The following is a 51,124-nucleotide window of genomic DNA, read 5'->3' on the forward strand; positions in this document are numbered from 1 at the left end:
GGAAAGAACTCGACCGAACAAAAAAGAGTTCGTCTTCCCACCCCCGCACAGTTGATTAGGACAGATTTGGAGTGTAAAACACGAACAAATCTGCCAATCAACCACTGCGCTGAGATGTTGACACGAACTCTGAGAAGTGGCGCTGAGCTTTTTGCTCAGCCTTTTTGTTTGCTTTCCATATTGGGAAGATTGATTTTGTATTTAATTACCAATAGTCGAATGATTAAAGAAATGGTAAAAATAGTGATGAAGGTTGGAATTTGTGGTAATTTCCAATTTACAACGCAAAGATGATAGAGGACTCCTGAGAAAAATGCAAGGACAGCATAGACATCTTCTTTAAGAACAATAGGTGTTTCATTGACGAGTAAATCACGGGCGATTCCGCCTCCGACACCTGTCAAAGCTGCCAGAATACCACTGGTTAGAGCGTTTAGCTGGAGAGAGATGCCAGTACTGGCTCCAATGAGGGCGAAGATGGCTAGACCGATTGCATCAAAGATAAGGTTTGTCTGGGAAAGGAAATGAATCATCTTCTTATCAAGTGGTTTGTCCTGCTTTAGATTGATAACAATCAAGTACATGCTAATCGCTACTCCGAGAGATAAATAGATGGCTGTAGGATCAGTCAAGGCAGTAGGAATGCGATTGGCCATCGTATCTCGAATAATTCCCCCACCAACGGCGGTAATGATGCCGAGCAAGCTAATTCCAAAAATATCTAACTTTTTCTTAAATCCTTTTACGGCCCCCGAAATAGCAAATGCGATAGTGCCTATGTAGTTACAAATCATAAGAAATAAATCGAATTCCATAAGAACCTCCGTACCTATATTAACAGAAAGAAAGACGGCGTGCAAGCTTATTTTAAAGTTTGTGAAAAAAGGTTCAAACAAGTAAAGTGAATCTTTTGAGGATTTGTGAAAAAACGCACTAAATCAAGGTTTTCACGAAAATTTCTGTAAAAAGAAAACGGTTCAATTACTTGCCATTTGTGAAATATTGGTCTATCATAGTACAGAAAGAGAAAAACCTTTGGAGGAAATTATGGTATCTATCACAAAAGAACAACATTTGGACATGTTCTTGAAAATGCAACAAATCCGTGATGTTGATATGAAATTAAACAAATTAGTGCGTCGCGGTTTCGTACAAGGTATGACTCACTTCTCAGTCGGTGAAGAAGCTGCGGCTGTTGGCCCAATCGCTGGTTTGACAGAGCAGGACATCATCTTCTCACACCACCGTGGTCACGGTCACGTTATTGCAAAAGGTATTGACATCAATGGCATGATGGCTGAGCTTGCTGGTAAGGCAACAGGTACATCTAAAGGCCGTGGTGGTTCTATGCACTTGGCTAACGTTGAAAAAGGGAACTTTGGTTCAAACGGTATCGTAGGTGGTGGTTATGCCCTTGCGGTGGGTGCGGCCCTTACGCAACAATACCTTGGTACAGATAATATCGTTATTGCTTTCTCAGGTGATTCAGCTACTAACGAAGGTTCCTTCCATGAGTCAATGAACTTGGCAGCTGTTTGGAACTTGCCAGTTATCTTCTTCATTACAAACAACCGTTACGGTATTTCAACAGATATTTCTTATTCTACAAAGATTCCTCACCTCTACCAACGTGCTGCTGCATACGGTATGCCAGGTCACTATGTTGAAGATGGAAACGACGTGATTGCCGTTTATGAGAAAATGCAAGAAGTTATCGAGTACGTTCGTGCAGGTAACGGTCCAGCTATGGTCGAAGTTGAATCATACCGCTGGTTTGGTCACTCAACTGCCGATGCAGGTGTTTACCGTACAAAAGAAGAAGTAAACGAGTGGAAAGCAAAAGACCCACTTAAGAAATACCGCAAATACTTGACAGAGAACAAGATTGCGACTGACGAAGAATTGGACGCTATTGAAGCACAAGTTGCAGAACAAGTAGAAGCATCTGTGAAATTCGCACAAGAAAGCCCAGATCCAGACATCTCAGTAGCTTATGAGGATGTGTTTGTAGATTAAGTAACGAGAACGTTAAAAGGACACAGCGAAAATAGGAAATCAGCCAAGGAAATTGGGATTTCCTGCTGATTTATCTTTTTCGCACAGTCCTTAGTTCGAGTACAATTCTAAGTTGTGAGGACGTTAAAGAGGCACAGAAAAATTAGGGAGTCAGCTAGTGATGCGGACATCACTAATGGCTCATCTATTTTTCCAAGCCTCTAGTCCGAACCCAACTATTAACGTAAGAAGTTTGACTAAGCTCTAAAGAAGCAAGTCAAACTAGGGTAGTTCGAGTAGCTATGACGCTTGATTACAATGAAGTAATTGATTAGTTTTCTACATTTTACTTGTTACAGTAAAGATAAATTGATATAAATTAGGAGTAAAAAATGGCTGAAACAAAAGTAATGGCCTTGCGTGAAGCGATTAACTTGGCTCAAAGCGAAGAAATGCGTAAGGATGAAAAAGTATTTTTGATGGGTGAAGACGTCGGTATCTACGGCGGTGACTTCGGTACATCTATTGGTATGTTGGACGAGTTTGGTCCAAAACGCGTTCGCGACACGCCTATCTCTGAGGCTGCAATCGCTGGTTCTGCAGTTGGTGCGGCTCAAACAGGTCTTCGTCCAATCGTTGACTTGACTTTCATGGACTTCATCACAATTGCCCTTGATGCGATTGTTAACCAGGCTGCCAAAACCAACTACATGTTTGGTGGTGGCTTGAAAACACCTGTAACCTTCCGTGTGGCATCTGGATCAGGTATCGGTTCAGCGGCACAGCACTCACAATCTCTTGAGGCATGGTTGACTCATATCCCAGGTATCAAGGTGGTTGCACCAGGTACTGCTAACGATGCAAAAGGCCTTTTGAAATCATCTATCCTTGATAACAACCCAGTTATCTTCTTGGAGCCAAAAGCACTTTATGGTAAAAAAGAAGAAGTCAACTTGGATCCAGATTTCTACATTCCACTTGGTAAGGGTGAAATCAAACGTGAAGGTACAGATGTAACCATCATTTCATACGGTCGCATGTTGGAACGTGCCTTGAAGGCTGCTGAAGAAGTGGCTGCTGAAGGCATCAGCGTAGAAGTGGTAGATCCACGTACCCTTATCCCATTGGATAAAGAATTGATCATCGAATCTGTGAAGAAAACTGGTAAGGTTATCTTGGTCAACGATGCTTACAAAACAGGTGGTTTCATCGGTGAAATCGCATCGATCATCACAGAAAGCGATGCCTTTGACTATTTGGATGCACCAATTATCCGTATCGCTTCAGACGATGTACCAGTTCCTTACGCAAACATTCTTGAAAACGCAGTGTTGCCAAACGTAGAGAAAATCAAAGCGGCAATCTACAAGCAAGTAAACAAGGGTTAATCTTATCGTCATCCGCTTATCTTTTCTGGCTGTGTTGATTTGGCTTGCCTAACGTCAGTTATGCCTGCACTAAATCGCCTTGTCAGAAAAGCAATCGGAAAGACGATAACCCTAATATGCTAGAAATAAAATGTTCTAGCATGACTAAGAATGCTTGGAAAAGAATTAAGCCACTTCGATTATCGAAGTCTGGTTTGGTTCTTGACAAGGTAAGAGACTGAAAGAAAGGAATTGAACCCGTCCGGAAAACTCGGAAAAAAGATAAATCGTTACGAAAATCAGGATTTTCGACGATTTCCTAGATTCAGTCGTTTTCTGTTCGGACTTGGTATCTTAATAATGGCTATTGAAATCATTATGCCTAAGCTCGGTGTGGACATGCAAGAAGGTGAAATCATCGAGTGGAAAAAACAAGAGGGCGATTTTGTCAACGAAGGCGACGTCATCTTGGAAATGATGTCTGACAAGACTAGCATGGAGCTGGAAGCAGAAGAGTCAGGCGTCCTATTAAAAATTGTTCACGGAAACGGTGCTACCGTTCCTGTAACAGAAGTCATTGCCTACATCGGTGCAGAAGGTGAGACGGTTGAAGCCGGCGCTTCATCTGCTCCTGCTGTTGAACCAGCAGCGGCTATTGAAGAAGTGCCAGCAGGTCGTACGCCAGTAATCGTTGCTCCTGCAACTGCTGCCAAACCACAAGGTGGTGGCAAGGTTCGTGCGACTCCAGCAGCACGTAAATTGGCGCGTGAGCTTGGAATTGACTTAGGTCTTGTTCCAGGAACAGGTGCTAACGGTCGTGTCCACAAGGTTGACGTCGAAGACTTCAAGGGAGCAGCTCCAAAAGCAACTCCGCTTGCAGCCCGTATTGCAGCAGACCAAGGTGTTGACTTGTCAACCCTTACAGGTTCAGGTGTCAACGGTAAGATTGTCAAGAACGACGTTCTTGCAGTACTTGCTCCTGCAGCTGTAGAAATTGTTGCGCCAGCACCAAAAGCTGAAGAAAAACCAGCTAAAGAATTGCCAGAAGGCGTTGAAATCATCAAGATGAGCCCAATGCGTAAGGCGATTTCAAAAGGTATGGTCAACTCTTACTTGACAGCTCCAACCTTTACGCTTAACTACGATATCGATATGACCAACCTCATGGCACTTCGTAAGCAAGTCCTTGAGCCAATCATGAACAAGACTGGTTTGAAAGTGACCTTTACAGACTTGATTGGTCTAGCGGTAACGCGTACCTTGATGAAAGAAGAACACCGTTACCTCAATGCGTCATTGATTAATGATGCACAGGAAATCGAGTTGCACAAGTTTGTCAACCTTGGTATCGCAGTAGGTTTGGATGAAGGCTTGGTGGTGCCAGTTGTTCATGGTGCAGATAAGATGAGCTTGTCCGACTTCGTGGTAGCTTCAAAAGATGTCATCAAGAAAGCTCAATCTGGTAAGTTGAAGGGTGCTGAAATGTCAGGTTCCACCTTCTCTATCACCAACTTGGGTATGTTTGGTACTAAAACCTTTAACCCAATCATCAACCAACCAAACTCAGCAATCCTTGGTGTAGCAACAACTGTTCAAACTCCAGTAGTTATTGATGGTGAAATCAAAATCCGTCCAATTATGGCACTATGCTTGACCATTGACCACCGTATCGTTGACGGTATGAATGGTGCTAAGTTCATGGTTGACTTGAAGAACTTGCTGGAAAACCCATTGGAATTGTTGATTTAAGATAAGATGCAAAAGGCGTTAAGAAAACCGTATGAAAATAGGAAATCAACGATGTGCCTTGAGGCACGAGGCGATTTATCTTTTTCAATAGGTTTTTAGCCTGTGCTCAATTTGGTAAAGAGAAAAATAAAGAAAGGATGTAGAACGAGTTCGTGACATTTGAACACGAACTAAATGCTTCGGAATTTAGATAGTCCGCCTTGGATGCAAGCATCCTACGTTGGACTCCTAAAATTCTGTCGCATTTGACGTTCTTTGTATCATAACTATGGCAATTGAAATTATTATGCCGAAACTTGGTGTAGATATGCAAGAAGGCGAAATCATCGAGTGGAAAAAACAAGAAGGTGATTTTGTCAACGAAGGTGATGTTATCTTGGAGATGATGTCAGACAAGACAAGCATGGAATTGGAAGCAGAAGAATCAGGTGTTCTTTTGAAAATCGTTCATGGTAACGGTGCAACGGTTCCTGTAACAGAAGTCATTGCTTACCTTGGTGCAGAAGGTGAAAAAGTTGAAGTTGATAGCGCACCTGCTCCAGCTGAGGTTGCACAAGCAACTGCTGACTTGAAAGCAGCTGGTTTGGAAGTACCTGCAGCTCCTGCAGTAGCTCCACAAGCTCCTAAGGCTGAATTGGCAGCGGACGAGTATGACATGGTTGTTGTCGGTGGTGGTCCTGCTGGTTACTATGCTGCTATCCGTGGTGCTCAATTAGGCGGTAAAATCGCGATCGTTGAGAAATCAGAATTTGGCGGTACCTGCTTGAACAAGGGCTGTATCCCAACTAAGACCTACCTTAAAAACGCTGAAATCCTTGACGGTTTGAAGATTGCGGCTGAGCGTGGTATCAACCTTGCTTCAACAAACTATACCGTTGATATGGACAAGACAGTTGACTTCAAGAACAAGGTTGTGAAGACCTTGACAGGTGGTGTAGCCGGACTCTTGAAAGCAAACAAGGTAACAATCTTCAACGGTCTTGGTCAAGTAAACCCTGACAAGACTGTTGTCATCGGCGACAAGGTCATCAAAGGTCGCAGCATCGTTCTTGCAACAGGTTCGAAAGTATCGCGCATCAACATCCCAGGTATTGATTCTAAGTTGGTATTGACTTCTGATGATATCCTTGACTTGCGTGAAATTCCTAAGTCACTCACTGTTATGGGTGGCGGCGTAGTCGGTGTGGAACTTGGTTTGGTTTATGCATCATACGGCACAGAAGTAACAGTTGTTGAGATGGCAGACCGTATCATTCCAGGTATGGACCGCGAAGTGTCTGTTGAATTGCAAAAAGTCCTTTCTAAGAAAGGTATGAAATTCTTGACATCTGTTGGTGTATCTGAAATCGTTGAAGCCAACAACCAGTTGACCATCAAATTGAACGACGGCTCAGAAATCGTTTCTGAAAAAGCCCTTCTTTCAATCGGTCGTGTACCACAATTGGCTGGTCTCGAAAATCTTAACCTTGAATTGGACCGCGGTCGTATCAAGGTAAACGAATATCAAGAAACATCAATCCCAGGTATCTACGCACCAGGTGATGTCAACGGTACTAAGATGTTGGCCCACGCTGCTTACCGTATGGGTGAAGTGGCAGCTGAAAATGCTATTCACGGTAACCACCACAAAGCGAAGTTGGACTTCACACCAGCAGCGGTTTACACTCACCCAGAAATCGCTATGGTTGGTTTGACAGAAGACCAGGCTATCGAGAAATACGGTAAAGAAAACATCCTTATCGGTCGCAACAGCTTTACTGGTAACGGTCGTGCTATTGCTTCTAACGAAGCACACGGTTTCGTAAAAGTTATCGCTGATAAGAAATACCATGAAATCCTTGGTGTTCACATCATCGGTCCAGTTGCAGCTGAAATGATCAACGAAGCAGCAACCATCATGGAATCTGAGTTGACAGTTGATGACGTGGCAGCATCTATCCACGGTCACCCAACCTTCTCAGAAGTTATGTATGAAGCCTTCCTCGATGTGCTTGGTGTTGCAATCCACAACCCACCAAAACGTAAATAATAGCATTCAGTTTATCTTTTATTACTTCGTTAACTCGATATGCCGTACTCTGCAGAAGCGACTTGCCTCGCAAGTCCTATTTCCAACCTAGAACAGCCTTGAGGCTGTTCTAGCAACCTGCATCTTTTGATGCGAACGCAGTTCGCCTTATTTCCAACCTCCAACTATCTCCCAGATAATTGGAGCTAGTACTAAAAGCAAACTGAAATGCTAACATCTAAAAGAAAGTCCATGTGACTTTCTTTTTTGTATGTTCATAGTATAGTATTAGTCTGTCGCAGTTTTTGACTGTTATTTGATAGAAAAACAGACTATACTTGTAGTAGAAAAAGGCAAGGAGAATAAAGATGCGCAAGATTATATTTTTAGATGTAGACGGGACCTTGGTTGACTATCATAATCGGATTCCAGAATCTGCCATTCGTGCTATTCGGCAGGCTAGAGAAAATGGACACTTGGTTTATGTCTGTACAGGTCGAAGTCGGGCGGAAATGCAACCAGAACTATGGGAGATTGGTCTTGACGGAATGATTGGTGGCAACGGCTCTTATGTCGAGCATCAAGGTCAGGTGGTCATGCACCAAGTTATTTCAAAAGATGATAGTCGAGCGATTGTAGAATGGCTTCACGAACGTGGTTTGGAATTTTATCTGGAAAGCAACAACGGTCTCTTTGCAAGTGAGAATTTCCGTGAACGTGCTCGTGAAACCCTGCGGATCTATTCCATGAATAAAGGAAAAACAGCAGAAGAAGTGGCCGATCAGGAAGTAGAAGACGTTATACACGGCTTGATTTTTGATGGTCAACTCTACCGCAATGACCTCAACAAAGTCAGTTTTGTGCTCGATTCCTACCAGGACCACTTGGATTCCAAGCAAGCCTTTCCGCAACTGGTCGCAAACACCTGGGGAGGTCGCGGGGAGTCAGCTCTCTTTGGTGACTTGGGGGTGAGAGACATCGACAAGGCCCATGCAATTTCTGTATTGCTGGACCACTTAGGAGCTAGTCAGGCAGACTCTATCGCCTTTGGTGATGCTAAAATTGATATTTCCATGCTGGACTATTGTGCTGTTGGTGTTGCTATGGGAAATGGCGGAGCGGAAATCTTGGCTATGGCAGATATGATAACGGACGATGTAGAAGAAGACGGCCTCTACAATGCCTTTGAAAAGTTGGGACTACTTAAACAGTAGCCCTCAGAATAAATTATTGAACCACTTGCAAAACCGCTTACAATCTGATAAGATAAGAGTAGGATTGTTACTGATAAGCAGGCAAAACCTAAGCAGATAGTGAAGGGTCTGGCAACAGTCGTATTTGCTATATGCTTGGGTTCTTTTTTATCAGTCGAAAAAAGAGGCGGTAAAGTAGATGCAGATTGAAAAAGTTTATAACAACAATGTCATTCAAGCAATAGATCAGCAGGGCCGTGAGTTGATTGTCATGGGGAAAGGATTAGGTTTTCAGAAAAAAGCAGGGGAAGAATTAGACACCAGCAAAATCGAGAAAACCTTTGTGCTACAAAATGACTACCAACAATCAGATTTATCGAGTCTGTACCTGCAAATGGAGAGCAGTGAAGTCGAAGTAGTCAATGCCATTATCAATAGGGCAGAAGAAACTTTAGAAGTTCAGTTTGATTTGTCTTTGTATCTAGCCTTAGCAGACCATTTACATTTTGTATTTCAGCGATGCCGTGAAGGTATCTTTATTGAGAACCCGCTGTCTTGGGAAGTACGTAAGTTTTATCCGAAGGAATACCAAATTGGTTTAGAAGCCTTGCAGTTGGTGCAGGAGCGTTTAGGCTTGGAACTAGGAAAGGGAGAAGCCTCGTCTATCGCTCTCCATCTGGTAAATGCTCAGAAGAATGGTGCTTTTGGCAAGGAAACCCAAACCATTAGTAAAATCGTGACTCAGATTTTAGACATTGTCCGACTTCATTTTGGTAGTGTGACCTACGAGGAGGATACCAGCTATCATCGATTTGTAACACATATTCAGTATTTTGCTCAACGTGTGGCCAATGGTGTGGTCGAAGGGGTCAATGATGCATTTTTGTATGAACAGGTGATGGCTAACTATCCTGATTCATTTGCTTGTACGACTAAGATTCGTCAGCATATTGCGGAAGTTTACCATTTTGAAATGTCCAAAGATGAACAAGTCTATTTGACCATCCATATCCAGCGCTTAAAAACGAGTTAGAAAAAAATCAAAAAAAACTTTAGAAAACGCTTGCAAAACAATTTGCAATGTGTTATCATAAATTTATCAAAAGGATTGTTACTGGTAAGCAGGCAAAACCTAAATATATACAAGATACTCTTTTTGACGTAGTTCAAGGGGCAGTGTTTGGTATATGTTTAGGTTTTTCTGTTTTTCCAGAAAAGAAAGGAGCCGAAAAATGGCTAAGGATTATACAGATTTAGCTACAGATATTGTAGCCCATGTCGGAGGTAAAGAAAACATCAGCAGTCTCAAGCACTGTGTGACCCGTCTTCGCTTCGGTCTCAAGGACGAAAGCAAGGCTGATACAGACTACCTGAAAGCACGTGACGGTGTCGTTACTGTGGTACAAGCTGGTGGTCAATACCAAGTGGTTATCGGCAACCATGTCCCAGATGTTTATGCAGCGGTGCAAAAAGTTGCAGGTATTGCAGGAGATGGAAGTTTGGATATTGATGAAGGCGATGGTCCAAAAGGAAATCTCTTTGAACGCTTTATTGATTTGTTATCAGGTATCTTCCAAGCCTTTTTGGGTCCTTTGGCTGCTGCTGGTATCATTAAAGGTATTGTTGCCATTATGGCTTCGCGAGGATTGACGAGTGATAATAGTGCTATATATGCTATCTTAAATGCGGCGGGTGACGGTTTCTTCCAATACTTACCATTGTTAGTGGCTCTGACATCTGCTCGCAAGTTTAAGATGAATGAATTTACAGCCCTAGCAATCGGTATGGCCTTGATTTACCCAACCTTGCCAGGTTCGCTTGCAGCATTGAAAGAGGCAGGACTGGATAATGTATTTGGTATTCCATTTGTTTTACCAACAGCAGGTAGCTACTTGTCAACGGTTATCCCAGCTATTCTCGCAACGTGGGTGGCTTCAATTATTGAGAAAAACATCCGTAAAGTCACACCAGATGTTGTCAAACTCTTCGTTGTTCCATTTGTGACTATCTTGCTTGCTGTTCCATTGACCTTCTTAGTGGTTGGTCCTGTCGCAAACTTCATCTCTGATGTCTTGTCAAATGCATTTACTGCCATCATGAACTTTAGTCCATTGCTCTATGGTTTGATTCTTGGTGCGACTTGGCAAGTGTTGGTTATGTTTGGAATGCACTGGGCAGTTGTCCCATTGGCAATTATGCAAGTAGCATCAAATGGTATGTCTTCAATTCTTGTACCAGCCTTACTTCCAAACTTTACACAGACCGGGGTTCTTTTGGCAATCATGTTGAAGACCAAGGAGTCTAAGGTTAAAACAGTTTCTATGCCTGCATTGGTTTCATCTATTTTTGGTGTGACTGAGCCAGCTATCTACGGTGTGACCCTTCCAATGAAAACACCGTTCTTTATCTCATGTGCTGTTTCAGGTGTGATTGGTGCTGCCACTATGTTCTTCAATGTAACAGGTTACTCTGTAGGTGGTATGGGTGTCTTCTTGTATCCGTCTCTAGTTAATCCAGCAAACGGTGATATGTCAGGTATGATTGCTGCCATTATTTTGACAGTAGTTGCAATCGTCGCATCCTTCGCTATCCAAATGGCCCTTCCAGTTCCTTACTTATATGGAGAGCCAACTGAAAAAAAGTCCGTTGAAGAAACAAAGGAGTCTGTTCCAGAATTAAAAGAAATCAAGCAAGAGATCATTGCCAGTCCACTAATCGGTAAAGTAGTTAAATTAGAAGATGTTCCTGATGCAGTCTTTGCTTCAGGTGCTATGGGTAAAGGGATTGCTATCGATCCGCTAGATGGTATCCTTGTTTCTCCAGCTAAGGCTGAAATAACTCTTGTATTCCCAACCAAACATGCTATTGGTCTTCGGACGGAAAATGGGGCAGAGCTTCTCATCCATATCGGTATGGACACAGTCTCTCTAGCTGGTAAAGGCTTTGAATCCTTCGTCCAAGTAGGTGACCAAGTTGAAGCAGGACAAAAATTGCTGGAATTTGATCTCCACCAAATCAAAGCAGCTGACCTACCGGTCATCACTCCAATTATCGTGACCAATACAGCTGACTATGAGGACATCTTGGTAACCCAAGAAAGCCAAATCAACAGTGGTGATTACCTATTGACAACGGTGAAATAAGTTACAAAAAGTGACTGAGCCGAGTGGCCAGTCACTTTTTTGCTTTCTTCTTGGCTTTATCCCTCAGCATCTGCCAACCTTCATAGAGCATGACTAGGGCAGACAGGAGAATAGCAGCATAAGCAAGATAGAGGAAGTAGAGAGGATGAGAGAAGAAAAACATCCAAATACCCCAAAGAGAATAGGCAAAGACCAGCTTGCCCCAGAAAGTTAATTTTCGCTTGAGAAACCACTCTACAAATCCTTCCTGCAGAGAGAAGCGACTGTCACGGTAGTCTTGTCTTAGGTTTCGTATCCACTTCATCTCGCCTCCTTAAGGATGTGCTTGGTCAAGAAAGGCTTGATCATGGTCTGGAATTCCTGCCTCATCACTTTTATAGCGTTCAGCGGTAACAGTTAGCTGGTACTTACTTCGCAAGTCTAGGATTTCCTGCATCATTGGAGAGGCATGATGGATATCCAGAGCGGCTTGGTCTGTCCAGCTATCAACCAGTAAGATAGAATGGGGATCATCGAGAGGTGCAAAGTATTGATAACGTGTATTTCCAGCCTGCTGGCGAATGCGGTCGGCAATGCCACTAGCTTCCATTTCCTGAGCGAAGGCACGTGCATTGTCAGCTGGTCCAGTATAGTGGAGGTGCATGGTAATCATAGTTGTCTCCTTTTATTTGTTGAAATTGGTATAGGTCCTATTCTTCCGCAATTGTTTGCGGTAGCTGCTAGGGGTGGTATGGTAGTATTGTCTGAACTGGCGGTTGAAGTTGGACAGATTATTAAAGCCAACTTCGGTCGCAATTTCAAGCACAGGCTTGAGAGTGTTTGTCAGGAGCTCGGTAGCTGCCCGCAGTCGGACTTGGATGATAAATTCCATACAGGAAGTTCCTGTTTGTTGCTTGAAGATTGTCATAAAATGGTTTTTTGTATAGCCCATTTGCCCTGCTAGTTGCTCGATGGTGAGGTTTTCTGCATAATGTTGTTGGATGTATTCTATCAACAACCGCAGTTTTTCATTTTTCCGATACATATCATCGGTATTTTTCCGGACAATGTAGCGGTAGCGGTAGAGCAGGTAGAAGAAGTCAAAGAGTCGGCTCTTGAGAGGCAGTTCAAAGTACGGTGGCTGGTGTCTGACCAACTCAAAAATGGTGAGCAGGCATTGTCTAATCTCTGCGTAGCCAGGGTCTTGGGGCTGGATGCGTGGAATACACTTGAAAACATCTGTCTGTAAGGGTTGCAGGTAGAGCATACTGGTCTGATCTAGGTGAGATGCCCCCAGTATATCCAAGTGAAAGAGAAGGGTATCCGTTTCGTGCCCCCGTTGCTCAATCGGATGGATGGAATGCGCAGCATTGGGCCGTATGAGAATAATATCACCAGCCTGACTATTGAAATAATCATAGTCGATATGGTAACGGGCTGTCCCTCCGTATACATAGTTGATTTCAAATTCATTGTGCCAATGAAAGAGAATGTCAGGAATACCATCCATGACACAGGTATGGTAATACTTGTAGGGCAACAAACGACTATCGTAATCAATGGCGTGCTTAAACTGTTTATCCGTTAATGGCGGTTGCATACTTTTCTCCTTTTCGTAGGATAGTATCATTATAGCATATTATTTGAGAAGAAAAGGGTTTCAAATCTGTTTATACTATATTTGTTAGAAAAAATAAGGGAGAAGTAAGATGTCACGTTTTCCAAAAAATTTCCTCTGGGGAGGAGCTATCGCAGCCAACCAGGCAGAAGGTGCCTATAATGTGGACGGACGCGGTTTAGTCCAGACAGACGTTACAACAGGAGGATCTGTCAACAGCCCCCGCTATACAACCTACATTGATAAGGACGGAAAGCCAGGTAAATATGCTTCTATGGGGCATGCTGGTGGTCATCTGCCAGAAGGGGCGACCTATGCCGTCCTAGAAGACCACTATTATCCAAACCATAAGGCTGTGGACTTCTACCACCGCTATAAAGAAGATATCAAGCTCTTCGCAGAAATGGGTTACTCCGTTTTCCGCTTGTCGATTTCATGGGCACGGATTTTCCCAAATGGTGATGATGCAGAGCCAAACCAAGCAGGTCTTGATTTCTATCGTTCTGTCTTTGAAGAATGCCGCAAATATGGCATTGAGCCATTGGTTTCCATTTGGCACTTCGATACACCTTTGAGCTTGGAGCAACGCTATGGTGGTTGGACCAATCGTAAGTTGATTGATTTCTATGTCCGCTATGCTGAGACAATTTTTAATGAATATAAGGGGTTGGTGAAATATTGGATTACCTTCAACGAGATTAACAACACGATCATGTTTTTGGATATGTTTAGTGAACCAAAGGATTCTGATTACCAAGATGCCTACCAACACTTACATCACCAGTTTGTTGCCTCTGCCAAGGCTGTAAAATTAGGACATCAGATTGATCCGAGCTATCGATTCGGAAACATGATTTGTGGAATCACCTTCTACCCAGGAACCTGTGACCCTGCCGATATTTTAGAAAATCAACACAAATGGGAACAGAATATTTTCTATTGTAGTGATGCACAAGCCAAAGGTCGCTATGGATCCTATGCAAACAGATTGTGGAAGGAACACAATGTTGTATTGCAAATGGAAGAGGGAGACCTAGAAATCCTTGCTGAAGGCAAGGTGGATATGTATACCTTCTCTTATTACATGTCAACCGTTGTGACCACTCATAAAGTGGAAGACACGGTTTCTGGAAACTTCTCAATCGGTGCCAAGAACCCTTACTTGACCTATTCAGATTGGGGTTGGGCTCAGGATCCGACGGGGCTTCAATACTATCTTGAGAAAATCTACGACCGCTACGAAATTCCGATGATGATTGTAGAAAATGGTTTGGGGGCTTTGGATACAGTTGAAGAAGACGGCTCTATTCACGATGATTACCGTATCGACTACCATCGTGCCCATGTCAATGCGATGGCAGATGCCATTGCCAATGGTGTCGATTTGATTGGCTATACCACTTGGGGCTGTATTGACCTAGTATCAGCAGGAACAGGTGAAATGCGAAAACGCTACGGCTTTATCTACGTTGATATGGATGATGCTGGAAATGGGACACTTGCTAGAACACCAAAAGATTCATTCTACTGGTATAAGAAAGTCATTGCTAGCAATGGTGAGGATGTAGAATAAGGAAGACGGCGCTTTGCCGTTTTTCTCTTAGGGAAAGGTTTGAAAATGAAAATAGAACATGTAGCAATCTACACTCAGGATTTGGAAGGTATGCGTAATTTCTTTGAAAACTACTTCAATGCCACATCCAATCAGCTCTACTATAATCCAAAAACCAGTTTCAAGTCCTATTTTCTTACCTTTGAAGACGGGTCTCGTTTGGAAATTATGACCAGAGACGATGTGGTCGACAAACCAAGTCAACTCAATTATCTAGGACTCATTCATTTAGCCTTTAGTCTAGGGAGCAAAGAAGCGGTGGATAACTTAACTGCAAGACTTCAGCAGGATGGTTATCCCATTCTTAGTGGACCACGGGTAACTGGCGATGGCTACTACGAATCGTGTGTGTTAGGTTTTGATGATATACAAATAGAATTAACAGTGTAATGTTGGCAAGTAATACTGCTAGGTCAATGTTTAACGAATTAGCTTTCAAGTCTCATTCATCAGCTATTTCCTTACTGTTACGGAAAAAACTGCAGTGGTGATTATTGTAACCGTTTGCTAAACTAATAACTATAAAACATACAGGAGGCAATTATGTCTAAATTACCTAAGAATTTTTTATGGGGTGGCGCTGTAGCTGCTCACCAACTTGAAGGTGGCTGGCAAGAAGGTGGAAAAGGGATTTCTGTAGCAGATGTGATGACTGCTGGGAGACACGGGGTACCTAGAGAAATTACAGATGGTGTATTAGAAGGAAAATATTATCCGAATCATGAAGCGATTGATTTCTATCACCGCTATAAAGAAGATATTGCACTCTTTGCAGAGATGGGCTTCAAGTGTTTCCGTACCTCAATTGCGTGGACACGTATTTTTCCAAATGGTGATGAATTGGAGCCAAATGAAGCTGGCTTGCAGTTTTATGATGACTTATTTGATGAGTGTTTAAAATATGGGATTGAACCTGTTGTTACCCTATCACACTTTGAATTGCCTTACCATCTGGTAACTGAGTATGGTGGTTTTAGAAATCGTAAAACCATTGAGTTCTTTGTTCGTTTTGCAGAGACTTGCTTCCGTCGTTACAAAGACAAGGTCAAATACTGGATGACATTTAACGAGATTAATAACCAAGCAAATTATCAGGAAGATTTTGCACCTTTTACCAACTCAGGTATTGTTTATCAAGAGGGTGAAAACCGTGAAGCAGTTATGTATCAAGCGGCTCATTATGAATTGGTGGCTTCTGCACGTGCCGTTAAGATTGGGCATGAGATTAACCCTGATTTCCAGATTGGCTGTATGATTGCTATGTGTCCGATTTATCCTGCGACTTGCAAACCATCTGATATTTTGATGGCACAAAAGGCCATGCAAAAACGCTATTACTTCACAGATGTTCATGTGCATGGTTTCTACCCCGAGCATATCTTGCGCTACTGGGAGAGAAAAGGTATTAGCGTTGATTTCACAGAGGAAGATCGCGAAGATTTGCTAGAAGGAACAGTTGATTACATTGGCTTCTCATACTATATGAGTTTTGCTATTGATTCTCACCGCGAGAATAATCCTCATTACGATTATCTTGAGACAGAGGACTTGGTAAAAAATACCTATGTCAAGGCTTCTGATTGGGAATGGCAAATTGACCCGGAGGGCTTGCGCTATGCATTAAACTGGTTTACAGATATGTATCATCTGCCACTTTTTATCGTAGAGAATGGCTTTGGTGCGATTGACCAAGTCGAAGAAGATGGAATGGTGCATGATGACTACCGTATTGATTATCTTGGAGCACATATCAAGGAGTTTATCAAGGCAGTTGATGAGGATGGGGTTGATTTGATGGGATATACTCCATGGGGTTGTATTGACCTGGTGTCAGCAGGGACAGGTGAAATGCGCAAACGTTATGGCTTTATCTATGTTGATAAAGATGATGAAGGCAATGGAAGCTATGCCCGTTCTCCTAAACGCTCATTCGCATGGTATAAAAATGTTATCGCAACAAATGGTGAGGAAGTTTAATGAGAAGACCTCTGTAGCGTAATAGCTACATGGGTCTTCATTTATGTTTTTTAGTATTGGTATGTTAAAGGAGAAAATTATATGGTTGGTATTATCGCAGCTTGCTTAACTACCTTTGGATTTGTACCTCAGGTTATCAAGGTAGTTAAGACAAAGGATACAGAGTCGATTTCGTTAGGAATGTATATGATGTCTGTGACAGGGATGTCCTTATGGTTGTTCCATGGTATTATTCAAGGAGATACGGCCCTCATTATTGCTAATAGCCTATCTGTAACATTAGCAGGTATTATTTTGGTCTATAAATTAGTCTACAAATAATGCACAATTCCATCGATAAAAGAATTTTTAGCAACAGTGAAAAACATTGAAAACGCTTGACTTTTTTTGCAAAAGGAATATAATGATGACAAATAAATATTGGAAGTGTGATTGCTATGTTATTTGTTCCACTTTTTTTAAGGTTTAACCTTTTTAAACCACCAAGATAAGTGTTTTTCTAGTTGTTTGTAAGTGTATCGTATCTTGGAAAAGAGGTTTATTATGGAATCTATAGTTGGAATAATTGTTATTGTAGTTGTTATGGCTGTTCTGGTTTATTTATTGATTAATATGTGGAAAATCAGAGCGACTTCAGCTGGTCAGGCGGATGACACTACGCTATACTTTGTAAGATTTAAGGGGGTAAATCCGCCAGACTTAGCAAATAGTAGTGTCTTTAATCGGGTCGCCAAAATCCAACGCACTAAAGGGGATACCTATCAAATTAGTTCAAAAGTTAGTGATGCTAAACTGAAAGATTTGATTATGGATGAGTTTCAGCTTAAATCTTCTGAGGTTGTAGTTTACTATCCTCCTCGTCTTTTCTTTTATGCATCATAGTCGCAACTCTTCGGAGTTGCTATTTTTTTGTTTCTGGAGAGTAGCGGAAAAGCGGTTTATTTTAGTAGCGAAATTTCCGTAGTGGTAAGGAAATACTTCCTATGGAAAATGTAAGCGCGTTCATGTAAAATAAAATCATAACAAAAGTAAATAATAAAATAGTTGGAGGAAAATCCTATGGTAAAAGCTTTGATTATCTGTGCAGGAGGCATGTCTTCTTCACTTATTGCAAAAAAAACACAAACTCTTTTGGAAGAACAAGGGCATACAGTAGAAATGAATGCTGTCGGTGTTCCAGAAGGTGGTAAAAAAATAAATGCGGCAGAGTATGACTTGTACTTGATTAGCCCGCAGACAAAAATGCATTTTAAGCAATTTGAAGAAGCAGGTAAGAAGGTAGGGAAGCCAGTTGTCCAAATTCCACCTCAAGCCTATATTCCAATTCCGATGGGAATTGAAAAAATGGCTAAATTGGTCTTGGATAATATCTAGTTCTTTGCTATCATAGATGGTATATTGATTTGAAAAGAGGCTAGTTATGCTAAATACTAAGGAAAAAATGATATTACAGTATCTTTATCAGCACCAGAATGGTTTTTCAACCAGTAAAGTATTGGCAGAGCATCTTTCTTATACGGATCGTACCATCCGAACCTATATCAAAAAATTGATTTCCGAAATATCCGAGGAAGAAACAGGTTTTGCGATTTTATCCAAACAAGGTTATGGCTATCAGCTTCGAATTAGCGATGAGGAAAAATACCATCGTTTCTTATCTGAAAACCAACTAGTATTTGGGGTGGATTATAGTGATGCAGAAAATCGCCATAAACAAATCCTGAATAAATTGATATTTGAAGAAGAATGTATCTTATTTGATGATTTGGCGGACCAGCTGTTTGTCAGTAGATCAACCTTGTCTCATGATTTCAAGCACATTAGGGAGCATCTTGCTTCTTATGGTTTGAGCATCGAGAGCAAGCCCTATAAGGGAGTCTATGTGGTTGGTGAAGAACGTCAAAAACGTCACTTCATTATGGACTATTTCTTTAGTGAACATTTTTATCAGAATATCCATCATTTTTTATCCAATGATAAAAGTCTAGCCTTACCTCTATCTTTTGAAGAGCTAACAATTGTAGTCTTAGATGAGTGTCGTGATAGTCAGTTGAAACTATCTGATTATATTATCCAAAATTTAGTTATTCATTTAGGTTTAGCTATCCAACGCTATCAAAAAGGTTTTACAATTTCTCCTGTCACCATTGATAAGGAAAAGTATGCTGAAGAATTGGCAGTAGCTACAAAGATTGCTAGGCGATTATCCCATCGACTGGAACCTCAGAATAGGTTTCCTGAGGAAGAAGTGGTCTACATTGCTCTACACTTGATTTCAAAAACACAATTAGAGGTGGAGAAGTCATCGGACCGCCTCTTGTTGCGCCAAGAACTTTTTGAAGTTTTAGGGCGTTATGATGATGAATATGGTTATCAATTTTCACATGATTTTTCCTTGATAGAAGGTTTGCTAACACATCTGGAGGTTCTCATAGAACGACTCCGTCACAATCTCCATATTGATAACCCCCTACTTGATGATATTAAAACAACTTATCATGATATCTTCGATTTGACACAATCACTAATGGCTGAACTTTCAGTTTTTCACTCTTATAGCTTGTCCGAGTCAGAAATTGCCTATGTAGCTCTACACTTGATGGCTTCCTTGGAACGGCAAAAAGAAAAATACAAATTAAATGTTCTGGTTATCTGTGCAACAGGCTACGGTAGTGCTCAGATGCTGAAAAATAGGATTAAAAATGAACTTGGGCAACAGGTGTCCATATCAGATGTCATCGGTTACTATGATTTAGATAATCAAAAGTTGCAGGGGATAGATGTGATAATGTCAACCATCGACTTATCTGGTTTGGTGTTTAAGGTCCCTGTTATAACTGTCAGTGTCTTTTTAACAGATCAGGAAGTTAAGGAAGTTAAACAACGATTGGCGGACTTGAGACCTAGTCTCCAAAAACCACAGGTAGTGGAAAGAGAAAGTAACTTGGAGAAATACTTTGATCAGTACTTCTCAGAACAACGATTTTTAGTTGTTGAGTCAGCTGAAAAAGAAATGTTATTAAAGCAAATGATTTCACAGTTGGAGAGCGAAGGTCTTGGAAATCACCAGGAATTTTATAAATTAATTGAGGCGCGTGAAAGCTTGAGTACATTGGTATTTGATAAAGATATAGCTGTTCCTCACCCCCTAAAACCCATTAGCGAAAAGCACATGATTTCTGTTGCGGTTATAAAAAATGGTCTATATTGGGAAGAAGGCTATGGGCAGATTAGATTGGTTTTCTTAGTGAGTCCATCTATATATACAAATGAAGGTCTATCAACCATTACCAATCGATTGGTAGATTTGGTAGATTTACCAGAAGTCAAGAAAGACATAATAAACTCTCCTGATTTTGAAACATTCAAACACGTTTTTTTACAAAGAGAATAGAAGGTGACATATGAATACAGAAGAATTACAAATGGCTGCATTTGGGATCATCCTCAGTAGTGGCAATGCAAGAAGTGTTATCCACGAAGCTTTTGCTGCTATGAGAGAAGGTGATTATGATAAGGCAGAAGAGTTATTGGAAGCAGCCAATGCTGACATGCTTGAAGCCCACCATTCTCAAACGGGTCTCTTACAGGAATACGCAAGCGGTACTGAAGTGAAGGTAGAGATTATTATGGTTCATGCGCAAGATCATTTGATGACAACAATGACTTTACGTGAGGTAGCACTTGAAATGTTAGCTTTGTATCGTAAAGTTGGTTAGAAAGAGGATATGGGATGAGTAAGGGAATGGCAAGTAAAAAACTACAGAAAACACCAGAACAATTAAAACAAGAGTCTAAACGCAAAAGTCAGCTCTTTAATCGCTATATGCTGTTTCGTTATAGTTTAGCAGTGTTCTTCTTTGCAAATCTATACTGGCTTCTGGTTCAATTATTTCAACCAAGTTTGTATCTAATCCTGCCCTCGCTTATGCTGATTGCAATAATCATTGCGACGGCAGAACAATTTAAGTTGTATAGTGCTGAGGAGTCTCGATTGACAAAGACAGAATTTGTATTAAGGGCACAAGCAATCTTGCAAGGGTTAATTGTGGTTTTAGTGATTTTGGGTCATATCTCAACCCTCTTTCCAACTTTTTCAAACCATACATCTGCTAAACTCTTTGTTATTGGCTTGCAGTTGTTAGGTCTTGCTTTAGTTGTTCTCAATATAAAAAGGTTGGAGCAGGTAAAGCAAAATACCGATAAATACTACCTACGTTTTCAAATAATAAGAAAATATCTTTAAAATTTTAGGAGGTCTTCTCATGGAAGAACAAAAAGGGTTCTTTGGACTATTAGATAAATATCTGATGGGACCAATGGGTAAACTGGCATCTTACAAAGTTGTACGTGCCATCACAGCTGCAGGTATGGCTGCCGTACCATTTACGATTGTTGGTTCGATGTTCTTGGTTTTCAGTATCTTACCACAGGCATTTTCATTCTGGCCAGTTGTTGCAGATATTTTTGCGGCATCATTTGATAAATTTACCCCACTCTATATGGTTGCCAATACTGCTACTATGGGGGTGCTATCACTTTATTTTGCACTTGCTATTGGATATGAATTGACAAAAATTTACGCTGAGGAAGAAGATCTTAATTTGACTCCGCTTAATGGGGCGCTCTTATCCCTCTTTGCTTTCATCATGACCGTTCCTCAAATTATTTTTGAAGAAGGCGCGATGTCGGCAGTCAGCTCTCTTGAAGAAGGCGCAATAATTGTTGATGGTTGGGCAATGGGTGGTGGCGTAACACGCTTTGGTACAACGGGTATATTTACGGCAATCATCATGGCTGTTGCGGCAGTTCTGCTATATCGGATGTGCGTGAAAAATAATTGGGTTATCAAAATGCCCGATTCAGTACCAGAGGGTGTATCACGCGGCTTTACAGCTTTGATACCATCATTTGTAATAGCATTCTTCGTGATTTTCTTGAACGGCCTCTTAGTGGCGCTTGGAACAGACATTTTTAAAGTAATTGCTATTCCATTTGGATTTGTAGCAAACTTGACTAACTCATGGCTTGGTTTGGTCGTTATCTATCTTTTGACACAAGCATTGTGGATTGTGGGGATTCACGGAGCAAATATTATCTTTGCTTTTATCAATCCAATTGCTCTTGCAAATATGTCTCTCAATGTTGCTGGCGAACGAATGATTGTTGCAGGGGAGTTCTCAAATATGTTTGTCATTGCAGGTGGTTCTGGAGCAACTCTCGGTCTCTGTATCTGGCTTGCAACACGTGCTCGTTCAGAGCAGTTGAGCGCTATCGGGAAAGCTTCAATCGTTCCAGGTATTTTTAATATCAACGAACCACTGATTTTTGGTTTGCCAATCATCTATAATCCAGCACTTGCAATCCCATTCATGCTTGCTCCAATTGCATCTATGACGGTGTATTACTTCTCTATGAAGTTGAATCTTATCAATGCAGTTGTTGCTCAAGTACCATGGCCAACTCCAGTTGGTATCGGTGCCTTCCTTGGTACAGCTGACTGGCGTGCAATTGTTGTTTCAATTGTTTGTGCAGTTGTTGCCTTCCTTGTTTACTATCCATTCATTCGTGCATACGATAAACAGTTGCTAAAAGAAGAAGCGGCAAATGCTTAAACTAGAGAAACTCCTTGACTTCTTCTAAGTCCAAGGAGTTTTTTTATAAGAGAATATCAGGAGATATTGTTAGATAAACATAAGATAGTATCATATTTGCTTTCTTCTTTCTAAATCAGAGGAGTTGAGGTAGGGCAAGAGAAGAAGATTTTTTATAGCTGACTTGATGAAGCGACTATCAATACATATGGAGGTTTAAAATATCTCTACTACTTTTGCTAATACTGATCGAGAGAAAACCTCTCCCTTGTTCCAAGTTTTAATTGGGATATTATCTAATGTTTTAAGAATAGTGATAATTGGAAATAACATAGAATAGTATCAGTTTGGCATATTATCACGTAGGAATGAATGGAGTTCTTTTGCTATTATATAGCTAATAAAGTCAGAAGGAGTATTGTGCTATGACAAAACAATTTCCAAAAGGATTTCTTTGGGGCGGTGCGACAGCTGCCAACCAATATGAAGGTGGTTGGAATTTGGGAGGTCGTGGTCCAGCCACTTCCGATACCTATATAGCGGTCGATCCAGATAAGCGGAAGGATATGAGTCACTTTGGTAAGCCTGTCTCGCGGGCTGATGTGGAATTTGCTTTGGCAGATCAAGAAGGGCTCTACCCAAAACGTTGGGGTTCTGATTTCTATCATCGCTACAAGGAAGACATAGCCCTCTTTGCAGAAATGGGCTTCAAGACCTTCCGCTTGTCGATTGCCTGGTCTCGTATTTTTCCAAAAGGAGACGAGTTAGAACCGAATGAAGAAGGACTGGCCTTTTATGATGCGGTCTTCGATGAGCTGAATAAATATGGTATCGAGCCGCTGGTGACCCTATCCCACTATGAATTTCCTCTTCATCTTGCTCTGGAATACGGCGGCTGGAAAAACCGTAAGGTCATAGAGTTCTTTGTTCGCTATGCCGAGACAGTATTCAAACGCTATCAGGGTAAAGTTAAGTATTGGCTGACTTTTAATGAGATTAATATTTTGGGCATGGTTGGTTATCTATCAGGCGGTCTTCTCTTTGAAGACGGAAAGAATGACCTAGAAACCATGTACCAAGCAGTTCACCATCAGTTCATCGCCTCTAGTTTGGCAACAAAAGCAGCCCATGAGATTGACCCAGAAAACAAGGTTGGTTGCATGCTGGCACGGATGGAGAACTATGCAGCCACCTGCAATCCAGACGATGTCTTGGCGGCCTTGAAAAAAGACCAGGAAAATCTCTTCTATACAGATGTACAGGTTCGTGGAGCCTACCCAAGTTATATGAAACGCTTCTTCAAAGAAAACAATATCCAGGTCGTGTTCGAGGCGGGAGACGAAGCGATTTTGAAACAATATCCTGTTGATTTCATGAGTTTTTCTTACTATATGACATCCATCACCCGTGCTCTTCCAGACAAGGACAAGGCAACTGCAGGTAACTTGATCTTGGGAGAAGCAAATCCCTATTTAGAAGCTTCTGATTGGGGCTGGCAAATTGACCCAGTTGGGTTGCGTATCACCCTCAACAAGCTCTATGACCGTTACCAAGTTCCCCTCTTCATTGTGGAAAATGGTCTGGGAGCCTTGGATAAGGTGGAGGCAGACGGCAGTATCCAGGACGGCTACCGTATTTCCTATCTGGAAAAACACATCCAGCAAATGTATGAAGCCATTGAAGATGGCGTGGAACTCATGGGCTACACCCCTTGGGGTTGTATCGATCTAGTTTCTGCTTCAACAAGTGAAATGTCTAAACGCTATGGCTTTATCTATGTGGATGCGGACGATCAAGGCAACGGCAGTTTTGACCGATCACGGAAGGCATCATTCTACTGGTATAAAGATGTCATTGCCAGCAATGGAGCCAATATATTGACAGAAAAATAGGAGGTCTTATGACAAAAACGATTTATCTCATGCGTCATGGTGAAACCCTTTTTAATACGCAAAAACGAGTGCAGGGTTGGTCGGATTCTCCCTTAACAGAACGTGGTATTGCCCAAGCCCAAGCCGTTGGTCAGTATTTTAAGGAGCAGGGAATCGTCTTCACCAGTGCCTATTCTTCCACGCAAGAGAGGGCTACTGATACACTAAAATTAGTTACGGATGCGCCCTACCAACAGCTCAAGGGACTCAAGGAGATGAACTTCGGGATTTTTGAAGCTAGAGAGGAAGAATTACTTCCCAAGCCTCGTCCTGGAGCTCGTTCTTTCGAAGACCTCTTGGAGCCATTTGGAGGCGAGGACATTCGAGCAGTTGGAAGTCGTGTCAAAGAGGCGATTCTCTCTGTCGCGGAAAACGATCCAGCTGATCCAATCCTCATGGTCAGTCATGGTGCAGCTATTTGGGGATTGGTGCAGGTTTTGGAGGTCACCTTCCCACCGGGTGTCTTCCTGCCCAACTGTGCCATTTGCCAGCTGACTGTTGAAAATGGGGAAATAAGATTTGAAAAACTGATTGATTCCGCACATGATTTTAAGGTTTATGACTTTAAGTAGGGAGGTTTAGTATGAACTATCTTTACTTGATGCGACATGGACAGACACGGTTCAACCTCCAAGGGCGGATTCAAGGGGCTTGTGATTCTCCTCTGACAGAAGAAGGAAAAGAACAAGCACGGGCTGCTGGTCGGTATTTTCAAGAGCAGGCTATCTCTTTTGATAAGATTTATTCTTCTACTCAAGAACGGGCCTGTGATACGGCAGAATTGGCCACAGGAAGGACGGATTATGTTCGCTTAAAAGGATTGAAAGAACAGGATTTTGGAGCCTTCGAGGGTCAACAGGAATACCTCAATCCTCCCTTGCAGGGAGACATTGGCTACGGTGATTATTTTGTCACCTTTGGAGGCGAATCCTATCGAGATGTCCGAAAACGTATGGAAGAAACCATTGGAGGCATTATGGAAGAAGCGGACAATCAATCCGTTTTAGTAGTTAGCCATGGAGCCGCCATTGCCCAATTTTTCAGACAGGTATTGACAGATTTTCCGCGAGTGCGGATGCGGAATTGTGCCATACTGACTTTTACTTATGAAGACGGTCACTACGATTTGCAAAGCATTGTGGATCCCGTTAATAAAGAAACTCTCTATCAAAAAGAAGGAAAGGAGAAAAAATGACAGTAACAAAAGTATTTCCAAAAGGATTTTTATGGGGTGGTGCAACAGCAGCCAACCAATGTGAAGGAGCTTACGATGTAGACGGACGTGGTCTTGCCAACGTCGATGTTGTGCCGATTGGCGAAGACCGGGCTGCCATTATCACTGGTCGTAAGAAGATGTTTGACTTTGAGGACGGTTATTTCTATCCAGCCAAGGAGTCTATTGATATGTATCATCACTTCAAGGAGGATATTGCTCTCTTTGGTGAAATGGGCTTTAAGACCTATCGTCTTTCAATCGCCTGGTCCCGTATTTTCCCTAAGGGAGATGAATTGGAGCCTAATGAAAAAGGCTTGCAATTCTACGAGGACTTATTCAAGGAATGCCACAAGTATGGTATTGAACCCTTGGTGACCATTACCCACTTTGACTGCCCTATGCACTTGATTGAGGCTTACGGTGGCTGGCGAAATCGCAAAATGCTTGAATTTTACGAACGCCTTTGCCGTACCCTCTTCACACGCTACAAGGGATTGGTCAAATACTGGCTGACCTTTAACGAAATCAACATGATTCTTCATGCACCATTTATGGGGGCAGGTCTGTATTTTGAAGAAGGTGAAAATGTGGAACAGGTCAAATACCAGGCAGCCCACCACGAGCTTGTTGCTTCTGCCATTGCCACAAAATTGGCCCATGAAATCGATCCGGAAAACAAGGTCGGTTGTATGTTGGCTGCAGGTCAATACTACCCACACACCTGCCACCCACGTGATGTATGGGAAGCTCTGCAAGAAGACCGTGAGAACTATTTCTTCATCGATGTTCAGGCACGTGGCTACTATCCAAACTATGCCAAGAAGAAGTGGGAGCGTGCAGGTATCGAGATCGAAATGACAGACCAAGACCTAGCACTCTTGAAAGAGCACACCGTTGACTTCATTTCCTTCTCTTACTACTCTAGCCGTGTGGCTTCTGGAGATCCTGTAGAGAAGGAAAAAACAGCAGGCAATATCTTTGCCTCTATTAAAAACCCTTACCTAGACGCATCCGAATGGGGCTGGCAGATTGACCCACTCGGTTTCCGCATTACCATCAATTCCATATGGGATCGTTATCAAAAACCACTCTTTGTGGTTGAAAATGGTCTGGGAGCAGTCGACACGCCAGATGAAAACGGCTATGTGGAAGACGACTACCGTATCGACTACCTTCGCCAACATGTCCTAGCAATGAGAGATGCTATTGTAGAAGACGGCGTTGAACTCTTGGGATACACTACTTGGGGCTGTATTGACCTAGTGTCTGCCGGAACGGGCGAAATGAAAAAACGCTACGGCTTCATCTACGTTGACCGTGACAATGAAGGAAAAGGAACCCTCAAACGTTCCAAGAAAAAATCATTTGACTGGTATAAAAAAGTCATCGCTACAAATGGAGCGGATGTCGAATAAAGTAGAAAGACAAGTCTTGTGGCTTGTCTTTTGTTATCGTTTCCACTATAATAAAAATTAGTTAACAATAAAGGAGTTTCGCATGAAATACATCGTAAATAACAGCAATGACCCAGCTTATAACATTGCCCTCGAAGCCTACGCTTTCAAGGAATTAACAGATATTGACGAAATTTTTATTCTCTGGATCAATGAGCCTGCCATCATTATCGGTAAGCACCAGAATGCCATTGAAGAAATCAACAAGGAATTCACAGACGAAAAGGGCATCCATGTCGTTCGCCGTTTGTCCGGTGGTGGAGCGGTTTACCATGATTTAAACAATCTCAACTACACCATTATTTCAAATAAATCTGAAGAAGGTGCATTTGACTTCAAAACCTTCTCCAAGCCTGTCATTGATACCCTTGCCACACTAGGTGTAGAGGCTAATTTCACCGGCCGTAATGACCTGGAAATCGACGGAAAGAAAATCTGTGGTAATGCGCAAGCCTACGCAAAAGGTCGTATGATGCACCACGGTTGCCTACTCTTTGATGTGGATATGTCGGTCTTGGCAAGTGCCCTCAAGGTCAGCAAGGATAAGATTGAGTCTAAAGGCGTCAAGTCAGTCCGTGCCCGCGTGACCAATATCAATAACGAATTGCCAGAGAAGATGACAGTCTTGGAGTTCAAGGATGCCATTCTCAACCAAATGAAGCAAGAATATCCAGACATGGACGAGTATATCTTGTCAGAAGATGATTTGGCTCGTATCCAAGAAATCCGTGATAGCCAGTTTGCGACCTGGGATTGGACTTACGGTCAAACACCAGAATACACTGTGGAGCGCAGCGTTCGTTACCCGGCTGGTAAAATCACGACCTACATCAAGGCTGAAAAATCAGTTATCGAGTCCATCAAGATTTACGGAGACTTCTTCGGAATTGGTGATGTATCGGATATCGAAGACTTGTTGGTCGGTACTCGCTACGAGTATGCGGATGTTCTTGCCAAATTGCAAGAAATCGACACCACGCACTATTTCTCACGCATGACAACAGAAGAAGTAGCAAAAGCGATTGTAGCTTAATCCATAGGGCTGCCCTTTGTTTGGGCAGTCATTATTTTTTGTGAAAATGTTTTCGGCAAACTGTTTTCACTTGCACATTTTCTATATTATGGTATAATTATTTTCTGTGAGTATCCCTCACTTACTCGTGGCTAGACCATGAGTCATTAGACCAAAAGGAGGAACATATCAATGGCTAAATACGAAATTCTTTATATTATTCGTCCAAACATTGAAGAAGAAGCTAAAAACGCTTTGGTAGCACGCTTTGACTCTATCTTGACTGACAACGGTGCAACTATCGTTGAATCAAAAGCATGGGAAAAACGTCGCCTTGCATACGAAATCAAAGATTTCCGCGAAGGTTTGTACCACATCGTTAACGTTGAAGCTAACAACGATGAAGCTCTTAAAGAGTTTGACCGTTTGTCAAAAATCAACGGCGACATTCTTCGTCACATGATTGTCAAACTTGACGCGTAAGAAGGTAGTTTATGATTAATAATGTAGTATTGGTTGGTCGTATGACCCGTGATGCAGAACTTCGTTATACTCCGTCTAACCAAGCTGTTGCGACTTTTACTTTGGCGGTTAACCGCAATTTTAAAAATCAAAACGGTGAGCGTGAAGCGGACTTTATCAACGTAGTCATTTGGCGTCAACAAGCTGAGAATTTGGCGAATTGGGCTAAGAAAGGTGCTCTGATTGGTGTTACTGGTCGTATCCAGACTCGTAGCTATGACAATCAGCAAGGGCAACGTGTCTACGTTACTGAGGTAGTTGCAGAAAGTTTCCAACTCTTGGAAAGCCGTACTGCCCGTGAAGGTCAAGGTGGAGGCTATTCAGCTGGCAACTCGTTTGCTGGAGGAAATGACTATAACTCGCCTTATCAAGCGCCTGCACAATCTACACCAAACTTCGCTCGAGAAGAAAGTCCATTTGGAGCAAGTAATCCAATGGATATATCAGACGATGACCTACCATTCTAGGTCAAAAATTAATAATATAAAGGAGAACACACATGGCTCAACAACGTCGTGGCGGTTTCAAACGCCGTAAAAAAGTTGACTATATCGCAGCTAACAAAATTGAATATGTTGATTACAAAGATACTGAGCTTCTTAGCCGTTTCATTTCTGAACGTGGAAAAATTCTTCCACGCCGTGTAACTGGAACTTCAGCTAAAAACCAACGTAAAGTAACAACAGCTATCAAACGTGCTCGCGTTATGGCTCTTTTACCATTCGTAAACGAAGATTAAAAAAATGACCCCAACGGGTCATTTTTTCTTGCGCTCTAGAAATGCGAAAAGCGCAATAACAGTATGGACTGTTTTTTCACGAGCATGAAAATAAGAAAGCGAGTAATGGTCCAGTGGACCATTTTTGCATGAACTCGAAATTAAGAAAGCGAATTAAGCCCTTGAATGGACTATTTCAACCCGAGCCAAGAAGTTAGAAAGCGAGGCACAGTCTGGGGATAGACTGTTTCAGTCACTTACGCAGATGTGTAAAACTCCCAGGTGAACTGTATAGATAAACAAAAGCGACTGGAATATTCCAATCGCTTTGTTTTATTATTGAACTGGGGACATGGCATTGCGAATGTTATATTTCTTTTTCAAGAGGTAGCGTGCACCGAAAGCAGCAGCTCCGATAAGAATAGTAACAAGCGGAGGGAGAACTGGGTTAAAAGCGGCCGGAATCAGTGCTGCCAGAATGAAAACGACTGACCAAGCCAGAGTAGCAAGTCCGAGAAAAGCGATAGCTTTCAGCAATTTAGGACGTTGCCCAGTTTTAATTTGTTCTCTGTAAACAAAGTGATACATAAAGTACATACCAGCGCCGACACCAAAACCAATGACTAATAGTGTGAGCAAGCCATATTGGGCACCTTGACCAAAAAGATTCATCAAACCATTGATACCAGCAATAATTGCAAGCATGAAAAGACTAGAATCTAGCCACATCAACCATGGATTTTCATTGTATTCCACTTGGTCTTTCTTTTCCTGTTCAGAAACTGTCTTACTAGCAGCCCACTCACTTGGTGCTCCATAGAGATTGCGGGCAGTCACGCCAGTTTTTTGCTTTTCAATGATAGTTGGTAAAATTTCTTCCAAGAGTTCTTTGATTTCGCTATCAGACTTTCCATCTTTAATCAGTTGGTTGGTCGCAATATGGATAAATTCTTGGTTCTTTTTTGTTAATCCGTTGATTTCTGTAAATGACATGTTAATCTCCTTAGGTTAAAACCATCTCTTACGGATGAAGTAGAAGGTGAGTGATAGGCTGATTGCAAATGCGAAGAGGATAATCCACCAAAAAGCATAGGGAATATCGTTAAAAGGAATGATGTTGTCCTTAAAGTTCATACCGTATGCGGAGAAGACCATGGTTGGGATAGAGAGAACGATTGTCACTAATGCCAAGGTTTTCATGATGGTATTCTGGTTGTTAGAAATGATAGAAGCAAAGGCATGGGTCATAGAGTTCAGGATGGAACCATAGATGTCTGCCATCTCAATGGCCTGTTGGGTTTCAACCAGGGTGTCTTCCAACAAATCTTCGTCTTCTTCGTATTTTCGTAATAGGCGAGAAGAAGAAGCCAGTTTCTTGACCAACCGCTCGTTGGTTTTCAGGGAAGCCTTGAAATAGACAATGGTTTTTTCCAATTCCATGAGTACAATTAATTCTTCATTTCGAGTGGCCTCATGGAGTTGCTTCTCAATCTCTTCGCTCTTTCTGTCAATGGTCCGTAGGGCTGACAAGTAGAGTTGGGCATTGCGGTAGAGAATTTGGAAAACGAAACGAGACTTCATGAAAGTGAAGAAATTCCGTAGACGACGATGGATAAACTGCTCAAACAGTGGCAATGGTTCCAAACAAGTCGTGATAATCGCATCATCTGTTAGAATAATTCCCAAAGGAATAGTAATATAATATGTCTTGTTGTTTCGTTCTTCAAGAATTGGGACGTCGACCAGGATGAGCGTATAATCATCTTCGACGGTGATACGAGAGGATTCTTCCGCATCGAGCGGTGCTCGCAGGTCAGCGATGTCAATTTTATAGTGCTCAGCAACTTCCATAGACTCGCTCTGGGAGGGGTTGACCAAATTAATCCAAGCCCCTGGTTCAAAGGTTTGAATTTCTTCTAAATCAGTCATGGTTGATAGAAAAATTTGTTTCATATCTTTGCCCTCCTTTTATCTTTGTTGCGTTAACGCAACCTCTATTATACCAAAAAATGTGCAGTTTCGGAAAGGTTTTATATAGAAATGTGGTATAATATGTAGACATTTAAGCGAATAAGTTGTACGAACTTTTTCTAATCTCTCATGGTACAGCTAGATCCTCTTAAGAAAGGAATTGAATGCGGGCTAATGATGTTGGTGTAATGAGGAAAACTGCGTTTTCCCTATTTCCCGATTGTAACAGTCTCCCAGACTGTTACAACGCCCTCTGTATCTTTAGAAAGGATTTGAATGGTCGAGTTTTATAGGGTTTTCTTAACGTGAGATTTTCAAAACGATATTTTTTGAAAATCGAGCTAATACAAGATATAGAAATTGCCCATAGGCAGTTTCGTCTGGTGACGCGGAGTTCATCGACCGTCACCAGTTATCTTGTGAACGCACTTATATCTAGAAAGGAATTGAACACGCCCTAAACGCTGTGTGAAAAAAGTGATGCTTCTTCGTGTTCAAACATGGAGAACAGGCTTCTGCGTCGTAGACATCTGTGCTTTCTTCGGTTTTCGACCTGTGAAAGCACTAGTTGTCTTGACGGGGGTGCGTTTTCGAAATCACAGATTTCGGACTTACCGCCTATTTTCACCTTACGTTTTACGGGCTCTGTATCTTAGAAAGGATTTGAATGCGTGCTAAAAGCGTCGAGTTTTATAGGGTTTTCTTAACGTGAGATTTTCAAAACGATATTTTTTGAAAATCGAGCTAATACAAGATATAGAAATTGCCCATAGGCAGTTTCGTCTGGTGACGCGGAGTTAATCGACCGTCACCAGTTATCTTGTGAACGTACTTATATCTAGAAAGGAATTGAACATGGGCTAAATGCAGTGTCAAAAATTGCTGGTTTCTTCATGTTTAAGCATGTGGAACTGGCTTCTGCGTCGTAGACATCTGTGCTTTCTTTGGTTTTCAACCTGTGAAAGCACTAGTTGTCTTGACGGGGCTGCATCTTCGAAATCGCAGATTTCGGACTTACCGCCTATTTTGACTGTGCATTTGATGCTCTTTATATCTTAGAAAGGATTCGAATGCGTGCTAAAAGCGTCGAGAAAAAGATACATAGATGTTTCAACTTTAGTTGATTACAGCTGTGGATACTGTAAAGTACAAAATGTTTTGTCACGAAGTGACGTCACATTTTCCTATTTTCTTCTCGCTTTCTTAACGCACTTATATCATGTTATGCAAGAAAATATTGTGATTCATGGGGCTCGTGCCCATAATTTGAAAAATATTGATGTGACCATTCCGCGTGAGAAGTTGGTCGTGGTGACTGGTTTGTCGGGGTCTGGTAAGTCGAGTTTGGCTTTTGATACTCTGTATGCCGAAGGCCAACGTCGCTATGTGGAGTCTTTGTCTGCCTATGCTCGTCAGTTCTTGGGCAACATGGACAAGCCAGATGTGGATTCTATAGAGGGTCTCAGCCCTGCTATTTCCATTGACCAAAAAACGACATCGCGGAATCCGCGTTCGACAGTTGGTACGGCGACGGAAATCAATGACTATCTCCGTTTGCTCTATGCTCGAGTTGGGGTGCCTTACTGTATCAATGGCCACGGGGCGATTTCGGCTTCTTCCGTGGAGCAGATTGTTGATGAGGTTTTGGAATTGCCAGAGCGTCAACGCTTGCAGATTTTAGCACCGATTGTGCGGAAGAAAAAGGGGCAGCACAAGACCATTTTCGAGAAAATTCAGAAGGACGGCTATGTTCGGGTGCGGGTCAATGGTGATGTCTATGATGTGTCGGAAGTGCCCGAGTTGTCCAAGAGCAAGGCTCACAACATTGAGGTCGTTGTCGATCGAATTGTCATCAAAGAGGGCATTCGCTCTCGGCTTTTCGATTCTATCGAAGCGGCCCTGCGGATTGCGGACGGCTATGTCATCATCGACACCATGGATGAGAAGGAACTGCTCTTCTCTGAGTACTATGCCTGCCCAGTTTGTGGCTTTACGGTGCCAGAGTTGGAGCCTCGTCTCTTCTCCTTCAATGCACCTTTTGGGTCTTGTAGCGATTGTGATGGTTTGGGGATGAAGCTGGAAGTGGATACGGATTTGATTGTCCCAGATGCCAGCAAGACCTTGCGTGACGGTGCCTTGGCTCCGTGGAATCCAATCTCATCCAACTACTATCCACAGATGTTGGAACAGGCTATGAACCACTTTGGTGTGGACATGGATAAGCCTTTCGAGGAATTGACGGAAGAGGAGAAGAACCTGATTTTCAACGGATCGGACGGCAAAGAATTCCATTTCCATTATGAAAATGAGTTCGGTGGGGTGCGTGATATCGATATTCCATTTGAAGGCTTGATTACCAACATCAACCGCCGCTACCGTGAAACCAACAGTGACTATACGCGGACGGTTATGAAGACTTACATGAATGAGCTGACCTGTGGAACCTGCCATGGCTATCGCCTCAATGACCAAGCCCTGTCTGTCAAAGTCGGAGGCGAAAAGGGACTGCATATCGGGCAGTTGTCTGACTTGTCCGTGGCGGATCATTTGCAAGTGATTGAACATCTGACCTTGTCTGAAAATGAAGCGACCATTGCGACACCCATTGTCAAGGAAATCAAGGATCGCCTGTCCTTCCTTAACAACGTAGGTCTCAATTATCTGACGCTTTCACGAGCTGCGGGGACATTGTCTGGTGGTGAGAGCCAGCGGATTCGTTTGGCGACCCAGATTGGATCCAACCTGTCAGGTGTCCTCTATATTCTGGACGAGCCGTCGATTGGTCTGCACCAGCGGGACAATGACCGCCTGATTGCTAGTCTTAAGAAAATGCGTGATTTGGGAAATACCCTGATTGTGGTGGAACATGACGAGGACACCATGCGGGAGGCGGACTGGTTGATTGATATTGGTCCAGGTGCAGGTGTGTTTGGCGGAGAAATCGTGGCCTCTGGAACGCCTGCCCAAGTAGCTAAAAACAAGAAATCCATTACAGGCCAGTACCTGTCTGGCAAACGTGAAATTCCAGTTCCTTTGGAACGTCGTGTTGGCAATGGGCGATTCCTGGAGGTGGTCGGTGCCAAGGAAAACAACCTGCAAGATGTGACGGTTCGGTTCCCACTTGGGAAATTTGTAGCGGTGACAGGGGTGTCTGGCTCAGGCAAATCAACCCTGGTCAACTCCATTTTGAAAAAAGCTATCGCCCAGAAGCTCAATCGCAATTCGGACAAGCCAGGCAAGTTCAAGTCCATTTCAGGAATTGAACACTTGGATCGCTTGATTGATATTGACCAAAGTCCGATTGGACGGACGCCGCGTTCCAACCCAGCTACCTACACAGGTGTTTTTGACGATATTCGTGACCTTTTTGCCCAGACCAATGAAGCCAAAATCCGTGGCTACAAGAAAGGACGTTTCTCCTTTAACGTCAAAGGTGGTCGTTGTGAGGCTTGTTCTGGTGACGGGATTATCAAGATTGAAATGCACTTCCTGCCCGATGTCTTTGTACCTTGTGAAGTCTGTCATGGACACCGTTACAATTCTGAAACCTTGGAAGTACATTACAAGGAGAAAAATATCGCCCAAGTCCTTGATATGACAGTCAATGATGCGGTCGAGTTCTTCAAACATATTCCAAAAATTGAGCGGAAACTCCGCACCATTCAAGATGTGGGCTTGGGCTACGTTACTCTAGGTCAGCCAGCAACCACTCTATCAGGTGGGGAAGCCCAGCGTATGAAGTTGGCTTCTGAACTCCACAAGCGGTCAACTGGTAAATCCTTGTATATCTTGGATGAGCCGACGACAGGTCTGCATACGGAGGACATTGCCCAGTTGCTCAAGGTCTTGGCTCGCTTTGTTGATGATGGCAATACTGTGCTGGTCATCGAGCACAATCTGGATGTTATCAAGACAGCCGACCACATTATCGACATGGGGCCAGAAGGCGGTGTCGGCGGAGGTACCGTTGTTGCGACAGGAACGCCAGAAGAAGTAGCTAGCAACCCAGCCAGCTTTACAGGCCAGTATTTGAAAACTAAGTTAAAATAAGCATTTAAAAAAGAGTCGTTGGCTCTTTTTTGATTTTTTCTACGCTTGATAAGCTAGTACAAATCAGATATAATATAAAAAATAAGTTACTTAACAAGGAGACCTCCATGCAATCGGAATACGTTTTATTGTGCAGTCCATACAGATACAGTTCAGTTTTTGCCAATTCAGTCAATAGACAATTTATCGAAAAAGAATTAATGAGTGTCGTCATGCCAGGTGTCAATATGATGACCAGAGGCCTGTTGCGAACCATGTTAGAAACAAACTATGGAATTACAGATTATTCAAGTTTAAAAGAAGAAATTGATAAACTGGAAGATGGCCGTTATCATGCTTTAGAAGATGTTTCATCATTTATTGATAGAGTAGCCAATCCTGATGTAAAAGACTTTTACCTTTCTTTAAATTCATTAACAGGTTCTCGAACCATTCAAGGGTTTGATGACTGCCGTATAATTGATGTCTTGACGAAATCGTATGCTGCTCGCTTGACTACTAAAGAAGAATTTGAGGAACTGTTTACCAAGCAAACAGAACGTATCAAAAATAGTTATCAGACTTGGGAACAATACCTAGCATCTTGTGTACTGGGAAAATTACTTCAGTTTGTTCCTAGCTCAGAAACGATTACAAGCGTTGAGGAATATGTGGTAGATGTTTATTCTTTTTGTATTGCACCGACGAATGTCTTTTCTTATGGTACTTTTTGGGCAAATCATGAGTTAGCCAACTTGACAGCCTTGTTAGAAATCTTCTTACCTGAAGAAATTGTTAAAGAGTTAAAACCAAGGCAAGATCGTGTGGATTATAAGGGTGATATTCCAGGACTTACTGTGCCTTCAAATGATTTGCTTGCTTCCCTAGAAGGAACCTCTATAGACCCAACTTTTATCGATTATGAACGCTATCAGTACCTGAGCGAACTTGCAGATTACGTTTTTTGGACTCCCCTTATTGAGAATAATCTTGAATGGATGGTTGCAGAAAAAAACTTGCAAGAACAAGATACAATTCTTTTACCAAAGGAGTATGCAAGTCTTTATTCGGCTAGAGTATTTTGGTATCATTATCCAAGCTACAAGGAGTTGCATGAAGAACATATTTTTGCCATGTTTGAAGGAACTCTAAGTTTAAATCTTATCTTTACAGAGGAAGCTGTCTACACCTTTAAGAAGAAATTATTCGGCAAACCAGCACTTGTCAGAATCCCTTGGGAACAAGTTGAGTTAAGCTCCTCACTTAATTTATGGATGGAAGAAAGTAAAATTCATTTTGGCAAAAAGACAATCTCTAATGTCAGTCCAGTTTTAAGCGAAATCGGCCTAAATAGTAAGGCTATTGACGACCTAGATTCTCAAGAAAGGAAAGCTCTTGAAAATGAATGGCAACAAAAAATGAATCAATTTTTAGAGGGTATTCCTCAACGGATTCGTGAATTTAAAGGGAAATGAGAAGAAACTCTTAATGCTGTTTTGAAAAGTCGCTTAGGCGGCTTTTTTGTCTGCTGATAATAATTGGTGTTTAGACTTATTTCTGCTATAATAGTTACAATATCTTTGGAGGTAGGTTATGCAAAAACGACTTGAAAAACTTCGTGGAAAAATGGCAGAGCAGTCGATAGAGGCTCTCTATGTGACCAATTTGAAAAATGTTTATTATTTGACAGGATTCTGGGGGTCGGCAGGAGTGGTGCTGATAACACCTAGCCGCCAGGTTTTGATTACAGATGATCGCTATATCACCTACGCCCAATCTGTTGTCACAGACTTTGAAGTGATTTCCAATCGAGATGAGTTGGGAACGACAGCTGGTTTGGTTAAGGATATGGGCATCAAGGAAGTGGCTTTTGAAGATGAGATTTCAGTAGCCTATTTCAAATCCATGGAGGCTGTCTTTGCAGGGATCACTCTCAGACCAACGACCAATCTGATTGCGGAGCTGCGGATGATCAAGGATGCGGCAGAGATTGCCACCATTCAGCGAGCTTGTCAGATTTCAGACCAGGCATTTATTGACGCTTTAGACTTTATCAAACCGGGTAAGACAGAGATTGAAATTGCCAATTTCTTGGACTTTCGTATGCGGGAAATGGGGGCAGAAGGGGTGTCCTTTGATACCATTGCTGCTTCGGGTTACCGCTCTGCTATGCCCCACGGACGTGCGTCCAATAAGGTGATTGAGGCTGGCGAGGCTTTGACGCTGGACTTTGGCTGCTTGTATGACCACTATGTCAGCGATATGACGCGGACGGTCTATGTCGGTTCGGTCAGTGATGAAGAGCGAGAGATTTATGAAACCGTTCTGGCGGCTAATCAGGCCTTGATTGCGACGGCTAAGGCGGGTATGGAATACAAGGAGTTTGACGGTGTCCCACGTCGCGTCATCGAGCAGGCTGGATATGGTCCTTACTTTACCCACGGTATCGGGCACGGTATGGGCTTGGATGTCCACGAGTATCCCTACTTTAGCCGAACAGCTACGGATACCATTCAGGCTGGCATGGTTCTGACTGATGAGCCGGGTATTTATCTTGAGGGCAAATATGGTGTCCGTATCGAAGATGACCTCTTGATTACGGAAACGGGTTGCGAAGTGCTGACATTGGCTCCAAAAGAATTGATTGTCATTTGAGAAATTTGACAGTTTGTGGTAAAATAAAACGAATAAATAAATTTTTGAAGAGGTATTCAATACAATGATTGAAGCAAGTAAACTTAGAGCAGGTATGACCTTCGAAGCGGAAGGTAAATTGATTAAGGTTTTGGAAGCTAGCCACCACAAGCCAGGTAAGGGTAACACCATCATGCGTATGAAATTGCGTGACGTGCGTACGGGTTCAACCTTCGATACAACTTACCGTCCAGATGAAAAATTTGAACAAGCCATTATCGAAACAGTTCCAGCACAATACCTATACCAAATGGACGACACTGCCTTCTTCATGAACACTGAAACCTACGACCAGTATGAAATTCCAGTAGCGACTATCAAAGAAGAATTGCTTTACATCTTGGAAAACTCAGATGTGAAAATCCAGTTCTACGGAACTGAAGTAATCGGTGTTACTGTACCAACGACTGTTGAATTGGTTGTAGCAGAAACACAGCCATCTATCAAAGGTGCAACTGTAACTGGTTCAGGTAAACCTGCTACTATGGAAACAGGTTTGGTGGTCAACGTACCGGACTTTATCGAAGTAGGTCAAAAACTGGTTATCAACACAGCAGAGGGAACTTACGTATCACGCGCTTAAGGGTTTCCTCCTAGAAAGGAGAGCTTATGACAACAGAATACCAAGGTGAAATCGTCATTGCACCACGCGTTCTTGAAGTGATTACAGGTATTGCGGCAGCCAAAGTGGAAGGGGTACATTCTCTTCACAACAAACGTGTAGCAGATACTTGGTCAAAATCTTCCTTAAATAAAGGTGTTTACCTTCAAACTGACGACGAAGGAAAAGTAACAGCAGACATCTATGTTTACCTAGAGTACGGTGTCAATGTTCCAGCTGTATCTATGGATATTCAACGTGCAGTTAAAACAGCTATTTATAACTACGCAGAAGTTGAAGTGAATGCTGTCAATATTCATGTCAATGGCATTGTTCCAGATAAAACACCAAAACCAGCATTGAAAGATTTGTTCGGAGAGGATTTCCTTGATGAAGAATAATAGACACGCCCTGCGTAAGTGTGCTTTGCAGGCAATCGTATCACTGGAATTTGGTCAAGAACCTGTACAGGCAGCCCAATTCTCCTATCTTTACGACCAAGAAGAAGAGCATGAAGGTGTTGAAATTCCGCTTTTCCTTTTAAATCTTGTCAATGGTGTGGCAGATTATCGTGAGGATTTGGACAAGGAATTATCTAGCCGACTAAAAGCAGGTTGGACCTTGGACCGATTGACCTTGATTGATAAGAATATCATGCGACTAGGCCTATTTGAAATCTTACATTTCGAAGAAACGCCAGACCGCGTTGCTGTTAACGAGGCTATTGAATTGGCTAAAGAATTTTCTGATGAATCTTCAGCTAAGTTTGTCAATGGAGTTTTGAGCCAGTTTATTAAAGAAGAAGCCTGATGAGCTTCTTTTTTACTTGAGAAATAAGAAAATGTATCACAAAAAGCTGCACCTAATTTTTATTAGGTGCAGCTTTTTTTATATACTAGCTCCTGCTAGTAGGCTAATCGGCAGGATATAGTCTGTTTTTGTCAGTTTTTTTCCTTCGATTTTATCAACTAATAGTTCAACCAGCAGACGAGCTATTTCGGTTAATGGTTGCTTGATGGTTGTCAGTTGAGGATAGTAGTTTTCGATGAAACTGGTTCCATCATAACCAATCAATTTAATATCCTCTGGAATAGACAGTTTCATTGAACGAATGACGTTCCATACCAGCATAGCCGTTGCATCGCCAGATACAAAGATACCATCTGGTTTTTGCTTTTCAAGAATGGCTCGGATTTCCATCTCCTTGCGCACAGGTGAGAAATCACTGGAGATATGAAAAACTTCAGCTTTGTTCAAAATAGATGTGAAACCTACTTGGCGAAGACCGGTAGGTGAATTGGAATCATCGTTCCCCGTAATCATTAATGGATTGTGACATCCCGCTTTTTGTAAGGTTTGGGCAGCTAATACCCCGCCAGCAAAATTATCGGAAGAGACAATGGGAATGGAAGGAGAGAGGTTGCGGTCAAAAGCGATAATTGGAGCTACGACACGGTCGTAGTCTTGGATACCGAGATTGTGACTGCCCGAGATAATCCCATCTACTTGGTTAGCTGCTAACATTTCTAGATACTCACGTTCCTTATCGGACTCGTGCTGGCTATTGCAAATAATGGTTTTATAGCCTCGATCAAAAAGCTCTTTTTCTAAATGGCTAATCAATTCAGAATAAAAAATATTGTTTATTGTTGGGAAGATAAGACCAACTAATTTTGCAGATTTACCTTGCAAACTACGAGCTAAATTATTAGGTTTGTAGCCCAGTTCACGCATAGCCTCTTCGACATTGCGAATGGTTTTTTCAGATAGGTATCCTTTTTTATTGATAACGCGCGAGACAGTTGTTGGGCTGACCCCAGCTAACTGTGCGACATCAGTTAGTTTTGCGACCATAATCTAAATGGTAGTAGGTTCCGGTCGGATTACCAGTCGTAATGACGATACCAGACTGATCCGCATCAGGGAAGACACGACCAGAAAATACTTTCTCTCCTTTATTGATAAAGATTTCAAAGACAGATTTGTCGATGAAGATATTGGCTGTAAGAGCTCCTGGAGAAATCTCGCAAGAGCGACTTGTACCGAAATCGAGTGCGAATGGCTGACCACAGTTGCCGCGGTCCAATGTAATCTGGCCTTGCTCAGTGTCCACAGACAAGACCAAGCCTTTTTCTGCTTCATTTGCGAACAATACGATTTCGTGCTTCGTGCCCGCTGAAAAATCAAGTTCCAATTCGTAAACATTATTGGTTTCTTTTTGGGCTGAAAATGGTTGAGCTTCTTTACGAAGACTGGTAATCGCATCGACTGGATATTGGTAGAGCTTACCGTCCTTGATGGTTAATTCTTTAACCAATGACAGACAGCCTTGGTAGTCATAAGCATCGGTTGGGTATTCCACATCTGGAAGTGCCAACCAGCTAACAGATAGAGTTCGACCGTCTGGTGCATTAAAGGCCTGGGTTGCATAGCACTCAAAACCATAGTCCAGATTGATCAATTCGCTCGGTTCGACAATGCTTGCTGTTTCAGGATCGAAACTCTGACCAATCTTGTACATATTTGGATAGATATTGCCATAGTCCAATACCTCTTTGTCTAAGCCTTGTGGACAGTAGAGGAGAATTGGTTGCTCACCGACGAACGCAATATTTGGGCATTCCATCATATAAGCGGTCATATCATTGGCAAAATCTAGGTCACCAACATAGGCCCAGTTGAGGTAGTCGTTATTTTCAGCTTTATAAAGTTTGACAATTCCCTTTTTATCCAAATTTTGTCCACCGACGATAGCGTAATATTGCCCTTTATAGTTGAAAATTTGTGGATCACGGAAATGGTCGGTGGTATCTTCTGGTTGCTCAATCAAGACTTTATCAATCTTTTCAATCTTACCATCTTTATCCATCAAGGCACCGATTTGGTATGGATGGCGAACCCAATTTTCATCGCGGACATTTCCAGTATAGAAGAGGAAGAGCTTGTCGCCAAATTCCATGGCAGATCCAGAGTAGGCACCGTGGCTATCAAGTGGTGTATCTGGGTACATAACCGTACCAGTTTCTTCAAAATGGACCAAATCCGTTGATTCTGTATGGACCCAAGATTTTAATCCGTGCGCAGCACCGAATGGGAAGTATTGGTAAAAAAGAGTCCATTTTCCATTAAAATAAGAAAATCCATTTGGATCATTTAATAGTCCATGTGGTGTTTCAATGTGGAAATTTGTCCTCCAAGGAGAACTCTCTGTATTCTTCTTTATTTTTTCAATATATTCGGGTGTCCAGTCAGCATAAGCTCTGTAACGCTCCTCTGTTGTAAATGCCATAATTTTCTCCAAATTTTCTAGTTTTTCATTAATATAGTAAACGTTTTCTTGCAAAAAATCAAGTTTTAACAATGTTTTTAAGAAATTCAAAAAAAAATGTGATAAACGTTTGACATATTTTATAAAAGTGATATAATAAAACCATCGAAAGTTTGAAAACACTTTCAAAAAAAGCAAAAAATATTTAATAAGGAGATTTTTGCAAGATGAATAATACAGAAATTGCAAAAAAAGTCATTGACGCCCTTGGTGGACGTGAGAACGTACGCAGTGTTGCCCACTGTGCGACTCGCCTTCGTGTCATGGTTGTTGATGAAGGAAAAATCGACAAGGATACAGTCGAAGACATCGAAAAAGTACAAGGTGCTTTCTTCAACTCTGGTCAATACCAAATCATCTTTGGTACTGGTACAGTAAACAAAATCTACGATGAAGTGGTTGCCCTTGGTTTGCCAACAGCGACTACTGGTGAACAAAAAGCTGAAGCTGCTAAACAAGGTAATGCTTTCCAACGTGCGATCCGTACTTTCGGTGACGTATTCGTTCCAATCATTCCTGCTATCGTAGCAACTGGTCTTTTCATGGGTCTTCGTGGTCTTCTTGGAGCTCTTGGTTATACTCTTCCAGAAGATTTGAACGTTTACTCACAAATCTTGACAGATACAGCCTTCATCGTATTACCAGCCTTGGTAGTATGGTCAACATTCCGTGTATTCGGTGGTAACCAAACAATCGGTATCGTTCTTGGTATGATGCTCATTGCGGGTCAGTTGCCAAACGCTTGGGTTGTAGCATCAGGTGGCGATGTGAAACCAACTATCTTCTTCGGTTTCATCCCAGTTGTAGGTTTGCAAGGTTCAGTATTGCCAGCCTTCATCATCGGTTTGATCGGTGCTAAATTTGAAAAAGCTGTCCGCAAGGTTGTTCCAGAAGTTCTTGACCTCTTGGTGACACCATTCGTGACCTTGTTTGTAATGTCTATTCTTGGCTTGTTTGTCATCGGTCCAGTCTTCCACGTGGTTGAAAACTACATCTTGGCTGGTACACAAGCTATCTTGAACTTGCCAATGGGTCTTGGTGGTCTCCTTATCGGTGGTGTTCACCAAGTTATCGTTGTATCAGGTGTTCACCATATCTTTAACTTCTTGGAAGCTCAATTGGTAGCAAACACTGGAGCTAACCCATTCAACGCTATCATCACTGCAGCTATGACAGCACAAGGTGCTGCTACAGTAGCGGTTGGTGTGAAAACTAAGAATCCTAAATTGAAAGCTCTTGCTTTCCCAGCAGCTCTTTCTGCCTTCCTCGGTATTACTGAGCCAGCTATCTTCGGTGTTAACTTGCGTTTCCGCAAACCATTCCTTCTTTCATTGATTGCTGGTGCCATCGGTGGTGCTGTAGCATCTCTTCTTGGTCTTGCTGGTACAGGTATGGGTGTTACTATCATCCCAGGTTTGACACTTTATGCAGGTAATGGTCAAATTCTTCCATACATCCTTATGGTTGCTGTATCATTTGCTCTTGGTTTTGCTCTTACTTACCTCTTCGGTTATGAAGATGAGGAGAAAGAAGTAAAAAAGCCTAGTGCTTCAACACAAGAAACAGCTGAAACGCTTGAAGAAGCAGAAACAGGACTTGTAGCTGAAGAAACTCTTGTATCTCCACTTTCAGGTGACGTTGTTGCCCTTGAAAATGTTAATGATCCAGTCTTCTCATCAGGAGCTATGGGTAAAGGTTTGGCTGTTAAACCATCTGAGGGTGTTGTTTACGCTCCAGCAGACGCAGAAGTAACAATTGCTTTTGAAACAGGCCATGCTTACGGATTGAAAACAGCATCTGGTGCTGAACTTTTAATTCACATCGGTATTGATACTGTATCAATGAACGGTAATGGATTTGAAAAATTAGTAGCAGCAGGTGATAAAGTAAAAGCTGGTACTCCGATTGCTAAATTCGATGCTGCGAAAATTGCTGAAGCAGGTCTTGATGATACAACCATGATTATCGTGACCAACACTGCTGACTTTGCAGAAGTATCTCCACTTGCTGAGGGAACAATCACTCACGGTGTAGAATTCTTGAAAGTAGCTAAGTAATCTTATATAAAATCGATTTGTAGAGTCTGCCTCTACTGCATAATTAACAAGAAAAAGGCTTTCAGCCTTTTTCTTCTGTTTGCTTATATGTTATAATAAAAGTGATAAAAATTTTGGAGACAATCAAATGACAAAATTATATGGTAGTTTAGAAGCTGGTGGTACAAAGTTTGTTTGTGCAGTAGGCGATGAGAACTTTCAAGTTGTTGAAAAAACACAATTTCCAACGACAACTCCTTATGAAACGATTGAGAGAACGGTTGAATTCTTCAAACGCTATGAAGATCGTTTGGCAGGTATTGCGATAGGTTCTTTCGGTCCAATTGATATTGATCAAAACTCACAGACTTATGGTTATATTACTTCGACACCAAAACCACACTGGTCAAATATTGATTTACTTGGTCTGATTGCTAAGGAATTTAACATTCCATTCTACTTCACGACAGATGTGAATTCATCAGCTTTTGGTGAAACATTGGTTCGTAAAGGGGTAAAGAGTTTAGTTTACTATACAATCGGTACAGGTATTGGTGCAGGTGCTATTCAGAATGGTGAGTTTATCGGTGGCTTGGGTCATACCGAAGCGGGTCATACTTACGTTGCTTTACATCCTTACGATGTAAAACATGAATTTAAAGGAATGTGTCCATTCCACAATGGGTGTTTGGAAGGCTTAGCTGCAGGTCCTTCTCTTGAAGGTCGTACAGGTGTTCGCGGAGAATTAATCGAGCTCAACTCAGAAGTGTGGGATGTTCAAGCCTATTATATTGCTCAAGCAGCAGTACAGGCAACCTTGCTTTATCGTCCGCAAGTGATTGTATTTGGTGGAGGAGTTATGGCTCAAGAGCACATGCTTAATCGTGTACGTGAGAAGTTTGTCGGTTTGATGAACGATTATCTCCCAACACCAGATGTCAAAGAATATATCGTAACGCCAGCTGTTGCTGAAAATGGTTCTGCAACTCTTGGGAACTTTGCTTTGGCAAAACAGGTATCAGAAAAGTAACATAAAAAGTTAGGGACTAGAAATAATCCCTAACTTTTTTCTTATTCTGTAAAAATACTAGTTCTATAATCAGGCTCTTGATTTTCTGTAATGGAGAGAGCAGTATACATATTTTCAGAACGAAATTCAACCGCTTGTAGGCTTGGAACTACCTTGTCTAGAATGTCAGAGTAGTCTTGTAATGTTTGGAAAGGTGAATAAGTAACTCCCTAATCCGCTATTTGGTAGTAAGCACGTTTATCTTTGCTTTCTGTATATTGGAGCGGGAAAAATAAGGTGCTGCCATCTTCAAAGTGAGCTAGGAGTGTATTGATGTTTTCTTCTCTTCCCTGTATATCAGAAATAATGGCTTTGTCGGCCATGGGGACAAGGCTGATCATTTTACTACTAGCCAATTTGTGGTCTGCGCCAATATTGTTGGCAGCCTTTTTTAGTTGCTGATTGTCGCTTGTTGGATCTAATTTTTTTAGATTGAAGAGCAAAGTTTCATTATTTATAGCACTATCGGTACTATCTTGCTGCTGAGATGATGCAGTTGTGGAAGAGCTCTCTTTATTTTCGGTAGATTGCGGACCTATATCCTTGTCAGTGACATAGCCTACATACTGATACTGCTTTATGTTACTTGGATTAGGAAGTTGGTCTCCGACTTTTAGCTGATGAACCTGATTGTAGTCTGCAAGTAAATTGCTTTCTAAAGCCTGGATGCTCTGGATAGGTAGAATAGAACCAGTGGCGGTCAGAAGAAGAATGGATGAAATAATCCTTTTCTTTTTGACTTTTCCGACCAAACTTATTCCTAGAACTAGAAGAAGTCCCCCTCCAATCGTTAATAGATTGATCTCGGTCTCCCCTGTAGCTGGAAGAATCCTAAATATTTTTTTAGGTTCGGTCTTGTAGATGAGATAGATTGTTTGATTCTCCGTAGCTGTTTCTTTGGAAGGTAAGACAGTTTTCAGCTTAGATAAGACAGAATCCTTCTCTGAACTTGTTAGTTCATCTTGTGCAATATATTGATATTGAACAGATACCGTCGATGCATCGTTTGCGTAAACTATAGGAGGCTAGCTTCCCCATAGGTTACTCACAATGGCTACTGAAGTACTAGACATGGCTAGTTGTTTAAGAGAGATTTTCTTGGTATACATTTTCCTCTCCTTTTTACATATTTACTTGTACAATAAGATTATACTACTTGTATATGGTATATTTTTACTAGAGATAGAGGATGGTATCCTGGTATTTATTTTAGTAATTGGTGTCTTAATCATGTTCTTTTTAGCAATGTAGTATTACTGTGTAGAAATTTTTCCAGATTTGTTTGTTTTATGGTATTTTTATCTAAGAATACTGTGTATCCTAGTGCCAAACCTTGAAAATTGCCTAATTTTCTGCTACAATATATTATTGACTAAAATTGAAATAGGATGAATGATATGGTAACAAATGTACTTCGTTCTCTCATTGAAAATGATAAGGGAGAGCTAAGAAAACTTGAGAAAATGGCAGACAAGGTCTTCTCGTATGCCGATGAAATGGAAGCGCTGACTGATGAACAGTTGCAAGCTAAGACAGCAGAATTTAAGGAGCGATACAATAACGGTGAATCCCTCGACGATCTTTTGTACGAAGCTTATGCGGTAGTCCGTGAAGGAGCACGTCGCGTATTGGGCCTCTATCCCTACAAGGTTCAGGTTATGGGAGGAATCGTTCTTCACAACGGTGACGTTCCAGAAATGCGTACAGGTGAAGGTAAAACTCTGACTGCAACGATGCCTGTTTATTTGAATGCCTTGTCTGGTCAAGGTGTTCACGTAGTGACGGTTAACGAGTATCTTTCTACTCGTGATGCGACTGAAATGGGTGAATTGTATTCATGGCTTGGTCTATCAGTTGGTATCAACTTAGCTGCTAAATCACCCTTGGAAAAACGTGAAGCCTATAACTGCGATATTACTTATTCGACCAACTCAGAGATTGGTTTTGACTACCTCCGAGACAATATGGTTGTTCGCGCAGAAGACATGGTTCAACGTCCTCTCAATTACGCCTTGGTCGATGAAGTTGACTCAATCTTGATTGACGAAGCTCGTACGCCGTTGATTGTATCTGGTGCACAAGGTTCTGAAACAAACCAGTTGTATTTCTTGGCAGATAATCTTGTTAAATCTTTGACAACAGAAGATTACATCATTGACATTCCATCTAAAACGATTGGTCTGTCTGATTCAGGTATTGACAAAGCAGAGAAATTCTTCAAGTTAGATAACCTCTACGATATTGAAAATGTAGCCATTACCCATTTCTTGGATAATGCACTTCGTGCCAACTACATCATGACCTATGATATTGACTATCTGGTCAATGAAGACCAAGAGGTCATGATTATCGATCCATTTACAGGTCGTACGATGGAAGGTCGTCGTTATTCTGATGGACTTCACCAAGCCATCGAAGCTAAGGAAGGTGTACCGGTTCAAAACGAGTCTAAGACAAGTGCCTCTATTACCTACCAAAACCTTTTCCGTATGTATAAAAAATTATCAGGGATGACGGGTACTGGTAAAACAGAAGAGGAAGAATTCCGTGAAATCTACAACATCCGTGTCGTACCAATTCCAACCAACCGCCCAATCGCGCGTGTTGACCACGAAGATTTACTCTATCCAAGTCTAGAATACAAATTTAATGCCGTCATTGCTGATGTGAAGAGACGCTATGAGAAAGGGCAACCTGTCTTGGTCGGTACAGTTGCGGTTGAAACTTCTGATTTGATTTCTCAAAAATTAGTAGCTGCTGGTGTCCCTCACGAAGTATTGAATGCTAAAAACCACTATCGTGAAGCGCAGATTATTATGAATGCTGGTCAGCGTGGTGCGGTCACTATTGCGACCAACATGGCGGGACGCGGTACCGATATTAAGTTAGGTCCAGGGGTACGTGAACTTGGTGGGCTGTGTGTTATTGGTACTGAGCGCCATGAAAGTCGTCGTATTGATAACCAGCTTCGTGGACGTTCAGGTCGTCAAGGTGACCCAGGTGAATCACAATTCTATCTATCTCTCGAAGATGACTTGATGAAACGCTTTGGTTCAGAACGCATCAAAGTATTTATGGAGCGTATGAATCTAACGGAAGAAGAGTCCGTTATCAAGTCTAAAATGTTGACACGTCAAGTTGAATCTGCTCAGAAGCGTGTGGAAGGGAACAACTACGACTCACGTAAACAAGTCCTTCAATATGACGATGTGATGCGTGAGCAACGTGAAATCATCTATCGCCAACGCCAGGATGTTATTACTGCTAACCGTGATTTGGCTCCTGAAATCAAAGCGATGATGAAACGGACGATTGAACGCCAAGTTGCTGGTCACTTCCTTGGTTCGAAAGATGAAGCTATTGATGGTATTATCAAATTTGCGCATGCAAATCTCGTTGACGATGATACCTTGAGTAAAGCTACTTTTGAAGCAATGAATCAGAAAGAGATTGTCGAAGAGCTCTATGAACGTGCCTTGAGAGTCTATGATTCGCAAGTGAAAAAATTACGCGATGAAGAACGTGTACGCGAATTCCAGAAAGTTCTTATCCTTCGTGTTGTGGATAACAAATGGACAGACCATATTGATGCCTTGGATCAATTGCGCAATGCAGTCAGTCTTCGTGGATACGCTCAAAACAATCCAATCGTTGAATATCAATCAGAAGCATTTGCTATGTTCAACGATATGATTGGGGCTATCGAGTTTGAAGTAACCCGCTTGATGATGAAGGCGCAAATTCATGACAATATTGAGCGTGAGCGTACAAGTCAAGAAGCACATACGACAGCTGTTAAGAATATTATGCCGAACCAATCGCATGCAATTCAGGAGAATGTATCTTTTGAAGGTGTTGATCGTAACGATCCATGCCCATGCCAGTCTGGTAAGAAATTTAAAAATTGTCACGGCCGTAAATAGGAATGACGCGTGGACTGGACGGCTGTCCAGTCCTTTTGCAATTTTTAGACAAGTCACTAGAGTCAGTTCGTTTATTTTAATAAATGAAATGACTATGCAAAAGGAGACCGATTCATGATAGTAGGACATGGCATTGACCTTCAGGAGATGGAGGCGATTGAAAGTGCCAGAATCAAACACCAAGGGTTTCCCAAAAAGATTCTCACAGAGAAAGAATTTGAACGGTATCAAAGTCTGTCCGGTCGCCGTCAGCTAGAATATTTAGCTGGACGTTGGTCAGCCAAAGAAGCACTGACCAAGGCCTTGGGAACAGGCATTGGTAAGATAGGATTTCATGATATTGAAATTCTGAATACCAGCAAAGGAGTTCCCTATGTGACGAAGAGTCCCTTTGATGGGAATATTTGGCTCAGCATTAGCCATTCAGGAAATTTTGTACAAGCTAGTGTGATTTTGGAGGAGAAAGATGATTGAAAGTGAACATCGACCCACGCAAATTCGGGTTAACTTAGATGCGATTGCGGAAAATTTCGAGCAAGTAATGACCAACTTGCCCCATAAGACCGAAGCATTTGCTGTTGTTAAGGCGAATGCTTATGGTCATGGAGCTGTTGCGGTAGCGAAAAAGTTATCCAGTCAAGCAGCTGGTTTTTGTGTTTCGAATTTGGATGAAGCATTAGAGTTACGTAAAGCAGGTATCGAGCATCCAATCTTGATTTTAGGAGTGGTTCCTGTACGTTTTTTACCAGTAGCTCATCAACTCAATATCAGTGTGACAGTTGCTAGTCTGGACTGGTTGCAAGATGCAAAAGACTTAGGGGCGGATTTATCTGGTCTAACTGTTCATCTTAAGCTAGATACAGGTATGGGGCGGATTGGTTTTAGAAAAATAGCCGATTTGCTACAAGCGATTGCTATCCTTGAAGAATTAGAGTATGACATCGAAGGAGTCTATACTCATTTTGCTACTGCGGATGAGGTTGATCATGCGCACTTCGAGAGTCAACTGTCTGTTTTTAAAGAATTTTTGGATGTTCTACCAATTACTCCGCGCTGGATTCATGCCAGCAATTCAGCAACAAGCATTTGGCATGCTGATACAGTATTTAACCTGGTTCGTTTGGGAAACATTCTTTATGGACTTAATCCAAGTGGACGAGTACTAGAACTCCCGTTTGATGTTCAACCAGCCTTATCTCTCGTATCTGAAATTGTTCATGTAAAGCAGGTTGAAGCTGGCACAACAATTGGCTACGGAGCTACTTATCACAGCACCGATTCAGAATGGATTGCGACCGTTCCGATAGGATATGCAGATGGTCTCGTACGAAGCTTACAAGGCTTATCAGTCCTAGTTGATGGGCAGGCCTGTGAAATTGTAGGGCGTATTTCGATGGACCAGATCACCATTCGTTTACCTCATGCTTATCCGCTTGGTCAAAAAGTCACCCTAATCGGTCAAGATGGAGATAAAACGATCTCTGTTCAGGAGTGGGCTGATCGCATCGGAACCATAAATTACGAGGTGGTTTGTCTTTTGACAGATCGCCTACCTCGAATTTTTGAATAACAGCGATGGTAAAAGTGACGATAATCCGCCTCTTTCACTAGAATAGAAGGCTAAAATATTAGAGAAGTATTGCCTAGAGATTGTCTATAATACAAATATCGTCATTTAGTTGACTTTTATTACTGCGACGTAAGGGGAGTGGGAAAGAACTCGATCAAGATAAAAGAGTTCGTCTTCCCACCCCCGCACAGTTGATTAGGCCAGATTTGGAGTGCAAAACACGAACAAATCTGCCAATCAACCACTGCGCTGAGATGTTGACGCGAACTCTGAGTAGTGGTCCTGGGCTTTTTGCCCAGCCTCTATTTCCAACTTCAAATACTCCACTGGATTGTTTGAACTCGCCTTGCCTGATTTTGTAAAAGTGACTTGCTTTGCAAGTATTATCTCCCACCTTGCACAGTCTATTGACTGTGCAAGCAATCTGGGGGATACGAATAGTCCAGTGGACTATTCGTACCTGAGCCTGAAAACAAAAAAGCGAAGTACATCAGCTGGTCACCTAGAAATAAGGAAGCATTGAGTTATGCCTGTGGCTTTTGATGTGAACATCGTTCACTTTGTCCCCAGTCTCCAACTATCTCCCAGATAGTTGGAACGAGTACTAAAAGTAAACTAAAAGACTATAATGAGGCTGGTCAAAAAGTCTAATACTCTTCGAAAATTAAAATTATTCGTTGTCAACTTGCCTTGATGAACTCCAGTTCTATCTTCGACTTCGTTTCCTAGGCTACTTTTGATTTTCATTGAGTATAAAAAATAAAAAATAGCTTAGAATTGCATCGTCAGAAACGTTGATTCTAAGCTATTTTTGT

Annotated in this window: 45 protein-coding genes; 36 read left to right on the plus strand and 9 right to left on the minus strand. The window is 42.0% G+C overall.

The annotated features are described in order from the left end of the window. Positions 1-155: 155 nt before the first annotated feature. A complete protein-coding gene (locus F9856_RS05580; RefSeq protein WP_202106000.1) occupies positions 156-815 on the minus strand; it encodes a trimeric intracellular cation channel family protein in 660 nt (219 codons plus the stop codon). A gap of 232 nt (positions 816-1,047) precedes the next feature. Between F9856_RS05580 and F9856_RS05585 the strand changes: the two genes are divergently transcribed. The 7 genes from F9856_RS05585 to F9856_RS05615 all read left to right on the plus strand — a co-directional run bounded on the left by F9856_RS05585 (position 1,048) and on the right by F9856_RS05615 (position 11,455). Next, positions 1,048-2,016 carry a thiamine pyrophosphate-dependent dehydrogenase E1 component subunit alpha gene (locus F9856_RS05585; protein WP_202106001.1) on the plus strand — a complete coding sequence of 323 codons (969 nt, stop codon included), beginning with the start codon at positions 1,048-1,050 and terminating at the stop codon, positions 2,014-2,016. 371 nt (positions 2,017-2,387) lie between these two features. After that, complete coding sequence (locus F9856_RS05590) at positions 2,388-3,383, plus strand: alpha-ketoacid dehydrogenase subunit beta (protein WP_202106002.1); 996 nt, start codon at positions 2,388-2,390, stop codon at positions 3,381-3,383. A 339-nt stretch (positions 3,384-3,722) separates the two neighbouring features. Next, positions 3,723-5,111, plus strand: coding sequence for a dihydrolipoamide acetyltransferase (locus tag F9856_RS05595; protein WP_202106003.1), 1,389 nt, complete (start codon positions 3,723-3,725; stop codon positions 5,109-5,111). A 268-nt stretch (positions 5,112-5,379) separates the two neighbouring features. Then, on the plus strand, positions 5,380-7,140 hold the full coding sequence (gene lpdA / locus F9856_RS05600) for a dihydrolipoyl dehydrogenase (RefSeq protein WP_202106004.1): 1,761 nt from the start codon (positions 5,380-5,382) through the stop codon (positions 7,138-7,140). Positions 7,141-7,487: 347 nt separating this feature from the next. Beyond that, entirely contained in the window at positions 7,488-8,333 is an 846-nt protein-coding gene (locus tag F9856_RS05605) for an HAD family hydrolase (protein WP_202106005.1), read from the plus strand. A gap of 178 nt (positions 8,334-8,511) precedes the next feature. Beyond that, positions 8,512-9,345 (plus strand): BglG family transcription antiterminator LicT, encoded by an 834-nt coding sequence (gene licT, locus F9856_RS05610; protein ID WP_014638597.1) that lies wholly within the window; start codon positions 8,512-8,514, stop codon positions 9,343-9,345. A 199-nt stretch (positions 9,346-9,544) separates the two neighbouring features. Then, complete coding sequence (locus tag F9856_RS05615) at positions 9,545-11,455, plus strand: beta-glucoside-specific PTS transporter subunit IIABC (protein WP_202106006.1); 1,911 nt, start codon at positions 9,545-9,547, stop codon at positions 11,453-11,455. Between the two features lie 31 nt (positions 11,456-11,486). On the opposite strand, the gene F9856_RS05620 is transcribed toward F9856_RS05615, so the two are convergent. Genes F9856_RS05620 through F9856_RS05630 form a run of 3 tightly spaced genes read right to left on the minus strand, consistent with a single transcriptional unit; the run spans position 11,487 to position 13,034 of the window. Then, the gene (locus F9856_RS05620; RefSeq protein WP_202106007.1) at positions 11,487-11,759 is read right to left on the minus strand and encodes a hypothetical protein; all 273 of its coding nucleotides are present in this window, start codon (positions 11,757-11,759) and stop codon (positions 11,487-11,489) included. A gap of 9 nt (positions 11,760-11,768) precedes the next feature. Then, a complete protein-coding gene (locus F9856_RS05625) occupies positions 11,769-12,107 on the minus strand; it encodes a putative quinol monooxygenase (RefSeq protein WP_202106008.1) in 339 nt (112 codons plus the stop codon). 12 nt (positions 12,108-12,119) lie between these two features. Next, on the minus strand, positions 12,120-13,034 hold the full coding sequence (locus F9856_RS05630) for an AraC family transcriptional regulator (RefSeq protein WP_202106009.1): 915 nt from the start codon (positions 13,032-13,034) through the stop codon (positions 12,120-12,122). Positions 13,035-13,143: 109 nt separating this feature from the next. On the opposite strand from F9856_RS05630, the gene F9856_RS05635 reads away from it, so the two are divergent. From F9856_RS05635 to rpsR, 18 genes are all read left to right on the plus strand, one after another. Beyond that, positions 13,144-14,625: a family 1 glycosylhydrolase gene (locus tag F9856_RS05635; protein WP_202106010.1), complete on the plus strand. Its 1,482-nt coding sequence runs from the start codon at positions 13,144-13,146 to the stop codon at positions 14,623-14,625. 45 nt (positions 14,626-14,670) lie between these two features. After that, on the plus strand, positions 14,671-15,054 hold the full coding sequence (locus tag F9856_RS05640) for a VOC family protein (protein ID WP_202106011.1): 384 nt from the start codon (positions 14,671-14,673) through the stop codon (positions 15,052-15,054). 153 nt (positions 15,055-15,207) lie between these two features. Further along, positions 15,208-16,641 carry a 6-phospho-beta-glucosidase gene (locus F9856_RS05645; protein WP_105128288.1) on the plus strand — a complete coding sequence of 478 codons (1,434 nt, stop codon included), beginning with the start codon at positions 15,208-15,210 and terminating at the stop codon, positions 16,639-16,641. Positions 16,642-16,722: 81 nt separating this feature from the next. Then, positions 16,723-16,962 (plus strand): SemiSWEET transporter, encoded by a 240-nt coding sequence (locus F9856_RS05650; protein WP_029179296.1) that lies wholly within the window; start codon positions 16,723-16,725, stop codon positions 16,960-16,962. Positions 16,963-17,184: 222 nt separating this feature from the next. Beyond that, the gene (locus F9856_RS05655) at positions 17,185-17,523 is read left to right on the plus strand and encodes a hypothetical protein (protein ID WP_024377954.1); all 339 of its coding nucleotides are present in this window, start codon (positions 17,185-17,187) and stop codon (positions 17,521-17,523) included. Positions 17,524-17,700: 177 nt separating this feature from the next. After that, complete coding sequence (locus F9856_RS05660) at positions 17,701-18,015, plus strand: PTS cellobiose transporter subunit IIB (RefSeq protein ID WP_029179297.1); 315 nt, start codon at positions 17,701-17,703, stop codon at positions 18,013-18,015. 46 nt (positions 18,016-18,061) lie between these two features. Continuing rightward, positions 18,062-20,035 (plus strand): BglG family transcription antiterminator, encoded by a 1,974-nt coding sequence (locus tag F9856_RS05665; protein ID WP_202106012.1) that lies wholly within the window; start codon positions 18,062-18,064, stop codon positions 20,033-20,035. A gap of 10 nt (positions 20,036-20,045) precedes the next feature. Further along, positions 20,046-20,360 carry a PTS cellobiose transporter subunit IIA gene (locus F9856_RS05670; protein ID WP_002937728.1) on the plus strand — a complete coding sequence of 105 codons (315 nt, stop codon included), beginning with the start codon at positions 20,046-20,048 and terminating at the stop codon, positions 20,358-20,360. Positions 20,361-20,374: 14 nt separating this feature from the next. Next, on the plus strand, positions 20,375-20,887 hold the full coding sequence (locus F9856_RS05675) for a hypothetical protein (RefSeq protein ID WP_050572241.1): 513 nt from the start codon (positions 20,375-20,377) through the stop codon (positions 20,885-20,887). 19 nt (positions 20,888-20,906) lie between these two features. After that, positions 20,907-22,256 carry a PTS cellobiose transporter subunit IIC gene (gene celB, locus F9856_RS05680; RefSeq protein WP_202106013.1) on the plus strand — a complete coding sequence of 450 codons (1,350 nt, stop codon included), beginning with the start codon at positions 20,907-20,909 and terminating at the stop codon, positions 22,254-22,256. A 404-nt stretch (positions 22,257-22,660) separates the two neighbouring features. Continuing rightward, positions 22,661-24,127 carry a glycoside hydrolase family 1 protein gene (locus F9856_RS05685; RefSeq protein WP_202106014.1) on the plus strand — a complete coding sequence of 489 codons (1,467 nt, stop codon included), beginning with the start codon at positions 22,661-22,663 and terminating at the stop codon, positions 24,125-24,127. A gap of 8 nt (positions 24,128-24,135) precedes the next feature. Continuing rightward, positions 24,136-24,738: a histidine phosphatase family protein gene (locus tag F9856_RS05690; RefSeq protein ID WP_202106015.1), complete on the plus strand. Its 603-nt coding sequence runs from the start codon at positions 24,136-24,138 to the stop codon at positions 24,736-24,738. Between the two features lie 11 nt (positions 24,739-24,749). Beyond that, the gene (locus F9856_RS05695; protein ID WP_202106016.1) at positions 24,750-25,361 is read left to right on the plus strand and encodes a histidine phosphatase family protein; all 612 of its coding nucleotides are present in this window, start codon (positions 24,750-24,752) and stop codon (positions 25,359-25,361) included. After that, positions 25,358-26,797 carry a 6-phospho-beta-glucosidase gene (locus F9856_RS05700; RefSeq protein WP_024377962.1) on the plus strand — a complete coding sequence of 480 codons (1,440 nt, stop codon included), beginning with the start codon at positions 25,358-25,360 and terminating at the stop codon, positions 26,795-26,797. The genes F9856_RS05695 and F9856_RS05700 overlap by 4 nt, the downstream gene beginning before the upstream one ends. Before the next feature lie 82 nt (positions 26,798-26,879). Further along, the gene (locus F9856_RS05705; protein ID WP_202106017.1) at positions 26,880-27,869 is read left to right on the plus strand and encodes a lipoate--protein ligase; all 990 of its coding nucleotides are present in this window, start codon (positions 26,880-26,882) and stop codon (positions 27,867-27,869) included. A gap of 171 nt (positions 27,870-28,040) precedes the next feature. Further along, positions 28,041-28,331: a 30S ribosomal protein S6 gene (rpsF, locus tag F9856_RS05710; protein WP_002942403.1), complete on the plus strand. Its 291-nt coding sequence runs from the start codon at positions 28,041-28,043 to the stop codon at positions 28,329-28,331. 11 nt (positions 28,332-28,342) lie between these two features. Then, the gene (locus F9856_RS05715; protein ID WP_002942409.1) at positions 28,343-28,837 is read left to right on the plus strand and encodes a single-stranded DNA-binding protein; all 495 of its coding nucleotides are present in this window, start codon (positions 28,343-28,345) and stop codon (positions 28,835-28,837) included. A gap of 32 nt (positions 28,838-28,869) precedes the next feature. Beyond that, a complete protein-coding gene (gene rpsR / locus F9856_RS05720) occupies positions 28,870-29,109 on the plus strand; it encodes a 30S ribosomal protein S18 (protein WP_002939250.1) in 240 nt (79 codons plus the stop codon). A gap of 315 nt (positions 29,110-29,424) precedes the next feature. Here the strand turns inward: rpsR and F9856_RS05725 are convergent, their stop codons facing one another. Together F9856_RS05725 and F9856_RS05730 are read right to left on the minus strand one after the other, a co-directional pair. Next, the gene (locus F9856_RS05725; RefSeq protein ID WP_029177385.1) at positions 29,425-30,081 is read right to left on the minus strand and encodes a DUF1129 domain-containing protein; all 657 of its coding nucleotides are present in this window, start codon (positions 30,079-30,081) and stop codon (positions 29,425-29,427) included. Positions 30,082-30,096: 15 nt separating this feature from the next. Further along, positions 30,097-31,041, minus strand: coding sequence for a magnesium transporter CorA family protein (locus F9856_RS05730; protein ID WP_002939248.1), 945 nt, complete (start codon positions 31,039-31,041; stop codon positions 30,097-30,099). 1,242 nt (positions 31,042-32,283) lie between these two features. Between F9856_RS05730 and uvrA the strand changes: the two genes are divergently transcribed. The 6 genes from uvrA to nusB all read left to right on the plus strand — a co-directional run bounded on the left by uvrA (position 32,284) and on the right by nusB (position 39,193). Next, positions 32,284-35,109 (plus strand): excinuclease ABC subunit UvrA, encoded by a 2,826-nt coding sequence (gene uvrA / locus F9856_RS05735; RefSeq protein WP_202106018.1) that lies wholly within the window; start codon positions 32,284-32,286, stop codon positions 35,107-35,109. Between the two features lie 212 nt (positions 35,110-35,321). Continuing rightward, on the plus strand, positions 35,322-36,563 hold the full coding sequence (locus F9856_RS05740) for a DUF1266 domain-containing protein (RefSeq protein ID WP_202106019.1): 1,242 nt from the start codon (positions 35,322-35,324) through the stop codon (positions 36,561-36,563). Between the two features lie 118 nt (positions 36,564-36,681). Continuing rightward, positions 36,682-37,743: a M24 family metallopeptidase gene (locus F9856_RS05745; RefSeq protein ID WP_202106020.1), complete on the plus strand. Its 1,062-nt coding sequence runs from the start codon at positions 36,682-36,684 to the stop codon at positions 37,741-37,743. 64 nt (positions 37,744-37,807) lie between these two features. Continuing rightward, positions 37,808-38,365, plus strand: a complete 558-nt coding sequence (efp, locus tag F9856_RS05750) for an elongation factor P (protein WP_202106021.1) — start codon at positions 37,808-37,810, stop codon at positions 38,363-38,365. Between the two features lie 26 nt (positions 38,366-38,391). Next, positions 38,392-38,784, plus strand: a complete 393-nt coding sequence (locus F9856_RS05755) for an Asp23/Gls24 family envelope stress response protein (RefSeq protein WP_202106022.1) — start codon at positions 38,392-38,394, stop codon at positions 38,782-38,784. Next, entirely contained in the window at positions 38,774-39,193 is a 420-nt protein-coding gene (nusB, locus tag F9856_RS05760) for a transcription antitermination factor NusB (protein ID WP_202106023.1), read from the plus strand. The genes F9856_RS05755 and nusB overlap by 11 nt, the downstream gene beginning before the upstream one ends. A 78-nt stretch (positions 39,194-39,271) precedes the next feature. On the opposite strand, the gene F9856_RS05765 is transcribed toward nusB, so the two are convergent. Both F9856_RS05765 and F9856_RS05770 read right to left on the minus strand, forming a co-directional pair. Next, on the minus strand, positions 39,272-40,237 hold the full coding sequence (locus F9856_RS05765) for a LacI family DNA-binding transcriptional regulator (protein ID WP_002938271.1): 966 nt from the start codon (positions 40,235-40,237) through the stop codon (positions 39,272-39,274). Beyond that, positions 40,218-41,672: a sucrose-6-phosphate hydrolase gene (locus F9856_RS05770; RefSeq protein WP_044775135.1), complete on the minus strand. Its 1,455-nt coding sequence runs from the start codon at positions 41,670-41,672 to the stop codon at positions 40,218-40,220. Before F9856_RS05770 ends, F9856_RS05765 begins: the two co-directional genes overlap by 20 nt. 206 nt (positions 41,673-41,878) lie before the next feature. Here F9856_RS05770 and F9856_RS05775 point away from each other — a divergent pair, with 206 nt between their 5' ends. Together F9856_RS05775 and scrK are read left to right on the plus strand one after the other, a co-directional pair. Then, on the plus strand, positions 41,879-43,768 hold the full coding sequence (locus F9856_RS05775) for a sucrose-specific PTS transporter subunit IIBC (protein ID WP_029175745.1): 1,890 nt from the start codon (positions 41,879-41,881) through the stop codon (positions 43,766-43,768). 127 nt (positions 43,769-43,895) lie between these two features. Next, positions 43,896-44,777, plus strand: a complete 882-nt coding sequence (gene scrK, locus F9856_RS05780; protein WP_002942456.1) for a fructokinase ScrK — start codon at positions 43,896-43,898, stop codon at positions 44,775-44,777. 209 nt (positions 44,778-44,986) lie between these two features. Here scrK and F9856_RS05785 read toward each other — a convergent pair whose 3' ends face one another. Beyond that, positions 44,987-45,835, minus strand: coding sequence for an LPXTG cell wall anchor domain-containing protein (locus F9856_RS05785; protein ID WP_328708144.1), 849 nt, complete (start codon positions 45,833-45,835; stop codon positions 44,987-44,989). Positions 45,836-46,213: 378 nt separating this feature from the next. Here F9856_RS05785 and secA point away from each other — a divergent pair, with 378 nt between their 5' ends. The 3 genes from secA to alr all read left to right on the plus strand — a co-directional run bounded on the left by secA (position 46,214) and on the right by alr (position 50,309). Beyond that, complete coding sequence (secA, locus tag F9856_RS05795; RefSeq protein ID WP_044688876.1) at positions 46,214-48,739, plus strand: preprotein translocase subunit SecA; 2,526 nt, start codon at positions 46,214-46,216, stop codon at positions 48,737-48,739. Between the two features lie 114 nt (positions 48,740-48,853). Next, positions 48,854-49,213 (plus strand): holo-ACP synthase, encoded by a 360-nt coding sequence (acpS, locus tag F9856_RS05800; RefSeq protein ID WP_012027718.1) that lies wholly within the window; start codon positions 48,854-48,856, stop codon positions 49,211-49,213. Beyond that, positions 49,206-50,309, plus strand: a complete 1,104-nt coding sequence (alr, locus tag F9856_RS05805) for an alanine racemase (RefSeq protein WP_202106024.1) — start codon at positions 49,206-49,208, stop codon at positions 50,307-50,309. Before acpS ends, alr begins: the two co-directional genes overlap by 8 nt. The last annotated feature ends 815 nt before the right edge of the window (positions 50,310-51,124 follow it).

The organism is Streptococcus suis (assembly GCF_016743335.1).
In the GTDB taxonomy this organism is placed as follows: Bacteria; Bacillota; Bacilli; order Lactobacillales; family Streptococcaceae; genus Streptococcus; species Streptococcus suis_Y.

Coding starts and splice junctions, on each gene's coding strand:
- F9856_RS05580 (WP_202106000.1), bottom strand. CDS start 815: ATGGAATTCGATTTATTTCTTATGATTTGTAACTACATAGGCACTATC.
- F9856_RS05585 (WP_202106001.1), top strand. CDS start 1,048: ATGGTATCTATCACAAAAGAACAACATTTGGACATGTTCTTGAAAATG.
- F9856_RS05590 (WP_202106002.1), top strand. CDS start 2,388: ATGGCTGAAACAAAAGTAATGGCCTTGCGTGAAGCGATTAACTTGGCT.
- F9856_RS05595 (WP_202106003.1), top strand. CDS start 3,723: ATGGCTATTGAAATCATTATGCCTAAGCTCGGTGTGGACATGCAAGAA.
- lpdA (WP_202106004.1), top strand. CDS start 5,380: ATGGCAATTGAAATTATTATGCCGAAACTTGGTGTAGATATGCAAGAA.
- F9856_RS05605 (WP_202106005.1), top strand. CDS start 7,488: ATGCGCAAGATTATATTTTTAGATGTAGACGGGACCTTGGTTGACTAT.
- licT (WP_014638597.1), top strand. CDS start 8,512: ATGCAGATTGAAAAAGTTTATAACAACAATGTCATTCAAGCAATAGAT.
- F9856_RS05615 (WP_202106006.1), top strand. CDS start 9,545: ATGGCTAAGGATTATACAGATTTAGCTACAGATATTGTAGCCCATGTC.
- F9856_RS05620 (WP_202106007.1), bottom strand. CDS start 11,759: ATGAAGTGGATACGAAACCTAAGACAAGACTACCGTGACAGTCGCTTC.
- F9856_RS05625 (WP_202106008.1), bottom strand. CDS start 12,107: ATGATTACCATGCACCTCCACTATACTGGACCAGCTGACAATGCACGT.
- F9856_RS05630 (WP_202106009.1), bottom strand. CDS start 13,034: ATGCAACCGCCATTAACGGATAAACAGTTTAAGCACGCCATTGATTAC.
- F9856_RS05635 (WP_202106010.1), top strand. CDS start 13,144: ATGTCACGTTTTCCAAAAAATTTCCTCTGGGGAGGAGCTATCGCAGCC.
- F9856_RS05640 (WP_202106011.1), top strand. CDS start 14,671: ATGAAAATAGAACATGTAGCAATCTACACTCAGGATTTGGAAGGTATG.
- F9856_RS05645 (WP_105128288.1), top strand. CDS start 15,208: ATGTCTAAATTACCTAAGAATTTTTTATGGGGTGGCGCTGTAGCTGCT.
- F9856_RS05650 (WP_029179296.1), top strand. CDS start 16,723: ATGGTTGGTATTATCGCAGCTTGCTTAACTACCTTTGGATTTGTACCT.
- F9856_RS05655 (WP_024377954.1), top strand. CDS start 17,185: ATGGAATCTATAGTTGGAATAATTGTTATTGTAGTTGTTATGGCTGTT.
- F9856_RS05660 (WP_029179297.1), top strand. CDS start 17,701: ATGGTAAAAGCTTTGATTATCTGTGCAGGAGGCATGTCTTCTTCACTT.
- F9856_RS05665 (WP_202106012.1), top strand. CDS start 18,062: ATGCTAAATACTAAGGAAAAAATGATATTACAGTATCTTTATCAGCAC.
- F9856_RS05670 (WP_002937728.1), top strand. CDS start 20,046: ATGAATACAGAAGAATTACAAATGGCTGCATTTGGGATCATCCTCAGT.
- F9856_RS05675 (WP_050572241.1), top strand. CDS start 20,375: ATGAGTAAGGGAATGGCAAGTAAAAAACTACAGAAAACACCAGAACAA.
- celB (WP_202106013.1), top strand. CDS start 20,907: ATGGAAGAACAAAAAGGGTTCTTTGGACTATTAGATAAATATCTGATG.
- F9856_RS05685 (WP_202106014.1), top strand. CDS start 22,661: ATGACAAAACAATTTCCAAAAGGATTTCTTTGGGGCGGTGCGACAGCT.
- F9856_RS05690 (WP_202106015.1), top strand. CDS start 24,136: ATGACAAAAACGATTTATCTCATGCGTCATGGTGAAACCCTTTTTAAT.
- F9856_RS05695 (WP_202106016.1), top strand. CDS start 24,750: ATGAACTATCTTTACTTGATGCGACATGGACAGACACGGTTCAACCTC.
- F9856_RS05700 (WP_024377962.1), top strand. CDS start 25,358: ATGACAGTAACAAAAGTATTTCCAAAAGGATTTTTATGGGGTGGTGCA.
- F9856_RS05705 (WP_202106017.1), top strand. CDS start 26,880: ATGAAATACATCGTAAATAACAGCAATGACCCAGCTTATAACATTGCC.
- rpsF (WP_002942403.1), top strand. CDS start 28,041: ATGGCTAAATACGAAATTCTTTATATTATTCGTCCAAACATTGAAGAA.
- F9856_RS05715 (WP_002942409.1), top strand. CDS start 28,343: ATGATTAATAATGTAGTATTGGTTGGTCGTATGACCCGTGATGCAGAA.
- rpsR (WP_002939250.1), top strand. CDS start 28,870: ATGGCTCAACAACGTCGTGGCGGTTTCAAACGCCGTAAAAAAGTTGAC.
- F9856_RS05725 (WP_029177385.1), bottom strand. CDS start 30,081: ATGTCATTTACAGAAATCAACGGATTAACAAAAAAGAACCAAGAATTT.
- F9856_RS05730 (WP_002939248.1), bottom strand. CDS start 31,041: ATGAAACAAATTTTTCTATCAACCATGACTGATTTAGAAGAAATTCAA.
- uvrA (WP_202106018.1), top strand. CDS start 32,284: ATGCAAGAAAATATTGTGATTCATGGGGCTCGTGCCCATAATTTGAAA.
- F9856_RS05740 (WP_202106019.1), top strand. CDS start 35,322: ATGCCAGGTGTCAATATGATGACCAGAGGCCTGTTGCGAACCATGTTA.
- F9856_RS05745 (WP_202106020.1), top strand. CDS start 36,682: ATGCAAAAACGACTTGAAAAACTTCGTGGAAAAATGGCAGAGCAGTCG.
- efp (WP_202106021.1), top strand. CDS start 37,808: ATGATTGAAGCAAGTAAACTTAGAGCAGGTATGACCTTCGAAGCGGAA.
- F9856_RS05755 (WP_202106022.1), top strand. CDS start 38,392: ATGACAACAGAATACCAAGGTGAAATCGTCATTGCACCACGCGTTCTT.
- nusB (WP_202106023.1), top strand. CDS start 38,774: ATGAAGAATAATAGACACGCCCTGCGTAAGTGTGCTTTGCAGGCAATC.
- F9856_RS05765 (WP_002938271.1), bottom strand. CDS start 40,237: ATGGTCGCAAAACTAACTGATGTCGCACAGTTAGCTGGGGTCAGCCCA.
- F9856_RS05770 (WP_044775135.1), bottom strand. CDS start 41,672: ATGGCATTTACAACAGAGGAGCGTTACAGAGCTTATGCTGACTGGACA.
- F9856_RS05775 (WP_029175745.1), top strand. CDS start 41,879: ATGAATAATACAGAAATTGCAAAAAAAGTCATTGACGCCCTTGGTGGA.
- scrK (WP_002942456.1), top strand. CDS start 43,896: ATGACAAAATTATATGGTAGTTTAGAAGCTGGTGGTACAAAGTTTGTT.
- secA (WP_044688876.1), top strand. CDS start 46,214: ATGGTAACAAATGTACTTCGTTCTCTCATTGAAAATGATAAGGGAGAG.
- acpS (WP_012027718.1), top strand. CDS start 48,854: ATGATAGTAGGACATGGCATTGACCTTCAGGAGATGGAGGCGATTGAA.
- alr (WP_202106024.1), top strand. CDS start 49,206: ATGATTGAAAGTGAACATCGACCCACGCAAATTCGGGTTAACTTAGAT.